The 54,917-nt window shown below is 71.4% G+C and carries 56 protein-coding genes; 32 read left to right on the forward strand and 24 right to left on the reverse strand.

Annotation, left to right across the window (positions count from 1 at the left end; translation table 11 throughout):
* Positions 1-237: 237 nt before the first annotated feature.
* Both ACFWRT_RS34635 and ACFWRT_RS34640 read left to right on the forward strand, forming a co-directional pair.
* Positions 238-1,365 (forward strand): alpha/beta hydrolase, encoded by a 1,128-nt coding sequence (locus tag ACFWRT_RS34635; RefSeq protein WP_380954878.1) that lies wholly within the window; start codon positions 238-240, stop codon positions 1,363-1,365.
* Positions 1,366-1,550: 185 nt separating this feature from the next.
* A complete protein-coding gene (locus tag ACFWRT_RS34640; RefSeq protein WP_380954948.1) occupies positions 1,551-2,885 on the forward strand; it encodes a hypothetical protein in 1,335 nt (444 codons plus the stop codon).
* Between the two features lie 24 nt (positions 2,886-2,909).
* Here the strand turns inward: ACFWRT_RS34640 and ACFWRT_RS34645 are convergent, their stop codons facing one another.
* Together ACFWRT_RS34645 and ypfJ are read right to left on the reverse strand one after the other, a co-directional pair.
* Positions 2,910-3,323: a VOC family protein gene (locus ACFWRT_RS34645; RefSeq protein ID WP_380954880.1), complete on the reverse strand. Its 414-nt coding sequence runs from the start codon at positions 3,321-3,323 to the stop codon at positions 2,910-2,912.
* A 115-nt stretch (positions 3,324-3,438) separates the two neighbouring features.
* Positions 3,439-4,329: a KPN_02809 family neutral zinc metallopeptidase gene (gene ypfJ / locus ACFWRT_RS34650; protein ID WP_380954881.1), complete on the reverse strand. Its 891-nt coding sequence runs from the start codon at positions 4,327-4,329 to the stop codon at positions 3,439-3,441.
* Between the two features lie 202 nt (positions 4,330-4,531).
* Here ypfJ and ACFWRT_RS34655 point away from each other — a divergent pair, with 202 nt between their 5' ends.
* The 3 genes from ACFWRT_RS34655 (at position 4,532) to ACFWRT_RS34665 (ending at position 7,615) form a co-directional block, all read left to right on the forward strand.
* Positions 4,532-6,130 (forward strand): ABC-F family ATP-binding cassette domain-containing protein, encoded by a 1,599-nt coding sequence (locus tag ACFWRT_RS34655; RefSeq protein ID WP_380954882.1) that lies wholly within the window; start codon positions 4,532-4,534, stop codon positions 6,128-6,130.
* 342 nt (positions 6,131-6,472) lie between these two features.
* On the forward strand, positions 6,473-6,694 hold the full coding sequence (locus tag ACFWRT_RS34660) for a helix-turn-helix domain-containing protein (protein ID WP_006123601.1): 222 nt from the start codon (positions 6,473-6,475) through the stop codon (positions 6,692-6,694).
* Between the two features lie 129 nt (positions 6,695-6,823).
* Entirely contained in the window at positions 6,824-7,615 is a 792-nt protein-coding gene (locus ACFWRT_RS34665; protein WP_380954883.1) for an enoyl-CoA hydratase/isomerase family protein, read from the forward strand.
* A 23-nt stretch (positions 7,616-7,638) separates the two neighbouring features.
* On the opposite strand, the gene ACFWRT_RS34670 is transcribed toward ACFWRT_RS34665, so the two are convergent.
* Positions 7,639-8,538: a hypothetical protein gene (locus tag ACFWRT_RS34670; protein ID WP_380954884.1), complete on the reverse strand. Its 900-nt coding sequence runs from the start codon at positions 8,536-8,538 to the stop codon at positions 7,639-7,641.
* A 95-nt stretch (positions 8,539-8,633) separates the two neighbouring features.
* Here ACFWRT_RS34670 and ACFWRT_RS34675 point away from each other — a divergent pair, with 95 nt between their 5' ends.
* From ACFWRT_RS34675 to amaP, 5 genes are read left to right on the forward strand one after another with little or no spacing between them, the layout of a single operon-like run.
* Positions 8,634-9,110, forward strand: a complete 477-nt coding sequence (locus ACFWRT_RS34675; protein ID WP_380954886.1) for an Asp23/Gls24 family envelope stress response protein — start codon at positions 8,634-8,636, stop codon at positions 9,108-9,110.
* 56 nt (positions 9,111-9,166) lie between these two features.
* Entirely contained in the window at positions 9,167-9,358 is a 192-nt protein-coding gene (locus ACFWRT_RS34680; RefSeq protein ID WP_012381448.1) for a hypothetical protein, read from the forward strand.
* On the forward strand, positions 9,355-9,702 hold the full coding sequence (locus tag ACFWRT_RS34685) for an Asp23/Gls24 family envelope stress response protein (protein WP_380954887.1): 348 nt from the start codon (positions 9,355-9,357) through the stop codon (positions 9,700-9,702). Before ACFWRT_RS34680 ends, ACFWRT_RS34685 begins: the two co-directional genes overlap by 4 nt.
* On the forward strand, positions 9,699-10,388 hold the full coding sequence (locus ACFWRT_RS34690; RefSeq protein ID WP_380954889.1) for a DUF6286 domain-containing protein: 690 nt from the start codon (positions 9,699-9,701) through the stop codon (positions 10,386-10,388). Before ACFWRT_RS34685 ends, ACFWRT_RS34690 begins: the two co-directional genes overlap by 4 nt.
* A 5-nt stretch (positions 10,389-10,393) precedes the next feature.
* Positions 10,394-10,972: an alkaline shock response membrane anchor protein AmaP gene (amaP, locus tag ACFWRT_RS34695; protein ID WP_381121409.1), complete on the forward strand. Its 579-nt coding sequence runs from the start codon at positions 10,394-10,396 to the stop codon at positions 10,970-10,972.
* Between the two features lie 76 nt (positions 10,973-11,048).
* Here amaP and ACFWRT_RS34700 read toward each other — a convergent pair whose 3' ends face one another.
* The 6 genes from ACFWRT_RS34700 to ACFWRT_RS34725 form a co-directional block, all read right to left on the reverse strand.
* Entirely contained in the window at positions 11,049-11,804 is a 756-nt protein-coding gene (locus ACFWRT_RS34700; protein WP_380954892.1) for an SDR family oxidoreductase, read from the reverse strand.
* A 4-nt stretch (positions 11,805-11,808) separates the two neighbouring features.
* Positions 11,809-13,602 carry a glycoside hydrolase family 15 protein gene (locus ACFWRT_RS34705; RefSeq protein ID WP_380954894.1) on the reverse strand — a complete coding sequence of 598 codons (1,794 nt, stop codon included), beginning with the start codon at positions 13,600-13,602 and terminating at the stop codon, positions 11,809-11,811.
* 59 nt (positions 13,603-13,661) lie between these two features.
* The gene (locus ACFWRT_RS34710) at positions 13,662-14,468 is read right to left on the reverse strand and encodes an SURF1 family cytochrome oxidase biogenesis protein (protein WP_380954895.1); all 807 of its coding nucleotides are present in this window, start codon (positions 14,466-14,468) and stop codon (positions 13,662-13,664) included.
* 78 nt (positions 14,469-14,546) lie between these two features.
* The gene (locus ACFWRT_RS34715; protein ID WP_380954896.1) at positions 14,547-14,780 is read right to left on the reverse strand and encodes a hypothetical protein; all 234 of its coding nucleotides are present in this window, start codon (positions 14,778-14,780) and stop codon (positions 14,547-14,549) included.
* 63 nt (positions 14,781-14,843) lie between these two features.
* A complete protein-coding gene (locus tag ACFWRT_RS34720) occupies positions 14,844-15,854 on the reverse strand; it encodes a DEDDh family exonuclease (protein ID WP_380954898.1) in 1,011 nt (336 codons plus the stop codon).
* A gap of 54 nt (positions 15,855-15,908) precedes the next feature.
* On the reverse strand, positions 15,909-18,998 hold the full coding sequence (locus tag ACFWRT_RS34725) for an NACHT domain-containing protein (protein ID WP_380954899.1): 3,090 nt from the start codon (positions 18,996-18,998) through the stop codon (positions 15,909-15,911).
* A gap of 149 nt (positions 18,999-19,147) precedes the next feature.
* Here ACFWRT_RS34725 and ACFWRT_RS34730 point away from each other — a divergent pair, with 149 nt between their 5' ends.
* Both ACFWRT_RS34730 and ACFWRT_RS34735 read left to right on the forward strand, forming a co-directional pair.
* Positions 19,148-20,062: a sterol desaturase family protein gene (locus tag ACFWRT_RS34730; RefSeq protein ID WP_380954900.1), complete on the forward strand. Its 915-nt coding sequence runs from the start codon at positions 19,148-19,150 to the stop codon at positions 20,060-20,062.
* Positions 20,059-20,742, forward strand: a complete 684-nt coding sequence (locus ACFWRT_RS34735) for a lysoplasmalogenase (RefSeq protein WP_380954901.1) — start codon at positions 20,059-20,061, stop codon at positions 20,740-20,742. Before ACFWRT_RS34730 ends, ACFWRT_RS34735 begins: the two co-directional genes overlap by 4 nt.
* Positions 20,743-20,850: 108 nt before the next feature.
* Here ACFWRT_RS34735 and ACFWRT_RS34740 read toward each other — a convergent pair whose 3' ends face one another.
* Positions 20,851-22,389: a S8 family peptidase gene (locus ACFWRT_RS34740; RefSeq protein ID WP_380954903.1), complete on the reverse strand. Its 1,539-nt coding sequence runs from the start codon at positions 22,387-22,389 to the stop codon at positions 20,851-20,853.
* 346 nt (positions 22,390-22,735) lie between these two features.
* On the opposite strand from ACFWRT_RS34740, the gene ACFWRT_RS34745 reads away from it, so the two are divergent.
* The 3 genes from ACFWRT_RS34745 to moaA all read left to right on the forward strand — a co-directional run bounded on the left by ACFWRT_RS34745 (position 22,736) and on the right by moaA (position 25,930).
* The gene (locus ACFWRT_RS34745; protein ID WP_018512243.1) at positions 22,736-23,101 is read left to right on the forward strand and encodes a DUF485 domain-containing protein; all 366 of its coding nucleotides are present in this window, start codon (positions 22,736-22,738) and stop codon (positions 23,099-23,101) included.
* Complete coding sequence (locus ACFWRT_RS34750) at positions 23,098-24,741, forward strand: solute symporter family protein (RefSeq protein ID WP_380954905.1); 1,644 nt, start codon at positions 23,098-23,100, stop codon at positions 24,739-24,741. The genes ACFWRT_RS34745 and ACFWRT_RS34750 overlap by 4 nt, the downstream gene beginning before the upstream one ends.
* A gap of 199 nt (positions 24,742-24,940) precedes the next feature.
* Positions 24,941-25,930, forward strand: coding sequence for a GTP 3',8-cyclase MoaA (gene moaA, locus ACFWRT_RS34755; RefSeq protein WP_380954907.1), 990 nt, complete (start codon positions 24,941-24,943; stop codon positions 25,928-25,930).
* Positions 25,931-25,933: 3 nt separating this feature from the next.
* On the opposite strand, the gene ACFWRT_RS34760 is transcribed toward moaA, so the two are convergent.
* Both ACFWRT_RS34760 and ACFWRT_RS34765 read right to left on the reverse strand, forming a co-directional pair.
* Positions 25,934-26,182, reverse strand: coding sequence for a hypothetical protein (locus ACFWRT_RS34760; protein WP_018512246.1), 249 nt, complete (start codon positions 26,180-26,182; stop codon positions 25,934-25,936).
* A gap of 264 nt (positions 26,183-26,446) precedes the next feature.
* On the reverse strand, positions 26,447-26,824 hold the full coding sequence (locus ACFWRT_RS34765; protein ID WP_380954909.1) for a DUF3099 domain-containing protein: 378 nt from the start codon (positions 26,822-26,824) through the stop codon (positions 26,447-26,449).
* A 207-nt stretch (positions 26,825-27,031) separates the two neighbouring features.
* Between ACFWRT_RS34765 and ACFWRT_RS34770 the strand changes: the two genes are divergently transcribed.
* Positions 27,032-27,307, forward strand: a complete 276-nt coding sequence (locus ACFWRT_RS34770) for a GlsB/YeaQ/YmgE family stress response membrane protein (protein ID WP_317822264.1) — start codon at positions 27,032-27,034, stop codon at positions 27,305-27,307.
* Positions 27,308-27,399: 92 nt separating this feature from the next.
* Here ACFWRT_RS34770 and tyrS read toward each other — a convergent pair whose 3' ends face one another.
* From tyrS to ACFWRT_RS34785, 3 genes are read right to left on the reverse strand one after another with little or no spacing between them, the layout of a single operon-like run.
* The gene (tyrS, locus tag ACFWRT_RS34775) at positions 27,400-28,671 is read right to left on the reverse strand and encodes a tyrosine--tRNA ligase (RefSeq protein WP_380954910.1); all 1,272 of its coding nucleotides are present in this window, start codon (positions 28,669-28,671) and stop codon (positions 27,400-27,402) included.
* Positions 28,672-28,722: 51 nt separating this feature from the next.
* Positions 28,723-30,117 carry a metallopeptidase TldD-related protein gene (locus ACFWRT_RS34780; protein ID WP_380954911.1) on the reverse strand — a complete coding sequence of 465 codons (1,395 nt, stop codon included), beginning with the start codon at positions 30,115-30,117 and terminating at the stop codon, positions 28,723-28,725.
* On the reverse strand, positions 30,114-31,637 hold the full coding sequence (locus ACFWRT_RS34785; protein WP_380954912.1) for a TldD/PmbA family protein: 1,524 nt from the start codon (positions 31,635-31,637) through the stop codon (positions 30,114-30,116). The genes ACFWRT_RS34780 and ACFWRT_RS34785 overlap by 4 nt, the downstream gene beginning before the upstream one ends.
* A 237-nt stretch (positions 31,638-31,874) precedes the next feature.
* Here ACFWRT_RS34785 and fabG point away from each other — a divergent pair, with 237 nt between their 5' ends.
* The 3 genes from fabG (at position 31,875) to ACFWRT_RS34800 (ending at position 33,923) form a co-directional block, all read left to right on the forward strand.
* Complete coding sequence (gene fabG, locus ACFWRT_RS34790; protein WP_380954914.1) at positions 31,875-32,594, forward strand: 3-oxoacyl-[acyl-carrier-protein] reductase; 720 nt, start codon at positions 31,875-31,877, stop codon at positions 32,592-32,594.
* Between the two features lie 5 nt (positions 32,595-32,599).
* Entirely contained in the window at positions 32,600-33,367 is a 768-nt protein-coding gene (gene fabI, locus ACFWRT_RS34795; protein ID WP_380954916.1) for an enoyl-ACP reductase FabI, read from the forward strand.
* Positions 33,368-33,551: 184 nt separating this feature from the next.
* Positions 33,552-33,923 carry a hypothetical protein gene (locus tag ACFWRT_RS34800; protein WP_380954917.1) on the forward strand — a complete coding sequence of 124 codons (372 nt, stop codon included), beginning with the start codon at positions 33,552-33,554 and terminating at the stop codon, positions 33,921-33,923.
* Between the two features lie 49 nt (positions 33,924-33,972).
* On the opposite strand, the gene ACFWRT_RS34805 is transcribed toward ACFWRT_RS34800, so the two are convergent.
* Positions 33,973-34,647: a FadR/GntR family transcriptional regulator gene (locus ACFWRT_RS34805; RefSeq protein ID WP_151510353.1), complete on the reverse strand. Its 675-nt coding sequence runs from the start codon at positions 34,645-34,647 to the stop codon at positions 33,973-33,975.
* A gap of 134 nt (positions 34,648-34,781) precedes the next feature.
* Here ACFWRT_RS34805 and ACFWRT_RS34810 point away from each other — a divergent pair, with 134 nt between their 5' ends.
* The 4 genes from ACFWRT_RS34810 (at position 34,782) to ACFWRT_RS34825 (ending at position 37,232) form a co-directional block, all read left to right on the forward strand.
* Positions 34,782-36,086: a CynX/NimT family MFS transporter gene (locus ACFWRT_RS34810; RefSeq protein ID WP_380954918.1), complete on the forward strand. Its 1,305-nt coding sequence runs from the start codon at positions 34,782-34,784 to the stop codon at positions 36,084-36,086.
* Positions 36,087-36,103: 17 nt separating this feature from the next.
* Positions 36,104-36,220: an SGM_5486 family transporter-associated protein gene (locus ACFWRT_RS34815; RefSeq protein WP_380954919.1), complete on the forward strand. Its 117-nt coding sequence runs from the start codon at positions 36,104-36,106 to the stop codon at positions 36,218-36,220.
* 149 nt (positions 36,221-36,369) lie between these two features.
* Entirely contained in the window at positions 36,370-36,609 is a 240-nt protein-coding gene (locus ACFWRT_RS34820) for a hypothetical protein (protein WP_380954921.1), read from the forward strand.
* A gap of 104 nt (positions 36,610-36,713) precedes the next feature.
* Positions 36,714-37,232 (forward strand): SixA phosphatase family protein, encoded by a 519-nt coding sequence (locus ACFWRT_RS34825; protein ID WP_380954923.1) that lies wholly within the window; start codon positions 36,714-36,716, stop codon positions 37,230-37,232.
* A gap of 88 nt (positions 37,233-37,320) precedes the next feature.
* Here ACFWRT_RS34825 and serB read toward each other — a convergent pair whose 3' ends face one another.
* A complete protein-coding gene (serB, locus tag ACFWRT_RS34830; protein ID WP_380954924.1) occupies positions 37,321-38,622 on the reverse strand; it encodes a phosphoserine phosphatase SerB in 1,302 nt (433 codons plus the stop codon).
* Between the two features lie 237 nt (positions 38,623-38,859).
* Here serB and ACFWRT_RS34835 point away from each other — a divergent pair, with 237 nt between their 5' ends.
* Positions 38,860-41,484, forward strand: a complete 2,625-nt coding sequence (locus ACFWRT_RS34835) for an ABC transporter ATP-binding protein/permease (RefSeq protein ID WP_380954926.1) — start codon at positions 38,860-38,862, stop codon at positions 41,482-41,484.
* 104 nt (positions 41,485-41,588) lie between these two features.
* On the opposite strand, the gene ACFWRT_RS34840 is transcribed toward ACFWRT_RS34835, so the two are convergent.
* From ACFWRT_RS34840 to ACFWRT_RS34850, 3 genes are all read right to left on the reverse strand, one after another.
* On the reverse strand, positions 41,589-42,335 hold the full coding sequence (locus tag ACFWRT_RS34840) for a transglycosylase SLT domain-containing protein (protein ID WP_380954928.1): 747 nt from the start codon (positions 42,333-42,335) through the stop codon (positions 41,589-41,591).
* A gap of 279 nt (positions 42,336-42,614) precedes the next feature.
* Positions 42,615-43,784: an S-adenosylmethionine:tRNA ribosyltransferase-isomerase gene (locus tag ACFWRT_RS34845; protein ID WP_380954930.1), complete on the reverse strand. Its 1,170-nt coding sequence runs from the start codon at positions 43,782-43,784 to the stop codon at positions 42,615-42,617.
* The gene (locus ACFWRT_RS34850; RefSeq protein WP_380954931.1) at positions 43,781-44,506 is read right to left on the reverse strand and encodes an SDR family NAD(P)-dependent oxidoreductase; all 726 of its coding nucleotides are present in this window, start codon (positions 44,504-44,506) and stop codon (positions 43,781-43,783) included. Before ACFWRT_RS34850 ends, ACFWRT_RS34845 begins: the two co-directional genes overlap by 4 nt.
* A 280-nt stretch (positions 44,507-44,786) precedes the next feature.
* On the opposite strand from ACFWRT_RS34850, the gene ACFWRT_RS34855 reads away from it, so the two are divergent.
* From ACFWRT_RS34855 to ACFWRT_RS34865, 3 genes are all read left to right on the forward strand, one after another.
* Positions 44,787-45,932 (forward strand): GAF domain-containing sensor histidine kinase, encoded by a 1,146-nt coding sequence (locus ACFWRT_RS34855; protein WP_380954933.1) that lies wholly within the window; start codon positions 44,787-44,789, stop codon positions 45,930-45,932.
* Positions 45,925-46,569, forward strand: a complete 645-nt coding sequence (locus ACFWRT_RS34860; RefSeq protein WP_018512265.1) for a response regulator — start codon at positions 45,925-45,927, stop codon at positions 46,567-46,569. The genes ACFWRT_RS34855 and ACFWRT_RS34860 overlap by 8 nt, the downstream gene beginning before the upstream one ends.
* 122 nt (positions 46,570-46,691) lie before the next feature.
* On the forward strand, positions 46,692-46,943 hold the full coding sequence (locus ACFWRT_RS34865; protein WP_380954934.1) for a chaplin family protein: 252 nt from the start codon (positions 46,692-46,694) through the stop codon (positions 46,941-46,943).
* Between the two features lie 183 nt (positions 46,944-47,126).
* Here ACFWRT_RS34865 and ACFWRT_RS34870 read toward each other — a convergent pair whose 3' ends face one another.
* Complete coding sequence (locus ACFWRT_RS34870) at positions 47,127-47,918, reverse strand: hypothetical protein (RefSeq protein ID WP_380954935.1); 792 nt, start codon at positions 47,916-47,918, stop codon at positions 47,127-47,129.
* Between the two features lie 262 nt (positions 47,919-48,180).
* Between ACFWRT_RS34870 and ACFWRT_RS34875 the strand changes: the two genes are divergently transcribed.
* From ACFWRT_RS34875 to ACFWRT_RS34890, 4 genes are all read left to right on the forward strand, one after another.
* The gene (locus ACFWRT_RS34875) at positions 48,181-48,978 is read left to right on the forward strand and encodes an ABC transporter ATP-binding protein (RefSeq protein WP_317822280.1); all 798 of its coding nucleotides are present in this window, start codon (positions 48,181-48,183) and stop codon (positions 48,976-48,978) included.
* Positions 48,979-49,136: 158 nt separating this feature from the next.
* A complete protein-coding gene (locus ACFWRT_RS34880; protein WP_380954937.1) occupies positions 49,137-49,565 on the forward strand; it encodes an NfeD family protein in 429 nt (142 codons plus the stop codon).
* Positions 49,566-49,664: 99 nt separating this feature from the next.
* Positions 49,665-50,702, forward strand: coding sequence for an SPFH domain-containing protein (locus ACFWRT_RS34885; RefSeq protein WP_380954939.1), 1,038 nt, complete (start codon positions 49,665-49,667; stop codon positions 50,700-50,702).
* Positions 50,703-50,780: 78 nt separating this feature from the next.
* The gene (locus tag ACFWRT_RS34890; protein ID WP_380954941.1) at positions 50,781-51,554 is read left to right on the forward strand and encodes a sulfite exporter TauE/SafE family protein; all 774 of its coding nucleotides are present in this window, start codon (positions 50,781-50,783) and stop codon (positions 51,552-51,554) included.
* Positions 51,555-51,641: 87 nt separating this feature from the next.
* On the opposite strand, the gene ACFWRT_RS34895 is transcribed toward ACFWRT_RS34890, so the two are convergent.
* The 3 genes from ACFWRT_RS34895 to ACFWRT_RS34905 form a co-directional block, all read right to left on the reverse strand.
* A complete protein-coding gene (locus ACFWRT_RS34895; RefSeq protein ID WP_380954942.1) occupies positions 51,642-52,154 on the reverse strand; it encodes an HNH endonuclease in 513 nt (170 codons plus the stop codon).
* 137 nt (positions 52,155-52,291) lie between these two features.
* Positions 52,292-52,828, reverse strand: coding sequence for a YbhB/YbcL family Raf kinase inhibitor-like protein (locus ACFWRT_RS34900; RefSeq protein ID WP_380954943.1), 537 nt, complete (start codon positions 52,826-52,828; stop codon positions 52,292-52,294).
* An 85-nt stretch (positions 52,829-52,913) separates the two neighbouring features.
* Positions 52,914-53,696, reverse strand: coding sequence for a sporulation protein (locus ACFWRT_RS34905; protein ID WP_380954945.1), 783 nt, complete (start codon positions 53,694-53,696; stop codon positions 52,914-52,916).
* 87 nt (positions 53,697-53,783) lie between these two features.
* Between ACFWRT_RS34905 and ACFWRT_RS34910 the strand changes: the two genes are divergently transcribed.
* Entirely contained in the window at positions 53,784-54,428 is a 645-nt protein-coding gene (locus ACFWRT_RS34910; RefSeq protein WP_380954946.1) for a DNA-3-methyladenine glycosylase, read from the forward strand.
* The last annotated feature ends 489 nt before the right edge of the window (positions 54,429-54,917 follow it).

Genomic DNA, 54,917 nt, shown 5'->3' on the forward strand with positions numbered 1-54,917 from the left:
GTTTTAATGTTACGGCGACCAGCGATATCTACACCCTACCTTTCGTCGGAAGCATCTGATGTGTTTTAGTGACAGCGCCCGCGCCGCCCGCCCGCACCGCCCGCCCGCGCTGCCCGTCCGCGCTGCCCGCCCGCACCGCCCGCCCGCCTACGCCGCCCGTCCGCGCCGCCCGTCCGCGACACACCGGACGGCCCCCGCCCACTGGCACCGCGCCGCCCCTCCCACGACACTGAAGCGGTGCGCCCGGCAACTGCGACGGCAACGGCCGTCACCACGATCCTCGGCGCCGGTGCGGCAGCGGTCGCGGCCGGCCGGTACGCCAGCGACGCCGCCCTCAAGGCGGCGCCCGGCCGACCCCTGCCCACCGACCGCAGACTCACCGTGCACGCCACGGGGATCCGACAGGTCACCCTGACCCGCTCCCTCACGGCGCTGCGCCCCGGTACGTACGGGATCGAGGGCCCCGGCGTCCACGCCGTGGTCGGCCCCGTCGTCGAGGGCGCCGAGTCCACCGCCGACACCGTCGTCCGCACCCTGGAGCGGGTCACCCACGGCATCCTGGAGCCGGGCGACAAGGTCCGCCTCACCCCCGAGGTGTACCGGGGAGACCCGGGCGCCGCCCTCGGCCTGGAGTACCGGGAGGTCGAGATCCCCGGCGAACTCGGCGGACTGCCCGCCTGGTGGGTCCCCGGCGACCGCGACACCTGGGTCATCACCGCGCACGGCCTCGGCACCACCCGCGCGCACCCCATGAACCTGATGGGCTTCCTGAGCGAACAGCACCTCCCCGTGCTGGACCTCGCCTTCCGGGGCGACGCCGGAGCCCCGCGCCCCGCCGACGGCCTCGGCCACCTCGGCGCCTCCGAGTGGCGCGACCTGGACGCCGCGATGCGCTTCGCCGTCCGCTACGGCGCCCGCAACGTGATCCTGTACGGCTGGTCCACCGGCGCCTCCATGGCCCTGCACGCCGCCGTCAACTCCCCGCTGCGCGAGCGCGTCGGCGGCCTCGTCCTGGACTCCCCGGTCCTGGACTGGCCGACCACCCTGCGCGCCCTGGCCGCCGCCCGGGGCGTCCCCGCCGCCCTGCTGCCGCTGGCCGTCCGCGCCGCCCAGGGCCGGACCGGCATGACCTCGGCCCCGCTCCTGGACGCCTCCCTGGCCGACGCGCTGCCCGCCCCCACGCTGATCGTGCACGGCCCGGACGACACGATCGCCCCCTGGGGCCCGTCGCGGGTGCTCGCCGCCCGCCGTCCGGACCTGGTCAGCCTCCACTCCGTACCGCAGGCTCCGCATGCGTCGATGTGGAACGCGGATCCCGGCCGCTACGAGGAGACGCTCCGGCGCTTCCTCACGCCCCTGATGTGAGGTGATGCGGGGATCGGTCCCTTTGGTCACCGCACCACCGGTAACCGGGCGGGGACCGGGGAAACGCCTTCCGTTTGGGCTTTCCGGCCGTCAGAGGCAAGACTGCTCCTGTGACGTCCCGTACCCCGCGCGACTCCAGGCTGCGACTTGTCCGCCCGCGACCCCTCGCCACCGCCCGCAGGGCGGTGTCCACCCGGCGCACCAGGCCGGCTCCACGGCCCCCCGAGGGCACCCCGCCCCGCACCGAACTGGCCCGCCAGGCCAGGGCGGTCCTCGCCGACGCCGTACGCATCGCCCACTGGGCCGCCGGCGCCGCCGCCCCCGGCAGCGCCGCACCCCTCGCCACCCAGGCCCTCGAACGGGCCGCGACGGCCCTGGAACTCTCCCCGGCACAGGTCCGTGCGGGCTGGGACCGGGCCCGGCTGGCCGGCCTGATCGAGCTGCACGGCGACACCGCCCGCCCCGGCTGGCGGCTGCGCGCCTGGGACCGGGACGACTCCGCCGTACTGCGCGGCTGGGTCGCGCTCTTCGACGCCTGGTCGCTCGTCCACGCCGCACCCGAGGGCATCGAGGCCGGAGCGGTCGCCGAAGCCGTCGAGGCCGTGCCCCAGGTGCTCTCCCTCCTCCAGCTCTCCGCGGGCCCCGTCGCCGTACCCGCCCTCCTGGACCTCCTCGCCCAGCGCATCGCCGAGCTCCAGGAGGAGCGCTGCGAAGTGCCGTACGGGGCCGGCCGCCCGGCCGCCGAGAGCGCTCCCACCACCACCGCCCGCCCCGCGCCCGCCCCGCACCGCAGCGCCGACCTCGACGCCCTGCTGCTCGACTGGGCCCTGGAGGGCCTCGCCGCCGTCGGCGCCCTCACCCTCGGCAAAGGCCACGCCACCCTCACCCCGCTCGGCAACTGGGCGGTCTGGGTCAAGCTGGAACAGATCTGCGTCGCCGCCCAGAGCCCGGCCGGGAACATCGAGCAGTCCGCCGCCGACATGCTCCTCGGCTGCGCCCGGCTCAGCCCCGGCCCGGCCCGCGCCGAATACCGGGCCTGGCTCGCCGCCCGTACGGTCGGCAGTGCCGTCGCCGAACTGCTCGCCGTCGCCCGGGGCCAGGACGCGCTGCTGCGGGGCCTGGCCTTCGAGGCGCTCCGCGTCGTCGGCGCCCCCGCCGAGCCCGAGGTCCGCGCCGTGGTCGCCCACCCGTCGCTGCGGCCCTACGCGCTGCTCTGGCTCGCCGAGTACGAGGGGGCCGACCCGGACGACGCGCAGGAGATCCTCAGCCGTGAGGAGGCCACCTGGCTCTGGGTCGACACCGCGGCCGCCGTCGCCGACCACGGCGAGACCGGCCTGCTGGTGCGCCACCTCGACTCCGCCGTCCAGGGCACGGTCCCGGCCCTCCTCGACGAGGTCAGAGCCGTCGGCCACCCGCGCACGGTCCAGGTCCTGGTCGCCCTCGCCGCCGCCCACCCGGACCCGGCCCTGGCCAAGGCGGTCCGCCGCGCCGCCTTCCAGGTCCACACCGGCGGAGCCTGAGCCCCACGCCGCCGGGGCCGCCGCTCAGCCGGCGGACCCCGGCGCGTACGTCCCGAAGCTCCACACGTTGCCCTCCGCGTCCCGCGCCATGTAGTCCCGCGAGCCGTAGTCCTGGTCCGTGGGCTCCATCAGGATCTCCACCCCGAAATCCCGGGCCCGGGCGAAGTGCTCGTCCACCTCGTCCACCACCACGTACACACCCGCCGGGCCCGCCCCCGCCATCGCCCGGGCGAACGCGCCGTCCCCGCCCTTGGAGCCGAGCATCACCCTGCCGTTGCCGCAGGACAGCTCGGCGTGCACCACGCTGCCGTTCTCGCCCTCGTAGACCGCCTCCTCGGTGAAGCCGAGGCCCTCCGTCAGCGTCCTGATCGCGGCCTTCGCGTCGTCGTAGAGGACCGTCGGGTAGATCGTCGGGACACCCTTCGTCACACCTGCCATCGCACTCACCTCTCCCGATCCCGGTACCGTCTGATGTGATCTGCGTCTCAGTCTTCCACCCGCCACTGACCACGCCCTCCCGAAAGGGTTTCGCGCCGGTCAGCAGGCGTGCGGCTCAGGCGAAGGTGTCGCACCGCCCCATGTCGCCGCTGCTGAATCCGGTGGAGAACCACTGCTGACGCTGCGCGGACGAGCCGTGCGTCCAGGACTCCGGGGTCACCCGACCCTGGAACCGCTCCTGGATCCGGTCGTCCCCGACCGCCGCCGCCGCGTCCAGACCGTCCCGGATGTCCGCCCGGGTCAGCTCCGTGACCAGCGGCCGGCCCGTCGACTCGTCCGGCGTCGTCGTCGCGTGGTGCGCCCAGACCCCGGCGTAGCAGTCGGCCTGCAGCTCCACCCTCACCGCGTTGCTGTCCGCCCCCTGCCGCCCGTCCTGCGACCGGCTCAGCGTGCCCGTCTGGTTCTGCACGTGGTGGCCGTACTCGTGCGCGATCACATACGCCTGGGCGAACGGCCCGCCGCTGGAGCCGAACTTCGTCCGCAGCTCGTCGAAGAAGCCCAGGTCCAGATAGACCTTCCGGTCACCGGGGCAGTAGAACGGCCCCACCGCCGAGGTCGCCGCCCCGCAGGCCGTACCGACCCGCTCGCTGAACAGGACCGTCGGGGCTGCCCCGTAACTCCCGCGCCGCCGCTCGAACTCCTGGCGCCAGAAGTCCTGCACGCTGTTGACCACCGCCACCGCCCGGCAGTCGTCGCGGCTGTTGGCGTCCTGGCCCTTCAGGCAGCTCTCCTGCACCTGCGCCGCCGACGAGGAGACCGGCCCGGGCTCGGTGTCGCCGGACGAGAGGCCGAGCTGATCGGGGCCGACGCCGAACAGCAGCCCGAGGATCAGGGCGATCACCCCGACGATGCCGCCGCCCACGGTGGCCCGCCCGCCCGGGATCCGGCTGCCGCGCACATCCTGGACCTCGGATGTGTCCAGATCAGCGTCGTCGTCGAACTGCACGGGCGCACCTCCGTCGGTTCGGGCTGGGGCCGGGGTGGCACCCTGCGCCGAGTATCGGACGGTTACCCCCGGCGGGCACGCGGAAAAGCAGTTGCACACCGCCAGTAGAATGGGGCCTATGGCCATTCTCCTTGCGCATTAGCGGCGTCGAGAGACCTCCGCCCTCGTCCCTCCGCCGTCCATCCTGCCCTGGAGTTTTTCCGTGATCACCGCCTCCGGCGTCGAGCTGCGCGCCGGCGCCCGCATCCTCATCGAGTCCGCCTCCTTCCGTATCGCCAAGGGCGACCGCATCGGCCTGGTCGGCCGCAACGGCGCGGGCAAGACCACCCTCACCAAGTGCCTCGCGGGCGAGGGCACCCCCGCGGGCGGCACCATCACCCGCTCCGGCGAGGTCGGCTACCTCCCGCAGGACCCGCGCACCGGCGACCTGGAGATCCTCGCCCGCGACCGCATCCTCTCCGCCCGCGGCCTCGACGAGATCCTGCGCAGGATGCGCGAGAACGAGGAGCGGATGGCGAACGGCAAGGGCGCCACCCGTGAGAAGGCGATGAAGAAGTACGAGCGCCTGGAGACGGAGTTCCTCACCAAGGGCGGGTACGCCGCCGAGGCCGAGGCCGCCACGATCGCCGCCGCGCTCAGCCTGCCCGACCGGGTGCTCGGCCAGCCCCTGCACACGCTTTCCGGTGGTCAGCGCCGCCGCGTCGAGCTGGCCCGGATCCTCTTCTCGGACGCCGACACCCTGCTCCTCGACGAGCCCACCAACCACCTCGACGCGGACTCGATCGTCTGGCTGCGCGACTACCTGAAGAACTACCGCGGCGGCTTCGTCGTGATCTCCCACGACGTCGAGCTCGTCGAGACCGTGGTCAACAAGGTCTTCTACCTGGACGCCAACCGCTCGCAGATCGACGTCTACAACATGGGCTGGAAGCTCTACCAGCAGCAGCGCGAGGCCGACGAGAAGCGCCGCAAGCGTGAGCGCCAGAACGCCGAGAAGAAGGCCGCGACCCTCAACGCGCAGGCCGACAAGATGCGCGCGAAGGCCACCAAGACCGTCGCCGCCCAGAACATGGCCAAGCGCGCCGACCGCCTCCTCTCGGGCCTGGAGGCCGTACGGGTCTCCGACAAGGTCGCCAAGCTGCGCTTCCCCGACCCCTCGCCCTGCGGCAAGACCCCGCTGATGGCGGAGGGCCTCTCCAAGTCGTACGGGTCGCTGGAGATCTTCACCGACGTCGACCTGGCCATCGACAAGGGTTCCCGCGTCGTCATCCTCGGCCTCAACGGCGCCGGCAAGACCACGCTGCTGCGCCTGCTCGGCGGCGCCGAGAAGCCCGACACCGGCCAGATCATCGAGGGCCACGGCCTCAAGCTCGGCTACTACGCCCAGGAGCACGAGACCCTCGACCCGGACCGCACGGTCCTGGAGAACATGCGCTCCGCCGCGCCCGACCTCGACCTCGTCGCGGTCCGCAAGACGCTCGGCTCGTTCCTCTTCTCCGGCGACGACGTCGACAAGCCGGCCGGGGTGCTCTCCGGTGGCGAGAAGACCCGGCTGGCGCTGGCGACCCTGGTCGTCTCCTCCGCCAACGTGCTCCTGCTCGACGAGCCGACGAACAACCTCGACCCGGCCAGCCGCGAGGAGATCCTCGGCGCGCTGCGCACCTACAAGGGCGCCGTCGTCCTCGTCACCCACGACGAGGGCGCCGTCGAGGCGCTCCAGCCGGAGCGGATCATCCTGCTCCCGGACGGCGTCGAGGACCTCTGGGGTGCCGACTACCGGGACCTCGTCGCCCTCGCCTGATCCTCTCCTCAGGGGGCCCCGGCCCCCTCCGGATAGATCATTCGGCCTACGCGTGATCCACCATCTGCGTGAGGACGTCTCGTACCCCGGTGGTGCGCCCGGAGCTCACCCGCCGCGCGGCCCTTTCCGGGCCGTTGCTCCCCGTACGGCTCTGACCTGCCGGTTCTATCGTCGGCAGGGCCCGTATGCCCCCATGGCCCGCCGGAATACGGGATTCCGATCGTGTCAGGGCGCTCTCCGGTCCGGAATCCGGTCGCACCGACCTTGCCGAATGGGTGGCCAGGAAGCGCGGGAGGGGTGATCATGAGAGTCCAGAGCGCACTTCCCATAGAGGAGGCACGGGTGGCCGAGACTCTGAAGAAGGGCAGCCGGGTGACCGGCGCCGCGCGTGACAAGCTCGCGGCAGACCTGAAGAAGAAGTACGACTCCGGTGCGAGCATCAGGGCGCTGGCCGAGGAAACCGGCCGCTCCTACGGGTTCGTCCACCGGATGCTCAGTGAGTCCGGAGTGACGCTGCGGGGACGCGGCGGAGCCACACGAGGCAAGAAGGCCGCTTCGGCCTGAGTGCCCCGGAGGTGTGAGGGCTCATCGGATTTCGGGGTGGCCACCCGGCTGACCGTGAGGTCGTCCGGGTGGTTACTGTTCAGTCACTTATTTTCTGTGTGCTGACTGCACCCGATCCGGAGGCGCCCCATGACCTCGCTCGACCCTGTGCTCGACAAGGACGGCGTACGGCTCACCGTCGAAGACGCGGTCGCCACGGTGACGCTCACCAACCCGGCCAAGCGCAACGCCCAGTCTCCCGCTCTGTGGCGGGCGTTGACCGAGGCCGGACGGGTGCTGCCCGGCGATGTCCGCGTCGTCGTGCTCCGCGGCGAGGGCAAGTCCTTCTCCGCGGGCCTCGACCGGCAGGCGTTCACCCCTGAGGGGTTCGACGGGGAGCCGTCCTTCCTCGACATGGCGCGTGGCCCGGAGGCCGAGCTCGACGCGACCATCGCCGAGTACCAGGAGGCGTTCACCTGGTGGCGCCGCAACGACCTCGTGTCGATCGCGACGGTCCAGGGCCATGCCATCGGCGCCGGCTTCCAGCTCGCCCTCGCCTGCGATCTGCGGATCGTCGCCGAGGACGTGCAGTTCGCCATGCGCGAGACCAGCCTCGGCCTTGTCCCCGACCTCACGGGCACCCACCCCCTGGTGAACCTCGTGGGGTACGCCCGCGCGCTCGAGATCTGCGCCACCGGGCGGTTCGTCCACGCCGAGGAGGCCGAGCGCACCGGCCTCGCCAACCTCGTGGTCCCCGCCGACCAGCTCGACGCGGCGGCCCGCGACCTGGCCGCCGCGCTGATCTCCGCCCCGCGCGACGCGGTCGTGGAGACCAAGGCCCTGCTGTCCGGCGCCCTCTCGCGGACGTACGAGGAGCAGCGCACCGCCGAGCGCGCCGCCCAGGGCCGCAGGCTGCGCGACCTCGCGGGCATCACCGACTAGCGGGTCCCACCGACCGGCGGGTCTCACCGACCGGCGGGTCTGGCCGGACGCGCCTCGACCACGTCGGTGACCAGCACCGACACCGGCAGCCGGTCCGCCGTGGCCGCCGACACCGCCGTGCGCACCGACCGGGCCACATCGAGGGCCCGGTGGTCCCCGGCCGTCGCCACCTCGACCCGGATGTGGTCCTGGGCGGTGTGCACCGCGCCGCCCAGGACCCGGGTCAGCGAGACGACACCGGGGACCGCCGCGGCCGCCTCTCCCACAGGTCCGTCGGCCTTCGCGACCGGGGCCGGGGCCGACGGGGAGGGTGCGTCGGCCGGGTCCGTCACCTGATCGGGCGCAGCGTCGTCGAGCAATGCCGTCACCCGCAGGTCCACCTCCGCGATCTCCAGGCCGAGCCGGGCGGCGGCCGCCGTGACGAGCGCCGCGCGCAGGGCGGCCGCCGAGTCGGGCAGCGGGCGGTCCCCGGCCGCCCGGAACTCCGCCTCGATCCTCAGCGGCCCGGGCGGCAGCCCGCTCGGCGGCGCCGGAGGCAGGGCGAGGCCGGCCTCCACCGCGACGCGTGCACCCACCGGACCCCCCGCCCCTACCGGACCTCCCGCACCCACCGGACCGCCCGACCCCACCGGCCCCCCAGCCCCCACCGGACCGCCCGCACCCGCCGGGCCTCCCGCTCCCACCGGACGACCCGCCTCCGCCCCCGTATCCACACCGGTGGCCTCCCGGGCCGGCCCGATCCTCAGCGTCCCCAGCACCGCGCCCTCCACGGCCGCCTCGCGCAACACCGAGGCCGCCGCCGTCTCCGCGATCCAGGCGCCGTCCACCGCGCCACCCAGCGGGAGCAGTCTGCCGAGGCCCAGGCGTTGCCGTACCGCGGCTGTCCATCCGTCGGCCCTCTGCGGGCTCCGCTCCGTCGTCATCGCCCCAGCCTGCCGTATCCACGGCGCGGGACCGGGCAAGCGCACTTAACGTGGGCGAAGGAAGTCCCCACCCCGCCCCGAAGGGAAGAGCGGCGATGACTGAGACACCCCAGCGCAACAGTCCCGACAGCGGTTCGGGCAAGTCCCCCCTGAGCAAGCGCGGCGGAGGCGACCCCGGCACCCGCGGCCGCACCACCATCGCCGACGGCGTCGTCGAGAAGATCGCCGGAATGGCCGCACGCGATGTGGTCGGCGTCCACGCCATGGGCAGCGGGCTGTCCCGGACCTTCGGCGCGGTCCGCGACCGGGTCCCCGGCGGCGGCAAGTCCGTCACCCGCGGGGTGAAGGCCGAGGTCGGCGAGTCCCAGGCCGCCCTCGACCTGGAGATCGTCGTCGACTACGGCGTGGCCATCTCCGACGTGGCCCGCGATGTGCGCCAGAACGTCGTCGCGGCGGTGGAGCGCATGACCGGCCTCGAAGTCGTCGAGGTCAACATCGCGGTCAGCGACGTCAAGCTGCCCGACGAGGACGACGACGATGACGACGGCGAGTCGCAGCAGCGCGTCCAGTAGGTTCCGGGTTCCCCGCCGAACGACAGTCGGCGCCGCAACGCAGTTGAGGAGAGACGATGAGCATGGCTGTGGCCGGTCTTCTGGCCGGCATGGCGCTGGGATTCGCCGGGTATTTCGGCGGGTTCGGAGCCTTCGTACTGGTGGCCGCGCTGGGCGCGGTCGGCTTCATCGCCGGCCGCTTCCTGGACGGTGACCTGGAACCCGGCGACTTCTTCCGGAGTCGCGAGCGCGGCGACCGGCGACGGTGACGGCGGTGACCGGGCGGGTCGCCGCCGCCGAGCGGGGTGAGACCCGCATCGCCGACCGGGTCGTCGCCAAGATCGCCGCCCAGGCGGCGAAGGAAGCCGTCGACGATCCGCCCCCGGACGGGGCCTCCCCGCGCGCCACGGTCACCGTGCACAGCGACGCCGCCCGCGTCCGGGTCAGCCTGGAGCTCGGCTACCCCAGTGACATCGGCCGCCAGTGCGGTGCCGTACGGAGCAGGGTCGCCCAGCGGGTCAAGGCGCTGGCGGGCATGGAGGTGCCCGAAGTGTCCGTCCAGGTCGAGCGGCTGCACCCGGCCACGAGCGGAGCACAGGGGAGGATCCGATGACCGAACCCGGAGACCACGGCGACCCCGCCGGCTCCACCCGGCGGATGCCCACGGTGGACCAGGACGGCGGCGGCACGCAGCCGCCCGACCCCGCCCCGCCCACCGACCACGACCGGGTCCCCACCCTGGAGCAGGGCGGCGGCCGGGCCGGACGCTTCTGGTCCGCGCGCCGGATCCCGGCCGCCCTGCTGGCCCTGGTGCTCCTGGGCGCGGCCGGACTGCTGCTCTACGACATCGCCGCTGTACGCGCCGGGCACCCGGCCATGCAGTGGCGCCGCTCGCTGGCCGACGGCCTCGCGGAGCGTCAGCTCGACGATGTCGCGGTGCTCATCGGAGCCGGGGTCGCGGCGGCCATCGGCCTCTGGCTGCTCCTGCTCGCCCTCACCCCCGGGCTGCGCGATCTGCTGCCGATGCGCCGCGACCGCGCCTCCGTACGCGCCGGACTCGACCGCACCGCCGCCGCACTCGTCCTGCGGGACCGGGCCGTGCGGGTGCCCGGGGTGCAGTCCGTCCGGGTCCGGATGGGACGGCGCAAGGCGAAGGTGCGCGCCCTCTCGCACTTCCGGGAACTCGACGACGTACGCGGCGACCTGAACACCACGCTGACCACGGCCGTCCGGGAACTGGGCCTGGCCAAGCCGCCCGGTCTCTCCGTCCAGGTGCACCGACCGGCGAAGAAGGGATGAGCGGCATGCGCTCCACCGTCAACCGGGTCCTGCTGGCCCTCGCCGGGCTCGTCCTGATCGTCGTCGGCGGAGGGGTGCTCGCCGTCGGCCTCGGCGCCTCCGTGCCCGCCTGGTGGCCCTGGGACGGCAAGAACGACGTGCTGCTCAGCGCCGCCGACCGGGGCCGCTGGCGCGACGTGGGCTGGTGGTGGCCGACCGTGATCGCGATCCTCGCCGTCCTGGTCGTCCTCGCCCTGTGGTGGCTCCTGGCCCAGCTCCGGCGCGGCCGCCTCTCCGACGTGCTGGTCGACAGCGGCGACGGCGAGGGCGCACAGGTGCGGGGCAAGGCGCTGGAGGGCGTGCTCGCCGACGAGGCGGGGGAGGTGGACGGAGTGGCCCGCGCCCAGGTGGCCCTGACCGGCCGCCGGACCGCCCCGCAGGCCCGCATCCGGCTCCTGATGGAGCCGCACGCCGCCCCCGAGCAGGCGCTGAACGCGGTGGCCGACGGAGCGCTGGCCCACGCCCGCGCGTCGGCGGGACTGGACGAGCTCCCGGCCGAGGTACGGCTGCGGGCCGTCAAGCACCGCGCGGAGCGGGTGTCCTGACGGCCCGTGGGCGGGTACGGGACGGAGAGCAGCGGTTCGGAGCGGCCCGTGGGCGTACGGGACAGAGACCAGCGGTTCAGAACCCGCGCCGTGACCCGCCGTCGACCGGCACCATGATCCCCGTCAGATACGAGGCGGCGGGGGAGAGCAGGAAGGCCGCGGTCCTCCCGAACTCCTCCGGCGTCCCGTAGCGCCGCAGCGGGATGCGCGCCTCGTTGGCCGCACGGGCCGCCTCGGCGTCCCCGGACAGCGCGTCCAGCTCGCGGACCCGGTCGGTGTCGATCCGGGCGGGCAGCACCCCGACGACCCGGATGCCGCGCGGCCCCAGCTCGTCGGCGAGCGACTTGGCGAAACCGGCGAGACCGGGGCGCAGCCCGTTGGAGATGGTCAGTCCGCCGATCGGCTCGTGCACCGATCCGGAGAGTACGAAGCCGATGACACCGCCCTCGCCCAGCGCGGCGGCGGCCGTCCGGGCGAGCCGGACCGCTCCGAGGAACACCGTCTCGAACGCCGTCTGCCACTGGTCGTCGGTGTTGTCTGCGACGAAGCCGGGCGCGGGCCCGCCGACGCTGATGAGCACCCCGTCGAGCCGCCCGAACCGCTCCCGGGCCGTGTCCACCAGCCGCTGGGCGGCGCTCGGGTCGGCGTTGTCCGCGGCGAGCCCCACGGCGTCCGGTCCCAGCTCGGCGGCGGCCTCCTCGGCGCCCTTCTCGTCCCGTCCGGTGATGATCACCTTCGCGCCGTCGGCGGCCAGGGCGCGCGCCGTGGCGTTGCCGAGGCCCCGGGTCGCGCCGGTGACGATGTACACGCGGTCCTTCAGTCCAAGATCCATGGCCCTATCCTGCCGGGTCGTCCCCCGCGAGGTCGACAGCGGAGTTCACCAGTCCGATATGGCTGAACGCCTGGGGGAAGTTGCCGAGCTGCCGCCCGGCCGCGACGTCGTACTCCTCGGCCAGCAGCCCCACATCGCTGCGGAGCTCCAGCAGATGCTCGAACAGCTCCCGCGCCTCATCGGGCCTGCCGATCCGCTGCAAGGCGTCCACCAGCCAGAACGAGCAGGCGAGGAACGCCCCCTCGTCGCCGGGCAGTCCGTCGACGGAGACGCCCTCGGTGCTGTAGCGGCGGACCAGCCCGTCGCTGCCCAACTCGTCGCGGACCGCGTCGACCGTGCCGATCACCCGGGGGTCGTCGGGCGGCAGGAACCCGGTCCGCACGATGAGCAGCGTCGCCGCGTCCAGCTCTTTGGACCCGTAGGACTGGGTGAAGGTGTTCCGTACGGGGTCGTACCCCTTCTCGCACACCTCGGCGTGCACGGCGTCCCGCATCGCCCGCCAGCGGTCCGCGTCACCGGGCAGCTCGGGGTTCTCCTCCAGCGAGCGCACCGCCCGGTCGGCGGCGACCCAGGCCATCACCTTGGAGTGCACGAAGTGGCGCCGCGCGCCGCGGATCTCCCACAGCCCCTCGTCCGGCTCCCGCCACGACGACTCCAGGAAGCCGAGCAGGCTGAGCTGGAGGTTCCAGGCGTGCGGCTTGTCGTCCAGACCGGCGACCCTGGCGAGCCGGAGCGCGTCGATGACCTCCCCGTACACATCGAGCTGACGCTGGCGGACGGCCGCGTTGCCGGTGCGCACCGGGCGGGAGTTCTCGTACCCGGCGAGCCAGGGCAGCTCCATCTCGGGGAGCCGGCGCTCGCCCGCGAGCCCGTACATGATCTGGAGGTCCGCCGGATCCCCGGCGACGGCCCGCAGCAGCCAGTCGCGCCAGGCCGCCGCCTCCTCCAGATAGCCGGCCGAGACCATCGCGCCGAGGGTGAGCGTGGCGTCCCGTAGCCAGCAGAAGCGGTAGTCCCAGTTCCGTACGCCCCCGATCTCCTCCGGCAACGAGGTGGTCGGGGCCGCCACGATTCCGCCCGTCGGGGCGTACGTCAGAGCCTTCAGGACGATCAGCGAACGGAGCACGGCCTCGCGGTACGGCCCCTCGTACGTACACCGCTCCGTCCACTTCGCCCAGTCGTGCAGCGTGTGCTTCAGCGCCTTGTGCGGGTCGATCAGCTTCGGGCGCGGCGAGTGCGAGGGGTGCCAGGTGAGGACGAACGCCACGCTCTCGCCCTCGGAGACGGTGAACGAGGAGCAGGTGCTGAACTGCTGGCCCCACGTCTTGACCGGCGGGTCGCTGCGCAGCCAGACGGAGTCGGGGCCCGCGACCGCGACCCGGTGGCCGTGCGACCGGCGCACCCACGGCACCACGGACCCGAAGTCGAACCGCAGTCGCAGCACGGAGCTCATGTCGACGGTCCCGCTGACGCCCTCGACGATCCGCATCACATCGGGCGACTCGTCGCGCTGCGGCATGAAGTCGATGACCTTGACCGTGCCGGTCCGGGTCTCCCAGTACGTCTCCAGGACCAGCGAATCACCCGCATAGCCGCGCCGGGTACAGGTGTCCGACGGGTCCGTGGCCGCAGGCGCGATACGCCAGTGGCCGTTCTCCTCATTGCCCAGCAGGGCGGCGAAGCAGGCGCCGGAGTCGAAGCGGGGCAGGCAGAGCCAGTCGATCGAACCGTTCCTGCCGACGAGCGCGGCGGTCTGGAGATCGCCGATCAGGGCGTAGTCCTCGATGCGTGGGGTCACGCTCTGGCGTGTTCCCGAACAGGACCCTCGTCAACCAGCCCTTCGGTGTGCCGGAGCTCTCAGGCGCTCGCGGGGGCGGGCTGCTCGGTGTCCTCCGCGACCGGCTCACCCTTCGCGGCGGCCTCCTCGCGGTCCCGCTTCTCCCGCCGTACGAGGATGATCCAGCCGACCGGGACGGCGGCGACGAACAGCCACCACTGGACGGCGTACGCCATGTGCGCGCCGATCGAACTGTCGTCGGGCGAAGGGATCTGCTCGGGTAGCCCGCCCGCGGTCTGCGGGGCGGTCTGCTCGATGTACCCGCCGAGGACCTCGCGGGAGAGCAGATGCGCCTGCTGCTCGCTGTTGATCAGCATCACCTGCCGGTCCGGCAGCCCCGCCAGGTCCTTGATGCCGCTGCTGCCGGTCGTCTCGTCCGCCTTGAGCCGCCCGGTGACGGTCACTTCGCCGCGGGGGGCGGGCGGCACGTCCGGGTACGACGTCTGGTTCGGCGCGGCGGGCACCCAGCCCCGGTTGACCAGGACGGTGCCCCCGTCCCGCAGGTCCAGCGGGGTCAGCACATGCACGCCGATCTTGTCGTCCTCCGACGTACGCCGGCGCACGACCACCTCGTGCTCGCTGTCGAACGTGCCGGTCGCGGTCACCGCCCGCCAGTAGTCGGCGCGCGGGACGGTGTGCCCGGGGGAAGTGAGATCGGTGACCGGGAGCGGATCGGCCTTCAGGTTCCGCGAGATCAGCTCGTTCTGCGCGACCCGGTGCTGATGGCGGTGGAACTGCCAGAAACCCAGCTCGACCATCGTCGGCATCAGGACGAGAGCGAGGAGGGTGAGGAGAACCCACTGCCGGGTCAACAGGAAGCGGTACACCCCATGACCGTACAACCGGGGTCATGGGGTGCGGCACTCAGGGGTGGCGCCGGGACTGCCCGGCCATGGTCGCTCTCGTCATACTTTGTCCACGATGCCCACCTTTCCCTCGGCGCGGGCGCAGTGGGCACCGCAGTACCAGTGCCCGTCCACCTCGACGCCCTGCCCGATCACCTGGACCCGGCAGTGCTCGCAGATCGGCGCCATGCGGTGGATGGCGCAGGAGAAGCAGTCGAAGACGTGCACCGCACCTTGTGCGTGCACCTCGAAGGACATGCCGTAGTCGTTTCCGCAAACCTCACAACGTGCCATGCGCCACAGGGTGGGACGCCCGGCGGCGGCGGGCGAGCGGACGCCGGGCGAGTCGCGCCGGGTTCACTCCGGCGGCGGGGTCGCCTGTCGCGGCAGCACAGCCCCGTCGGCGGGCGCCACATCGCGCAGCAGATGGGTGAAGGCGCTCTCCTCCAGGATCGGCGTGCCGAACGACTTCGCCTTCTGCGTCTTGGACGTCGCCGCGTCCGGGTCGTTGGTCACCAGCAGACTGGTCAGCCGCGACACACTGGTCGCCACATGCAGCCCCGCCTCCACGGCCCGGTCCTCCAGCAGCTCCCGGTCGACCGAGGTGTCCCCGGAGAACGCCACCCGCATCCCCTGCTTGAGCGGCTTCTCCTTCTCGTACCGCCCCGGATTGGGATACGGGCAGGCCGGCCGCTTCCGCGAGGGCCGCCAGCTGTTCGGCTGCCGCGCGGGCTGATACCCGACGCGCGGGGCGACGGGGGAGTCCGACCACTCGGTCAGCGGCCGGCACTCCAGCAGCGGCAGCCGCACCCCGCCCCGGGCCGCCGCGTGCAGACTCGGCCGGAACGCCTCGGCCAGCACCCGGGCGTCGTCCAGGGCGTGGTGGGCGTGCTGCTGTACGACGCCGAAGTGCGCGGCGAGCGAGGCCAGCTTGTGGTTGGGCAGCGGCAGCCGCAGCTCCTTGGCGAGCGCGATCGTGCAGAGCCGCTGCTCGACCGGGGCGACCACCGAGGCCCGTGCGTACTCCCGGGCGATCATCGACCAGTCGAACGCCGCGTTGTGCGCGACGAGCACCCGGTCCGCGAGCCGCGCCGACAGCTCCTCGGCCACCTCGGGAAAGAGCGGCGCGCCTTCCAGCACGTCGCTCGTCAGCCCGTGGATCCAGACGGGACCGGGGTCCCGCTCCGGATTCACCAGCGTGTACCAGTGGTCCTCGACATTGCCCAGGGCGTCCAGCCGGTAGACGGCGGCGGACACTATCCGGTCGTCGCGGGCGAGGCCGGTGGTCTCCACGTCGACGACCGCGTACCCCTGGGGGTAGGCGGTCGGCCACGGTGCGGCTGTCTGGCGGTCGTCGAGCATGGTCACAGAGAATACGGGCCGGGACTGACAGGGCCCTATTCGGTGGTTCCTGGGGGTGGGTCAGGGGAGGCGGACGATGCGCTCGGGCGGGAAGAGTTCGGTGCCGGTTGCGTGGGTGTGGTGAGCCAGGTGGATGGTGAGGTTCTCGCAGGCGCGGAGGGGGGTGAGGTCGAACAGGAGCGGGCCGTAAAGGTCGAGTGTTTCGAGCGATGGGAGCACGGTGAGTGGTGCGAGGTCGGGGACTGTGTCGCTCGGGAACAGGAGGAGCTCCCGCAGCGAGGCCAGGGGCTCTGTCAGGTGCAGATCGAGGTCGGACAGGTGGACGAGGCGCAGACTCTCCAAACCGTGCAGAGCCGGCATGCGGCTGAGCTGTCGCAGATGTGTCGGGCCGTACAGGGTCAGCAACCGCAGGCTCGCCCAGAGCTCCAGGCCCTCCAGGTTCACGTGCCGGGTCTGCTGCATGAGGTCGAGTCCGGTCACCTGGTCGCACACGGGGAGTTCGCCGATGCTCTCCAGGAGGAAGGGGTGGCCGAGTGTCAGGTAGCGGAGATCCGGCATGCCCGTGAGAGGCAACGGGTCGAGCGACGGGTGGAGTTCGACCAGGGAGAGCCATTCCACTCCAGGCCGCGCGAGCGGCTCGAAGCTCCGGATCTGCGGGCAGTTGCTCAGGCCGATCTCGCGTAGCTGCGGCATCGCCGCGAGCGGGGCCACGTCGGCGATCTGCTTGTTGCCGTAGATGAACAGCCGCTTCACCTGCGGCCGGGAGGTCACCGGAGACAGATCCTGGTGGTCGCCCGTCAGGTGCACGTTGAACAGACGCGGGATGCGGCCCAGCGCGGAGAGTTGAGCATCGGTCTTGACCATCACGGGTTTGTCGTCCCAGGTGCGGGCAGCCATGATCTCCCGCGCGAAGACCTCCGCGTCGAACCGCTCCCAGGCCGAGGACAGCGCATTCGCGACCCAGCCCCGCTCGTCGTCCCTGAAGTGCTTCACGAGCTCGTACGCCGCCTCGTTGCCGACCGCCGCAGCGGTCCGCACCACCGCGGCCGCTTCCGTCTCCGTCAGCACGTCCACCATCGACGACAGCAGCTCCAGCGCCAGATCACCCACCTTGGCCAGCTCGCGAACACTCTCCTCGCCGTCCGGCGGCAGCAGCCCCGTCGTCCGCGCTTCCACTCCTGCCCGTACCCCCGCGTCCAGCTCCGGCGCATGGGCCAGACTCCCCGCCGCCAGCAGAACCAACCGGTGTTCCCACTCCGGCTCCGCGCCCGCCCGCTCCAGCAAGGACGTCAGCAGCGCGGCCCGCTCGTCCGGGCGCGCGTGCCCCACCGCCATCTGCACCACGTCGTCCCACTGGTCCTCGTGCGCATGGCGGACCAGGACGCCGAAGTCCCGGGCCTCCACCGCGGCCTTGGCGCCCAGGTAGTCCTGGAAGGTGCGGTGCACGAAACCCACCGAACCCGGGGCCGGTTCACGGAGGAGGCCGCTGCGGTTGAGGAGATGGGCGAAGACTTGCACGGGCGTGCCCCGGACCTGGGACATGGCCCGCAGCCAGTCCGCGATCATGGCCACCGCCTCGTCCTGCCGGGCCTCGGCCAGGCCGTTGCGGATCAGCCAGTACGCGAGGCGCTGGAGCAGGGCCGTCTGCTCCTCGCGGGTCAGGTCGACGCCCTCCACGCCCACGATCTCGCGCTCGGTGTCCCGCCGGACCAGCAGCATGTCCAGCGCCGCGTCGTACAGCTCCTTGCGGGCCCGGGGCAACTGCATCCGTCGGTCCCGGTTCAGTGCGCAGAGCAGGGCGCACATCAGCGGGTTCGTCGCGAGAAGCCCCAGGTCCCGGCGGGTCCCGACGGCCCGGCGCAGGGCGTGCTCGTACCGGTCTAGCTCGGCCCGCTCCTCCTCGGACCGGCACTCCGAGCGTGCCGCCCGGTGCCAGTGGCCGATGAACGCGCGTACGTCCTCCTGGCGCATCGGCAGCAGGGTGTGCGGCTCGAAGCCGGAAGCGGAGAGCCAGGTCTCGGGCACGGCCGACGGCCGCGTCGTCACGACGTACTTGGCCCGGGGGTAGGCGACGATCAGGTCCTTCAGCCAGCGCTCCGTGCGCTTGCGCAGCCGCTCCGGCACCTCGTCGACCCCGTCGACCAGCACCACCGCCCGGCCCTTCTGCATCAGCCGGTCCGCCCAGCCGGCCAGGGCCGAGCCGTGCAGCGGGACACCCGCCGCGCGCAGGAACTCCTCCGGGGCGGGCAGGACCTCCAGGGTCGTGAAGGCGCGCAGACGAAGAACGAAGGGGACGCAGCGGTTCCAGTCGGCCAGCTCGCTCCCGAACGACTGCCGGGCCGCGTTCAGCGCCAGCCACTGCACCAGCGTGCTCTTGCCGGAGCCGGCCGGTCCGCGCAGCAGCAGCCGGCCCCGCTCGGCGAGAGCCTGTTCGATCCTGACCGTGGTCCGCATCGGATGATCCAGACCGTGCCGGTCCGCGGTCCCGTACTCGCCGCTGACCTCAAGACCGATGTACGCCGTCTCCAGCGGCCACCCGCCCGCCGACCGCCCCAGCGTCAACCCGAACAGCTCCACCCGGCTGTTGGCCGCCGCCACGAACTCCGCGTACCGCCCCTCGAACTCCAGGTCCGCCGCGTCCGGGCGCGGGCCGACCCGGTCCCGTACCTCCGCCACCAGCTTCCGCGTCCACCCCGCCGCCCGGACCTGTTCCACCGCCGCCCGCGCCGCGAACGACGGGTGGGCGGTGAGCTGGTCCACCAGATGCGCGCAGCAGCGGCCGAGGAGGTCTTCGTACAGGTCGCAGGCGCGTGCCGAGAGGCCGGGGGCCGGGGCCGACAGTTCGGCCCGCAGCCGCTCCGGGTCCAGCTCCGACGCGAACAGCCGGTCGGCCGTCAGGTCACCCGCCGCGAACGTGTCCTGTACGGAGTCGAGTGCGGCCAGCCGCTCATGCTCGGGGAGGTCCGCGTACGCCTCGGACATGCGCCCCGCCAGCACCTTCGCCAGCCGGTCCGGCTTCGCGGGGCGGGGGAGCGGGCGGACCGGGTCCGGGACCAGGCCCGCGCCAGGTCTGGGGGTCAGTAACGTCTTGGTGGCCGCCCCGAGCACCGTGGTGGCCAGCCGAATCAGGGCAACTTCCGTACCGGACACGTGCGTTCCTCCCCCTCGGCGATACGCAGTCCGCAAATCCTACGGCCGGTCCCTTGGCAGAAGGTGCCAAAGACTGCTGACACCAGATCTCGCATACTTGTGGGTAACACCATCTAGCCCTCACCGACGGGCGGCCCTACGGTGCTCGCATGGAGCCGAACCTGCCCGATGTCGTGCTGTGGTCAATACCGGCCTTCGTGCTGCTCACCGTGATCGAGATGGTGAGCTACCGCTTTCATCCGGACGAGGACGCGGCCGGTTACGACACCAAGGACGCCGCCACCAGCGTCACCATGGGGCTCGGCAGCCTCGGGTTCGACCTGCTGTGGAAGATCCCCATTCTCGCCGTCTACATGGGCGTCTACGAACTGACGCCGCTGCGGGTGCCCGTCGTGTGGTGGACCGTCCTGCTGATGCTCCTGGTCCAGGACTTCTTCTACTACTGGTCCCACCGCGGCCACCACGTCATCCGGATCCTGTGGGCCTGCCATGTGGTCCACCACTCCAGCCGCAAGTTCAACCTCACCACCGCACTGCGCCAGCCGTGGACCTCCGCGACCTCGTGGCCCTTCTACCTCCCGCTGATCGCCTGCGGTGTCCACCCGGCGGCGCTCGCGTTCTGCCAGTCGGCCAACCTCGTCTACCAGTTCTGGGTGCACACCGAGCGCGTCGGCAAGCTCCCGCGCCCCTTCGAGTACGTCCTCAACACGCCCTCCCACCACCGCGTCCACCACGCCTCGCAGGGCAGCTACCTGGACCGCAACTACGGCGGCATCCTGATCATTTGGGACCGGATGTTCGGCTCCTTCGCGGCCGAGACCGAGCGGCCCGTCTACGGGCTCACCAAGAACATCGCCACCAACAACCCGCTGCGCGTGGCCACCCATGAGTACGCCGCCATCGCCCGGGACGTCCGGGCGGCGCAGAGCTGGAGCGAGCGGGCAGGGCGGGTCTTCCGGGGGCCGGGCTGGCAGCCCGCTCCGAAGCCCGCTGCCGTAACGGTCGATCCACCCGCGCCCGCCCCCGTGCCCGCGCAGGTCGCCGCCCCGGAACCCACCCGATGAGCGCCACCGCGTCCCGCCCCGCCCGGCCGGAGACGGCAGGGCGGGCCGGGCGGTTCGCCCGGCCCCTCCTCATCGCCTTTCTCCTCGCCGCCGTCGTCGACCTCGCCGGGCTCCTCGCCGGTCTCGACACCGTCCACCTGGTCGCCAAGCCGCTGCTGATGCCGCTGCTCGCCGCGTACGCCGCCGTCCGGGGCGGGCCCCGGCTGCTCATCGCGGCCCTGCTGTTCGGGTGGGGCGGGGACGTGTTCCTGCTCGCCGACAACGACCTGGCGTTCCTCCTCGGGATGGGCTCCTTCGCCGTCGGCCATGTCTGCTACCTGACACTGTTCGGGCGGGGACGGGCCCGGACCCGAGCGTCCCTGGCCGCAGGGATCGCGTACGCCGTCGTCCTCGCCGTCTTCCTCGTCCTGATCTGGTCCGACCTCCCGGCCGACCTGCGCGTACCGGTGGCCGGGTACAGCCTGCTGCTCACCGCCATGGCGTGGCGGGCCGGCGTCCTCGGCCGGTACGCGGCGGCCGGCGGGGCGCTCTTCCTGCTCTCCGACGCCCTCATCGCCACCGGTATCGCCGAGTGGCCCCGGCTGCCCGCCCCCGACTTCTGGGTGATGCTCACCTACATCGCCGCGCAGCTCCTGCTGGCCCTCGGGGTGCTGAGGGCGGGGCGGGCCGACCGCCCGTAGGAGCCAGGAGTACGGAGTACGGAGACAGGAGTACGGAGACAGAGGTACGAGTAGGGGCCCGGGGGAGATCCCCCGGGCCCCTACTCATCTCATCGCTCCGTCATCCGCCTACCAGCGGACCGCGTCCAGCGCGTCCACCACTCCGGCCCCGTAGAAGCCGTTGTAGTTCTTGCCGCCCTCGCAGACCGCGTCGATGACCCCGTCACCGTTGTAGTCGTACGGTTCGCCGCACGCCTTCGCGTCCGCCTGGAGGCCCAACAGCACCTTCACCGCGGCCGGTGAGGCGTAGGGGTGGCGGGACTTGATCAGGGCCACGACGCCCGCGACGTGCGGGGACGCCATCGACGTACCGGCCTTGTAGCCGAACCTGCCGCCGGGCAGCGTCGAGAGGATCAGCCCGTTGACGGCCGGCGGCTCGGGGGTCTGGTAGATCGTCGAGTCACCGCCGGGGGCGGCGACGTCGATGACGCCCTTGCCGTAGTTCGAGTACGAGGACTTCAGACCCTTGGCGCCCGTCGCGGAGACGGTCACGACGCCCGGGAGCATGGTCGGGACGTCGGGGCAGACCTGCGGGTCGATCGTCCGGGTGACCGGCTCGGTGTCGTTCGGGCTGGTCCGGTCCTCGATGGTGTCGGAGGACAGGTCGTGGCGGGCGTTGCCCGCGGCGGCGACATTGACCGTGCCCTTGCGCTCGGCGTACTTGGCGGCGCGGGTCAGCGACTCGACCAGGGCGCCCTGGTCCGGGTCGTTCTTGCAGGCGAAGAGCCACGGGTCGGTGTAGTAGCTGTTGTTCGTCACGTCGACGCCGTGCTCGGCCGCCCAGAGGAAGCCGCAGACGACGGCCTCGGTGTAGAAGAACCCGTCCGGGGTGGAGACCTTGATGCCGGAGACCTTCACGCCCGGGGCCACCCCCGTCACGCCGAAGCCGTTCTTCGCCGCGGCGATGGTGCCCGCCACGTGCGTGCCGTGGTCGCTCTCGCCCGCCGCCGGCCGCCAGGAGCCGTCGGTGGTGTCCGGGGCGCCCGTGACGCAGTTGACGGAGGCGGCGCGGTCGAAGTTGGGCGCCAGGTCCGGGTGGGTGTCGTCCACGCCCGTGTCGATGACGGCGACCGTCACCTTCTTCGAGCCGAGCGACTTCTGGTGCGCCTTGTCCGCCTTGATCGCGGGCAGCGACCACTGCAGCGGCTCCAGCGGGTCCTCCTCCGCCGTCGCCTGTGCGGCCGCGGCCGCCGCCTGGGCCTCGGTCAGCGGCTGCGCTATGGCGCCGACGTCCTTGGTTGCCTGGGGCACGATCGGGTTGGTCCGGGTCGCGCCCGCCGACTGCACGCCCCGTACGCGGCGGATCGTTTCGCCGAAGGCCGGGTTCTGCGAGTGGGCGACGACGACGCCGATCTGCTCATAGGCGATGACGACCGTGCCGCCGGCCTGCGTGATGGCCTTCTTCACCTGCGCCACGGCGGTGCGGCCGCTGCCGGTGTTGACGACGTAACTCAGCTTCGGCCCGTCGGTCCGCGGGGTCGCGGTGGCCGGTGCGCCGATGGGCGCCGCCGTGGCCGACGCCGCCGGCAGGAAGCCGAGCGAGGCGACGAGCGCGAGTCCGACGGGCAGCGCGAGCGCGCGGGTCCGTCTCGATGCCAGATGAGCCATGGGTTCTCCACATCATCCGTGCCGGTCGACCGGACACCTGGCGTGTTCGGTCGCGTACATGACGAGTGAAGCTATCGCTGATCTTCCCGGCACATCAACGATTTGGGGCAAGTGAGTTCGAAGAGTGCACCGTGCGGCCGAATGTGTACGGGTGACTTCAGGCCACCGGGACGCAGCGGCTTCCGGTCACCGGGATGAGGCCGAGAAGGCGAAAGATCCGGTGAACCGCTTCGTCGCGCCCTCCGTGCCGTTGTCCAGGAGGCACATCACCGTCCCCCGGTATCGAGGCCTCCCTATGACACCCACCGTCCCCCAGATCACCGCACCCGCGTCGCGAGGAGATTCCGTGGCTACCGATGCACCGCCGCCCGAGGGCCGTTCCGACACCAGCCCGGCCCAGCCCACCACCGAGGCGTTCAACGCGGTGCAGGCGAGTGCCGAGTTCGCCGACCTGCGCCGCTCGTTCCGCTCCTTCGCCTTCCCGCTCACCATCGCCTTCGTCACCTGGTACCTGCTCTACGTCCTGCTCTGCAACTACGCGGGCGGCTTCATGAGCACCAAGGTCGTCGGCAACATCAACATGGCGCTCGTCCTCGGCCTCGCCCAGTTCGCCACCACCTTCCTCATCGCCGTGCTCTACTCCCGGCACGCCGCCAGCAAGCTCGACCCGAAGGCCGAAGCGATCAAGTCCCGTATGGAGGCCGACGTATGAGCGCCGCCCACACCCTCTATCCAGCCGTCCAGCTCGCCGCCACCGAAGGCGCGAGCGAACACCGGCCGCTGATCATCACGCTGTTCGCCGCGTTCGTCGTGGCGACCCTCGCCATCACCGTGTGGGCGGGCCGCCAGACCAAGAGCGCCTCCGACTTCTACGCGGGCGGCCGCCAGTTCACCGGCTTCCAGAACGGGCTCGCGGTATCCGGCGACTACATGTCCGCGGCGTCCTTCCTGGGCATCGCGGGCGCCATCGCCCTCTTCGGATACGACGGCTTCCTCTACTCCATCGGTTTCCTCGTCGCCTGGCTCGTCGCCCTGCTCCTGGTCGCCGAACCGCTGCGCAACTCCGGCCGCTACACCATGGGCGACGTCCTCGCCTACCGGATGCGCCAGCGCCCCGTCCGTACCGCCGCCGGTACGTCCACCATCGTCGTCTCGATCTTCTACCTGCTGGCCCAGATGGCCGGCGCCGGCGTCCTCGTCTCGCTGCTGCTCGGCATCACCAGCGACTTCGGGAAGATCGTCATCGTCGCCCTGGTCGGCGTACTCATGATCCTGTACGTCACCATCGGCGGCATGAAGGGCACCACCTGGGTGCAGATGGTCAAGGCCGTCCTGCTCATCGCGGGCACCCTGCTCATCACCTTCCTGATCCTGCTGAAGTTCAACTTCAACATCTCCGACCTGCTCGGCACCGCCGCCAGCAACAGCGGCAAGGGCGCCGCCTTCCTGGAGCCCGGCCTGAAGTACGGCGCCACCGGCGTCTCGAAACTGGACTTCATCTCCCTCGGCATCGCCCTGGTCCTCGGCACCGCGGGCCTGCCGCACATCCTGATCCGCTTCTACACCGTGCCCACCGCCAAGGCCGCCCGTAAGTCCGTGAACTGGGCGATCGGCATCATCGGCGCCTTCTACCTGATGACCATCGTGCTCGGCTTCGGCGCCGCGGCGATCCTCAACCCCGACGACATCATCGCCTCGAACAAGGCGGGCAACACGGCGGCACCACTCGCCGCCCTGGAGATCGGCGGCGGCTCCGGATCCACCGGTGGCGCCATCCTCCTCGCGGTGATCTCCGCCGTCGCCTTCGCGACCATCCTCGCCGTCGTCGCCGGACTCACCCTCGCCTCCTCCTCGTCGTTCGCGCACGACATCTACGCCAACGTGATCCGCAAGGGGAAGGCCACCGAGAAGGAGGAGGTCCGCGCCGCCCGCTGGGCCACCGTCGCCATCGGCATCGTCTCCATCGCGCTCGGCGCGCTCGCCCGCGACCTCAACGTGGCCGGCCTGGTGGCCCTCGCCTTCGCGGTCGCCGCCTCCGCCAACCTGCCGACGATCCTCTACAGCCTCTTCTGGAAGCGGTTCACCACCCAGGGGGCCCTCTGGTCCATCTACGGCGGGCTCTCCTCCTCCGTCCTGCTGGTGCTCTTCTCGCCGGTCGTCTCCTCGAAGCCGACCTCGATGTTCCCGAGCGTCGACTTCGCCTGGTTCCCGCTGGAGAACCCTGGCCTGATCTCGATCCCGCTGGGCTTCCTGCTCGGCTGGCTCGGCTCGGTGATCGGCAAGGAGAAGCCCGACGCCGACAAGTACGCCGAGCTGGAGGTCAAGTCCCTCACCGGCACCGGAGCGCACTGAGAGAAGGAATTCACCGAGCCGTTCGGTGCATCACCCACCCCCTGGTCCGGGCCGCGTCGTAGAGTCCTACGACGCGGCCCGGCCGCACCTCGTGGCAAACGGGCCCCCGCGATGTCAGCGGTCTCACGTAGGCTCGAAAGAGATCGACCGAACCGACACCACGCCCACCGCACCGACACCACCGGGGAGGAGAGCCACCGTGCTCATCGACACCTTTGACAGGGTCGCCACCGACCTGCGCGTGTCACTGACCGACAAGTGCAATCTGCGGTGCACCTACTGCATGCCGGAAGAGGGCCTGCAGTGGCTCGGCAAGAGCGAGCTGCTCTCGGACGACGAGATCGTCCGCCTGATCCGCATCGCGGTCACCAGCCTCGGCATCACCGAGGTCCGCTTCACCGGCGGCGAGCCCCTGCTCCGCCCCGGCCTCGTCTCCATCGTCGAGCAGTGCGCCGCGCTCACCCCGCGCCCCCGTATGTCCCTCACGACCAACGGCATCGGGCTCAAGCGGACCGCCGCCGCCCTGAAGGCCGCCGGCCTCGACCGGGTCAACGTCTCCCTGGACACCCTGCGTCCCGACGTCTTCAAGACCCTCACCCGCCGGGACCGCCACAAGGACGTCCTGGAAGGCCTCGAAGCCGCCCGCGAGGCCGGCCTCACCCCGGTGAAGGTCAACTCCGTCCTGATGCCGGGACTCAACGACGACGAGGCCCCCGAGCTGCTGGCCTGGGCCGTGGCCAACGATTACGAGCTCCGCTTCATCGAGCAGATGCCCCTGGACGCCCAGCACGGCTGGAAGCGCGACGGTATGATCACCGCCGGTGACATCCTCGCCTCGCTGCGCACCCGCTTCACCCTCACCGCCGAGGACGACGAAGCCCGCGGCTCCGCCCCCGCCGAGCGCTGGACCGTCGACGGCGGCCCGCATCGCGTGGGCGTGATCGCCTCGGTCACCCGCCCGTTCTGCCGCGCCTGCGACCGCACCCGGCTCACCGCCGACGGTCAGATCCGCACCTGCCTCTTCGCCCGCGAGGAGACCGACCTGCGCTCCGCGCTGCGCTCGGACGCGCCGGACGCGGAGATCGCCCGGCTCTGGAAGGTCGCCATGTGGGGCAAGAAGGCGGGCTCCGGACTGGACGACCCGTCGTTCCTGCAGCCGGACCGCCCGATGTCGGCGATCGGCGGCTGACGCTCAGCCCGCTCCGGGTCCGGACTCCCAGTCGGCGAGCGCCACGACGTCCTTGAGGAAGCCTCGTACGCCCAGGAACTGCGACAGATGCTCCCGGTGCTCGTCGCAGGCCAACCAGGTCTTGCGCCGCTCGGGCGTGTGCAGCTTGGGGTTGTTCCAGGCGAGCACCCAGACCGCGTCGGCCCGGCAGCCCTTGGCGGAACAGATCGGGGCACCGGCGGCGCTCTCGGCGGATGTCTCGGGGAAGATCACGGCACCCAGCCTAAGTCAGGTGCGACCGGACCTTGAGTCAGGTGCGATCCGACCTCGGTCAGGTGCTCCGCACGCTGAACGACGCATCCCCGGCCGGAGAAACGGCGACGCCGGGCAGCCACGGGGGGAGCTGCCCGGCGTCGGTCCATCGCTCCGACGGGGGATGCGGAGCGCCTCTGAAGTATGTCACGGGCACCGGGGTGCGGTGCACCGGAACGTCATGATTGATCTGAGCTTTTCCTGAGCTTCGCGGTACGCCTGGGTTCAGTTGTGCTCCTGTGACGGGGGTACCCGCCCGGCCCGCCCCTCGGGGTCCGCGGACTCGGCGTGACCGGCGGCCGGAGCGGCCTCCAGAGCGGGCCGCGCGGGGGCGGTGAGATACGCCGACGGCAGCGAAGGAGCGTTCTCCCGGCCCGCGTTGGCGATGACCACCGCCACGTACGGCAGCAGCACCCCCAAGACGAGCGCCACGATCGCGACATGCCGCTCCACGTTCCACAGCACCGCGGCCAGCACCACCGACACCGTACGCACGGACATCGAGATCACATAGCGCCGCTGCCTGCCCCGCACATCGTCGGCCAGCCCCTGACGGGCCTCCGTGATCCGGAAGACCCCCACCTCGTCGCTCTTCCGCAGCATGTGTTCCACCACCAGATCTCTGTGCCGGACGCTCCGGGACCGGGCCGCATCCACGGTACGCCGAGCGGCCGGCGTACCGAAGACCGGGGCGCTGCCCCGCTGACCCCGGGGCGGCGCCCCACCCGGACGGCCCCGCCCGGAGTGCGGCCCGCCGTCGGCCGTCCAAGACTGGCCGGACGCGCACTCCGCGCCGCACGAGGAGGCGAAATGAGCTGGTTGTGGGCAATCATCGTGGGCCTGGTGCTCGGTGTCATCGCACGGGCGATCCTGCCGGGCAAGCAGGATATTCCCATTTGGCTGACGATCATCTTCGGTATTCTCGGCTCGATCCTCGGTAATGCCGTGGCCGGCTGGATCGGCGTCGAGGACACCAAGGGCATCGACTGGATCCGCCATCTGCTCCAGTTGGCCGGTGCCGTGGCGGTCGTCGCCGTCGGCGACATGGCCTGGCAGTCGATCCGGGGCAACAGGCGCAGAACCTGACCCGAGGCACAACTACGCGACAGCGCCGCGGCCGGACACGCGAGAAGACGCGTGTCCGGCCGCGGCGCTGTGCAGCGATCCGGCGGGAAGGATCAGCCGGCCGGGACGACCTCCACGGCCGCCAGGTTCTTCTTGCCCCGGCGCAGCACCAGCCAGCGCCCGTGCAGCAGCTCCGCGGCGTTCGGCGCGACCTCGCCGTCGGCGACCTTCACGTTGTTCACGTACGCGCCGCCCTCCTTGACCGTGCGCCGGGCACCCGACTTGCTCGGTGCGAGACCGACCTCCACCAGGAGGTCCACCAGCGGACCGAGCTCGGCGACCTGCGCGTGCGGCACCTCGGAGAGGGCCGCGCTCAGCGTCGCCTCGTCCAGCTCGGCCAGATCACCCTGGCCGAACAGCGCCTTCGACGCCGCGATGACCGCCGCGCACTGCGCCCCGCCGTGCACCAGCGTGGTCAGCTCCTCGGCCAGCGCCCGCTGCGCGGAACGCGCCTGCGGCCGCTCCTCGGTCAGCTTCTCCAGCTCCTCCAGCTCGGCACGGCTCTTGAAGCTGAGAATGCGCAGGTAGCGCGAGATGTCCCGGTCGTCCACGTTCAGCCAGAACTGGTAGAACGCGTACGGCGTGGTCATCTCCGGGTCCAGCCAGACGGCACCGCTCTCGGACTTGCCGAACTTGGTCCCGTCCGCCTTCACCATCAGCGGCGTCGCCAGCGCGTGCACGGTGGCGCCCGGCTCCAGGCGGTGGATCAGGTCGATACCGGCCGTGAGGTTGCCCCACTGGTCGCTGCCGCCCTGCTGGAGGACGCAGCCGTAGCGGCGGTACAGCTCCAGGAAGTCCATCCCCTGGAGCAGTTGGTAGCTGAACTCCGTGTAGCTGATGCCCTCCTGCGACTCCAGCCGGCGGGCGACCGAGTCCTTGGTGAGCATCTTGTTGACCCGGAAGTGCTTGCCGATGTCCCGCAGGAACTCGATCGCGGACATCCCCGCGGTCCAGTCCAGGTTGTTGACCATCGTCGCCGCGTTCGGGCCCTCGAAGGTGAGGAAGGGCTCGATCTGCTCCCGCAGCCGCTGCACCCAGGCCGCGATGGTCTCCGGGTCGTTCAGCGTGCGCTCGGCGGTCGGGCGCGGGTCACCGATCTGACCGGTGGCCCCGCCGACCAGGGCGAGCGGGCGGTGCCCCGCCTGCTGGAGTCGGCGCACGGTGAGGACCTGCACGAGGTGCCCCACGTGCAGGCTCGCCGCCGTCGGGTCGAAGCCGCAATAGAAGGTGACGGGACCGTCCGCGAGAGCCTTGCGCAATGCGTCCTCGTCAGTGGACTGGGCGAACAGCCCGCGCCACTTCAGCTCGTCGACGATGTCCGTCACGGTTCCGGTGCTCCTAACGAAGGTAGAGATGGAGATGTCAGTCTAGGCGGGTCACACCCCCTGGCTGACCGAGCTCATGTTGAAGTCCGGGATGCGCAGCGCGGGCATCGCGGCCCGGGTGAACCAGTCGCCCCACTCGCGCGGCAGCGTCTTCTCCGTACGGCCCGCCTCCGACGCCCGCGACAGCAGGTCCACCGGCGACTCGTTGAAGCGGAAGTTGTTCACCTCGCCGACCACCTCGCCGTCCTCCACCAGATAGACGCCGTCCCGGGTCAGCCCGGTCAGCAGCAGCGTCGCCGGGTCCACCTCCCGGATGTACCAGAGGCAGGTCAGCAGCAGCGCCCGCCCGGACGTCGCGGCCACCATCTCCTCCAGCGACCGCTCACCGCCCCCGTCCAGCACCAGGTTGTCGATGGCCGGGGCGACCGGCAGCCCGGTGAGAGCAGCGGTGTGCCGGGTCGTCGTCAGCCGCTCCAGCTTCCCGTCCCGCACCCAGTCCGTCGGGGCGAGCGGCAGCCCGTTGTCGAAGACGGAACCGCTGTCACCGGAGGAGTGGGCGATCACGAACGGCGCCGACTCCAGACCCGGCGCGTGCGGGCCGCTGCGCAGGGTCAGCGGGAGCGGAGCCAGGGTCTCGCCGAGCCGGGTTCCGCCGCCCGGCCGGGAGAACACCGTCCGGCCCTCCACCGCGTCCCGTGCGGTGGACGACCAGAGCTGGTAGATCAGCAGGTCCGCGACGGCGGTCGGCGGCAGCAGCGTCTCGTACCGCCCGGCGGGCAGGTCGATCCGCCGCTCCGCCCAGCGCAGCCGCTGCGCCAGCTCCGCGTCCAGGGCCGCCGGATCGACGTCCTTGAAGTCCCGGGTCGACCGGCCCGCCCACGCGGAACGGGTCCGGTCCGGCGACTTGGCGTTCAGCTCCAGCGTCCCGGTCGGCTGGTCGTGGCGGAGCCGCAGCCCCGTCGACGTACCCAGGTAGGTGGAGGTCAGCTCGTGGTTCGCGAACCCGTACAGCTCGCGGCCACCGGAACGGGCCCGGGCGAAGGCGTCACCGAGGGCCGGGGCGAAGTCGGCGAAGACCTCCGAGCCGGTCTCGGCGGGCGCGTCCGTGAAGTCGGGCGACGAGGGGACCCCGCTGACCAGGGGCTGCGCGTCCTCGGCGGGACCGGCGCCCCGGGCGGTGGCCTCGGCGGCCCGTACCAGCGGCTCCAGGTCGTCGGCGGTCACGGCGGACCGGGAGACGACGCCGGACGCCGTGCCCTGGCCCCCGTCGACGGTCGCGATGACGGTGAGGGTCCGGCCCCGGGTCACCCCGTTGGTGGTGAGCGCGTTGCCCGCCCAGCGCAGGTTGGCGGAGGAGTGCTCGTCGGCGATGACCACCAGACCGTCCGTGGTGGACAGCTCCAGGGCCCGCTCGACGATCTCGTACGGCTTGCTGACGCGGCTCATCGTCCGGCCTCCTGCGTCGTGTTGAGGATGTTCACGCCTCGGAAGAGGGCGGAGGGGCAGCCGTGGGAGACCGCCGCGACCTGGCCCGGCTGGGCCTTGCCGCAGTTGAACGCGCCGCCGAGCACGTACGTCTGCGGGCCGCCGACCTTCTCCATCGAGCCCCAGAAGTCCGTGGTCGTCGCCTGGTACGCCACATCGCGCAACTGCCCGGCGAGCTTGCCGTTCTCGATGCGGAAGAACCGCTGCCCGGTGAACTGGAAGTTGTAGCGCTGCATGTCGATCGACCAGGACCGGTCGCCGACCACGTAGATACCGCGCTCCACCCCGCCGATCAGGTCCTCCGTCGACAGCCCGCCCGGGTCCGGCTTGAGCGACACGTTCGCCATGCGCTGTACGGGGACATGGCCCGGCGAGTCCGCGTACGCGCACCCGTTGGACCGGCCCAGACCCGTGAGCTTCGCGATCCGGCGGTCGAGCTGGTAGCCGACCAGGGTGCCGTCCTTGACCAGGTCCCAGGACTGCGCCTCGACGCCCTCGTCGTCGTACCCGATGGTCGCGAGGCCGTGCTCGGCGGTGCGGTCACCGGTCACGTTCATGACGGGCGAGCCGTACGCGAGCTTGCCGAGCTGGTCGAAGGTGGCGAACGACGTGCCCGCGTACGCCGCCTCGTAACCGAGCGCCCGGTCCAGCTCGGTGGCGTGGCCGATCGACTCGTGGATGGTCAGCCAGAGGTTCGACGGGTCGACGACCAGGTCGTACGTCCCCGCCTCGACGCTCGGCGCCCGCATCTTCTCCGCCAGCAGCGCGGGGATCTGCTCCAGCTCGGCGTCCCAGTCCCAGCCGGTCCCGGTCAGGTACTCCCAGCCGCGCCCGGCGGGCGGGGCGATGGTCCGCATGGAGTCGAACTCACCGGTCGTGGAGTCCACCGCCACGGCCGTGAACTGCGGCTGGATGCGCACCCGCTGCTGAGTGGTGACGGTCCCGGCCGTGTCCGCGTAGAACTTGTTCTCATGGACGGTCATCAGCGACGCGTCCACATGCGCGACGCCGTCCGCGCCCAGCAGCCGCCCGCTCCACTCGGCGAGCAGCGCCGCCTTCTCCTCGTCCGGTACGGAGAACGGGTCGACGTCGTACGCCGAGACCCAGGTCCGCTCGCCGTGCACCGGCTCGTCCGCCAGCTCGACGCGCTCGTCGGACCCGGCGGCCGCGATCACCTTCGCCGACAGCTTCGCCATCGCCACGGCCTGCGAGGCCACCTTCGCCGCCGCGTCCATCGTCAGGTCGACGCCCGAGGCGAACCCCCAGGCCCCGCCGTGCACCACCCGCACCGCGTACCCGAGGTCCGTACTGTCCGAAGCCCCGGCCGGCCGGGCGTCCCGCAGCCGCCAGGAGGCGCTGCGTACCCGCTCCAGCCGGAAGTCGGCGTGCGTGGCGCCCAGCGCGCGCGCCCGCGCGAGCGCCGCGTCGGCCAGCGCGCGCAGCGGCAGGGCCAGGAATGACTGATCTACCTCGTGGGGCACAGGGAATTCCCTTCTCGATACACGACGGCAGTGAACCATGCGGAAGGCGGGGAGAGCCGGGGATATCGCGGACAGGTGTGCCCGGCACGCAACCGTGCGAACTGTAGGAACCCCACAGCACCCCGGACAAGCCACTGTCAGGGCCCGATTCCTCGATCGGCGCACGGTACCGATAGGTTTTCGACGTACTCGACCGCCAGAGGGTACGCACCACACCGCCAAGGAAAGGGTGATCCGTTGAGCCGCTCGGTTCTCGTCACCGGAGGAAACCGGGGCATCGGCCTCGCCATCGCCCGCGCCTTCGCCGACAACGGCGACCAGGTAGCGATCACCTACCGCTCGGGCGAGCCTCCCCAGGCCCTCACCGAGGTCGGTGTCCTCGCGGTCCGCTGCGACATCACCGACGCCGAGCAGGTGGAGCAGGCCTACAAGGAGATCGAGGAGAAGCACGGTCCCGTGGAGGTGCTGGTCGCCAACGCCGGTATCACCAAGGACCAGTTGCTGATGCGGATGTCCGAGGAGGACTTCACCTCCGTCGTCGACACCAACCTCACCGGCACCTTCCGGGTCGTCAAGCGCTCCAACCGCGGCATGCTGCGCGCCAAGAAGGGCCGCGTCGTCCTGATCTCCTCCGTCGTCGGCCTCCTCGGCTCGGCGGGCCAGGCGAACTACGCCGCCTCCAAGGCCGGACTGGTCGGGTTCGCCCGGTCGCTGGCCCGGGAGCTCGGCTCGCGGAACATCACGTTCAACGTCGTCGCCCCCGGTTTTGTCGACACCGACATGACCCAGGCGCTCACCGAGGAGCAGCGCAAGGGCATCGTGTCCCAGGTGCCGCTGGGCCGCTACGCGCGGCCCGAGGAGATCGCCGCCGCCGTGCGCTTCCTCGCCTCCGACGACGCGTCGTACATCACTGGAGCCGTCATCCCCGTTGACGGCGGATTGGGCATGGGTCACTGATCACCATGAGCGGAATTCTCGACGGCAAGCGCATCCTCATCACCGGGGTGCTGATGGAGTCGTCCATCGCGTTCCACACCGCGAAGGTGGCCCAGGAGCAGGGCGCCGAGGTCATCCTCACCGCCTTCCCCCGCCCCACCCTGACCGAGCGCATCGCCAGGAAGCTGCCGAAGCCGGCCAAGGTCATCGAGCTGGACGTCACCAACCAGGAGCACCTGGACCGGCTGGAGGGCCTGGTCCGCGAGGAGCTCGGCTCGCTGGACGGCGTCGTCCACTCCATCGGCTTCGCGCCGCAGGACGCGCTCGGCGGCAACTTCCTCAACACCCCGTTCGAGTCCGTCGCCACCGCGATGCACGTCTCGGCGTTCTCCCTGAAGTCGCTGGCCATGGCCTGCAAGCCGCTGATGAGCGAGGGCGGCTCGATCGTCGGCCTCACCTTCGACGCCCAGTACGCCTGGCCGCAGTACGACTGGATGGGCCCGGCCAAGGCCGCGCTGGAGGCCACCTCCCGCTACCTCGCCCGCGACCTGGGCAAGGACGGGCTGCGCTGCAACCTGATCTCCGCCGGCCCGATCGGCTCCATGGCCGCCAAGTCCATCCCGGGCTTCTCGGAGCTGGCCGACGTCTGGAACACCCGCGCCCCGCTCGCCTGGGACATGTCCGACCCGGAGCCGGCCGGCCGCGGCGTCGTGGCGCTGCTCTCCGACTTCTTCCCGCGCACGACGGGCGAGATCATCCACGTCGACAGCGGCGTGCACATGATGGGCGCCTGACCGCGCGCAGCCTCCGATGACGGCCTCCGGCCGCGTACCCCCTCCTGGCTCCTGGCGGCGGTACGCGGCCGGAGGCCGTCGCCGTCCGTGACTCCCCGCCACCGCTCCGGTCGAAAAGTCCGACGTTCCACCGCAGAATGTGGAGGAACCGGACTTCTGGTCAGGCTGCGGGAGGGAGATCGCTGTGCGCCCCACGCGTCGCCGCACCCGTCTCCTGCTGGCCGCGTCGGCGGCCGTTGCCGCACTCGCCGTACCCCTGGGGGTCCACGTCGCCCGTGGCGCCGACTCCGGTACGCCGGTGGCGCCCCCGGAGCCCGAACCGGCCGGCTCCGAGTGTCGTACGGCGATCGAGGGCTCCCGGGTCGTCGCGTACTGCCACAACCCCTTCCCCTCCACCGACCTGGTCCAGCTCCACACCGAGTGCGCCCGCTGGTGGGACGTCGACGCGGACGGCGCGGCGGTGGCGGTGGCGCCGGGGCGGACCGTGCGGCTGGAGGACCGCTGCTGGAAGGAGATCGCGACCGCCTGGGTCAGCCACCGTCCGGCGCCGCTCTGAGGCGTACGCCTGGGGGAGTCGCTTCTGAGGCGTACGCCCGGGGGAGTCGCTACACCCGGTCCGCCAGGCAGTTCAGCGCGTGGCTCGCCGCCTCGGCCGCCGCCGTCTCCGCGTCCCCGGCGCGGATCGCCTCGACCAGTCGCGCGTGATCCATATGGTTCTCCGGGCGCAGCTCGGGGCCCACGTCATCTCTTAGATAGTCGCGCAGCAGATCCCCGAGGTCCGCGTAGAGCTCGGTGAGGACGTCGTTGTGCGAGGCGGCGACCACCGCCAGGTGCAGCGTCGCGTCGGCCGCCACGAACGCCTCCGCGTCCCCCGAGGCCCACGCCTCCTCCCGCCGCGCCATCAGGGCGTCGAGCTGCCGCAGATCGCGCTCGGTACGGCGTACGGCGGCGAGCCGGGCGGCCGACGACTCCAGCGTCGAGCGCAGTTCCGCCACGTGGCGCGGGTCGGCGGCGGCGAAGCGGCGGTGCATCACCCCGGCCAGCTCGCTCGTGGCGATCACATAGGTGCCGGAGCCCTGCCGGATGTCCAGCAGCCCGTTGTGCGCCAGGGCCCGCACCGCCTCGCGCACGGTGTTGCGGGCCACGCCGAGCTGCTCGACCAGCTCCGGCTCGGTCGGGATCCGCGAACCGACCGGCCACTCGCCCGACGTGATCTGGTTCCGCAACTCCGCGATCACCTGGTCGGAGAGTGCCGAACGCCGGGGGGACGTCAGCGCCATGGTGCTCCTTGCTCGTGAGCTGTCAGGTCCGGGCCGGATTCTCTCAGGGAAGCCGGAGGGGCCGGGGGATCCGGGGATCCGATGGTTTCCGTGCGATTGGACAACCAATCATCCCATGATTCTATGATGGCCTCATGCCGGACGACGAGACGCAGACCCAGACCCTGAACCGCGGCGCCGCCGCGCGCACCCCCGCCGGCCCTCCGGCCCCGCGACTCCCCGGAGCCGTCGAGGCCCCCGCCCCCTGGCTGCTGCGCCTGATCGCCGTCGGGCTCGTCCTGGCCGCCCTGAACCTCCGCCCCGCCATCACCAGCCTCGGCGCCCTCCTCGAAGAGGTCCGCGACGGGCTGCACATGAGCGGCAGCGTGGCGGGCGTGCTCACCTCCGTACCGCCGCTCTGCTTCGCGGTCTTCGGGGTCATGGCGCCCCGCCTGGCCCGCCGCTTCGGGGCGGGCGCCGTCGTCTGCGCGGGCATGGCCGCCATCGCGGCCGGCCTGGTGATCCGCCCGTACATCGGCTCCACCGCCGGGTTCCTGGCCGCCAGCGCGCTGGCCCTGATGGGCATCGCCGTCAGCAACATCCTGATGCCGGTGATCGTCAAGCGCTGGTTCCCCGACCGCGTCGGCACCATGACCGGCCTCTACTCCATGGCCCTGGCCCTCGGCACGGCGCTGGCCGCCGCCGTCACTGTGCCGCTGACGAGCGCGATGGGCGGGAGCTGGCAGTCCGGGCTGGCCGTCTGGGCCGTGCTCGCGGCCCTCGCGGTGCTGCCCTGGATCGTCCTCGTACGGGACCGGACCCCGGCGCCCGGGACGCCTGTCCCCGGATCGGCTGCCGCACACCCCGCCGACGCCCCGGCGCTCCGGATCACCCGCAGCCGGACCGCCTGGGGGCTCGCCTGCTTCTTCGGGCTCCAGGCGACGGCCGCGTACATCACCATGGGCTGGATGCCGCAGATCTTCCGCGACGCCGGGGTCTCGGCCGGTACGGCGGGTGTCCTGCTCGCGGTCACCATGGCGATGGGCGTGCCGCTCGCCTTCGTCATCCCCCGGGTCGCCGGCCGGCTCAGGCAGCAGGGCCCCATCGTCGTCGTCCTCGGCCTGTGCGGCCTGATCGGTTACGGCGGCCTCTACCTGGCCCCGGCCGCCGGTGCGTGGGTCTGGGCGGTGCTGCTCGGGGTGGCCAACTGCGCCTTCCCGCTCGCCCTCACCATGATCGGCATGCGGTCGCGGACCGGGGCGGGCGTGGTCCGGCTCTCCGCCTTCGCCCAGTCCACCGGCTACCTGCTCTCGATCCCGGGCCCGCTGCTCGTCGGCGTCCTCTACCAGCACAGTGGCGGCTGGGGGCTGCCGATCGCCCTGATGGCGGGCCTGATGATCCCGCAGATGGTGGCCGGGGTGCTGGCGGGGCGGGACCGGACCATCGAGGACGAATGCTGAGATGCGAGACTGGCTCCATGCCAGTGCTCGATCCGCATCCCAAGAACGGTCAGAAGAAGCTCCTCCTCGTCTTCGGGGCGATGCTTCTCGTCACGGTGGTCATCGGTGTGATCGCCTCGATCGCCTCGCCCTGACGCCCGGCCGCCCCGCCCATGGTGGGGCTGGCCCCCCTGTCCCCTAGGGGGCCAGGGTCAGGGTGAAGCGGGTGGATCACCGGATGGGACCGGCCCGGTCCGTTCCGTAGGTTCTTCGGTAACGAACCGAATACCCCACGGAGGCGGACATGCCGGTCCCTGCGCACCCCAGGTCCCACGTACCGGCCGCCGCCGGCCGACCGACCCCGTCCCGGCCCGCCGCCGACCATGTGGAGATACGGCTGCCGTGGTGGGCCGTGGCGCTCCCGACCGTCGCCTTCGCCGCTCTGCTGCTCATGATCATGAGCCCGGGGCAGGCGCAGGCGGCCACCCCCGCCCCCGCCCTCGGACAGCTGATCGAGCGCACGCTCCACCTGCTCGCCCCTTGATCCACGCGTGGCGGCGAACCCGTCCCGGACCGGCGTGTCAACCTTCCGGATGAGCCCGTCAACACCCTGCGCCAGAGGCCGCGTTTCATGCGAAGCTGAGGTGTATGAGCGTCGAGACACCTCGCAGGATCGTCCTTCTCAGGCATGCCAAGGCGGAATGGTCGCAGAACGCGGATCATGAGCGCCCCCTGGCCGAGCGCGGTCGTAAGGACGCGCCCGTGGCCGGCCGCAGGCTCGCCGACTCCGGTATCGACTTCGATCTGGCCCTGTGCTCCAGCGCCGTCAGGACCCGGGAGACCTGGAAGCTGGCGGTCCACGAATTCGCCCAGCGCCCCCGGACCGTCTACGAGGAGAGGCTGTACGAGGCCTCCCTCGGCGAACTGATCGCCCTCTTCAACGAGACCCCGGACGACGTCCGCAACCTCCTGGTCATCGGCCACAACCCGGGCATGCACGGAGCCGCCGACGCCCTCTCCGGCTCGGCCGAGGGCGACACCCTGGCCCGGATGACCCGGGACGGCTTCCCGACGGCGTCCTACGCCGTGGTGGAGTTCCCCGGCTCCTGGAAGAGCGTGGAGCACGGGGCGGGCAGGCTCACCGAGTACTGGACACCGAACGACTGAGTGCCCCGGCCCCACCGGCACACCTGAACGCGCAGGGCCCCGGCACGCATCCCGTGCCGGGGCCCTCTTCCGTACGCTGCCGCGACCGTCAGTCGACCAGGCCGTCCGCCGCCTCGACCTCTTCACGGGTGATGCCGAGCAGATAGAGCACGGTGTCCAGGAACGGCACGTTCACCGCGGTGTGCGCCGCCTCGCGGACCACGGGCTTGGCGTTGAAGGCGACCCCGAGCCCCGCCGTGTTCAGCATGTCGAGGTCGTTCGCCCCGTCCCCGATGGCCACCGTCTGCGCCAGCGGCACCCCCGCCTGCTCGGCGAAGCTCCGCAGCAGCCGGGCCTTCCCCGCCCGGTCCACCACATCGCCGACGACCCGGCCGGTGAACTTGCCGTCCACCACCTCCAGGGTGTTGGCGGAGGCGAAATCGAGGCCGAGACGTTCCTTCAGGTCGTCCGTGACCTGGGTGAAGCCGCCCGAGACGACGCCCACCTGATACCCGAGGCGCTTCAGCGTGCGGATCAGGGTCCGGGCCCCGGGCGTGAGCCGCACCTCGGCGCGCACCTTGTCCACCACCGAGGCGTCCAGCCCCGCCAGCAGCGCGACCCGGGCGTGCAGCGACTGCTCGAAGTCCAGCTCACCCCGCATCGCCTGCTCGGTGACCTCGGCGACCTTGTCCTCACAGCCCGCGTGGGCCGCGAAGAGCTCGATCACCTCGTCCTGGATGAGCGTGGAGTCCACGTCCATCACGACCAGCCGCTGCGCCCGCCGGCTCAGCCCGGCCGAGACCACCGCGACATCCACGCCGATCTCGGCGGCCTCGGTCGCCAGCGCGGTGCGCAGCTCCGCGGTCTCCGTCCCCGACACCGCGAACTCCACGGCCGTGACCGGGTACTTCGCCAGCCGGAAGATGCGGTCGATGTTCCCGCCGGTCGAGGTGATCGTGGCCGCTATGGCGGCGGTCGACTCCGCGGTGAGCGGGTGCCCCAGCACGGTCACATGGGAACGGCCGTAACCGCGGGGCCGGTTGTCACCCGTGCCCGAGATGATCTCGGCCTGCAGCTTCAGGGACTCGGCCCAGCTGTGCACGGTCGCCCGCAGGTCGCCCTCGGTCGTCCCGCCCGCGGTGGGCGAGGTGACCAGGGCGCAGAGCACGATGCGGCCCCGGGTGACGACCTGCTCGATGTCCACCACGTCGACGGAGTACGCGGCGAGGGTGTCGAACAGCCCGGCCGTGATGCCGGGGCGGTCCTTGCCGAAGATCTTGACGAGAAGTGTGGGTGTGTTGTCCACGAGAGGAGGGGACTCCTCGCTGTCCCGGGCGGACTCGCCGCCGGTCCGAGAGGGCTCGGGGAGCTCGGGGGAGGAGGGAGGCTGAGGTGGCTGAGATGCGCTCATGGTGTTCCCACCGTATCGGTCCGGCGGCCGCGTCCGGCTGCCCGTCCCGAGGGCCGGACGGACGGCACGGGGCTTTCCGCCGACTGTCCCCTTTGTTTCGGGATCGCACTACTTCTCCGCTTCGCGGCCCGTCCTCACCGGCCCGACTTTCGGATAAGGGACTGCTCCTGGAATAGTTCCCCACGATGTTCAGCATCCCTAGACTCCCTGCGACGGGGGAAAATCGGGGGACGACAAGTGGGGCGCGGAGTGCCGGAACTCGTACTGGAATTGAATGGCAGCACCTGGACGCTCGACCCGTCCAGGCCGTACACCCTGGGGCGTGACCCGCAGGGGGACGTGACGATCGACGACGCCAGGGTCTCGTGGCGGCACGCCACGATCAGCTGGGGCGGCCGGAGTTGGTTCATCGAGGACCACGGCTCCACCAACGGCACGTATGTGCAGGGGCAGCGGATCCAGCGGACGGAGATCGGGCCCGGCTCCGCCGTACGCCTGGGCAACGCGACGGACGGCCCGCGGCTGAATCTCACCGCCGGCGCCGGCGCTCACGGCGGTCAGCCCTCCGCCGCAGCCCACCAGGCCCCCGCGCACCAGCAACACCAGCCGCACCAGCAGCCCGCGCAGGCGGGCGGCGCCTGGCCCGGACACCAGGCACCCGCCCAGCACCAGGCCCCCGCGCAGCACCAGCCCCCGCCCCAGCAGGCGTGGCAGCAGCAGGCGCCGGAGCCCCAGCAGCAACCCCCGTACCAGCAGGTTCCGCACCAGCAGGGCCCGGCCCAGCCGCCCGCCCCGGCCCACGGAGGCGGACCGGCCCAGGGCGGCGGCGCGGGTGCTCCGCATGTCTACGGCGACCGCAGCCCGACCACGTTCCACCAGTTGGCGCTCGGCCGGGTCATGCGCATCGGCCGTGCCCTGGAGAACGAGCTGGTCGTCTCCGACCTCCAGGTCTCCCGTAACCACGCCGAGTTCCACGCGACGCCCGACGGCCGGTTCGAGATCCGCGACCTCGGCTCGCACAACGGCACGTACGTCAACGGTCTGCCGCTCCAGAGGTCCGGCTCGGCGCTCATCGGCCCGAACGACATCGTCGGTGTCGGCCACTCGACGTTCCGCCTGGTCGGCGACCGGCTGGAAGAGTTCGTCGACACCGGTCAGGTCTCCTTCTCCGCCCGCCACCTCACGGTGACGGTCGACGGCGGCAAGCAGATCCTCAAGGACGTCTCCTTCGGCGTCCCGGAGAAGTCGCTCGTCGCGGTCATCGGCCCCTCCGGCTCCGGAAAGTCCACCCTCCTCAAGGCGCTCACCGGCTACCGGCCCGCCGACGAGGGCGACGTCCTCTACGACAACCGCAACCTGTACAAGCAGTTCGCCGAGCTGCGCCAGCGCATCGGTCTGGTCCCGCAGGACGACATCCTGCACAAGGAACTGACCGTCACCAAGGCGCTCAAGTACGCGGCCAGGCTCCGCTTCCCCGCGGACACCACCGAGGCCGAGCGCCAGGCCCGGATCACCGAGGTCCTCGCCGAGCTCAAGCTCGACATCCACAAGGACAAGAAGATCACCTCGCTCTCCGGCGGCCAGCGCAAGCGCGTCTCGGTCGCCCTGGAGCTGCTGACCAAGCCGTCGCTGATCTTCCTGGACGAGCCGACCTCCGGTCTCGACCCGGGCATGGACCGCGACGTCATGCAGTTGCTGCGCGGCCTCGCCGACGACGGCCGTACCGTCCTCGTCGTCACGCACTCCGTGGCCGAGCTGGCCATCTGCGACAAGCTGCTCGTGATGGCGCCCGGCGGCGCCGTCGCGTACTTCGGTCCGCCGGAGGAGGCGCTGAACTTCTTCGGCTACAGCTCCTGGGCCGACGTCTTCTCCGCCTTCGAGAACTACCGCGACTACGACTGGGCGGGTCGCTGGCGCGGTTCGCAGCACTACCAGATGTACGCCGCCGACATCGACGCCGTCGCCGCGCAGTCCGTCCACATGCCGCCGCCCCAGCAGATGCGGCCCCCGAAGCCGCAGAGCTGGGGGACGCAGCTCTGGACCCTGGTGCGCAGGTACACCTCCGTCATCGCCTCCGACAAGGCCTTCCTCGGCCTGATGGTGGCGCTGCCCGCGGTGATCGGTGTGCTGGCCGCGGTCATCCCGGCGGACTTCGGACTGGCCCCGCCCACCCCGCCGACCCAGTTCAACGGCAAGGCCGGGATGATCCTGCTGATCCTCGCGGTCGGCATCTGCCTGGCCGGGTCGGCCAGCTCCGTACGAGAACTGATCAAGGAGCGCGTCATCTACGAACGGGAACGGGCCACCGGCCTCTCCCGCTCGGCCTATCTGGTGTCCAAGGTGATCGTGCTCGGCGTGATCACCGCTTTCCAGAGCGTGATCCTCTGCGGTATCTGCTTCGCCGCCCGTGAGCTGCCGGCCGAGGGGCTGTTCATGTCTCCGGCCGTCGAGATCTGCATCTCCATCGTGGCCCTCGGGTTCACCTCGATGATGTTCGGCCTGATGATCTCCGCGCTGGTCAAGACGTCCGAGATGACCATGCCGCTGCTGGTCATGTTCGCGATCGTCCAGTTGGTCTTCACCGGGGTCCTCTTCCAGGTGTACGGGACGCCCGGCCTGGAGCAGCTCACCTGGCTGATGCCGTCCCGCTGGGGCGTGGCCGCGGCCGGTACGACCCTGGATTTGGCCAATCTGATGCCGCCGTGGGACCCGAAGAACCCGACCGACCTGGACCCGCTCTGGGAGGCCACGGCGACCCAGTGGGGGATCAACATCTTCGTGCTGCTGGTGCTCGGCCTCCTCTGCGCCTTCGCCGTCGCCCGGCTGCTGCGCCGCCACGAGCCCGAGGTCATGCGCAAGTAGTCCACGTACGGAACCCGCGTACGGAACGACGCCGAGGCCGGCACCCCGTGGGGTGCCGGCCTCCGGCATGTGTACGGCTGCTGGACTCAGCTGTACGGCTGGACTCAGTACGCGCTGTCGACGTTGTCCATGGTGCCGTAGCGGTCGGCCGCGTAGTTGCAGGCGGCGACGATGTTGGCGACCGGGTCGTACAGGTCCTTCTTGGTGCCCTTGACGTGGTACCGGTCGAAGGTCGGCTGGATCACCTGGAGCAGGCCCTTGGAGGGGATGCCGTTCCGGGCGTTGATGTCCCAGTTGTTGATCGCCCAGCGGTTACCGCTGGACTCCCGGATGATGTTGCGGTGGATCCCCTCGTAGGAGCCGGGGATGCCTTCCTTCTTCATGATCGCCATGGCCTCGCGGATCCAGCCGTCCAGGTTGTTGGCGTAGACGGGCTTGCGCGCGGTGGAGCGGTTGGCGGCCTCGGCGCCGCGCTTCTTCGCGTCGGCCTTGGCCTTGGCGGCCTTCTCGGCCTTGTCCTTCGCGTCCGCCGCGGCCTTGGCCTTCGCGGCCTTCGCCTTGGTCTCGGCGGCGGCCTTCGCCTTGGCTGCGTCGGCGGCCTTCACGAGCTGCTCGGCGGTGGAGTGCTGCTCGATAAGGCTGTCCTGCACGGTCTTGGCCTGCGCGGAGCCGCCGGTGAAGGCGACCGGAGCGGCAGCGCCCGCTGCCTGCGGGGCGACCTCGGCCTCGGCGTTCGACGGGACGAGCGAGAAGGTCAGGGAGGCGACGGCCAGGGCCGACACACCGGCCACGGAGATCTTCTGGACCTTGTTCAGACGACGGACACGGCTGGGAATGCGAGTCGCAGACATGTAGGGCTACCTCTTCGAATTGCTCAGGTGTCCTCACGGAGGACGAGACCGGAGGCGGCGATGCGCACCTCCGTCGGGGACGAGAGCAATTCTTAGCGGCAGCAAAATCGCGTGGCAAAGGTGTGACGTACGAAGCTGGATAGTGGAAGAGGGTCCTGTTCGTCCGAAATAACCCCCGCTCATGCCTACCCAAATCACCCTTTTGGGTCCACTAGGGGCGTTCGTAAGTGACGCACGCCCTATGCCTGGGCTCACATCGGCGACGCGCCAACCTCACCACTAGTTGCTGAAGCAATCTGGAGAGTTACGTTCCTCATCCGGCAGGATGAGGTGGACGTCCCCGAACTCGTGCCAGAGGTAGCGCCGTTCCAGCGCGGCCTCGTACCCACGGCGCAGCGCCTCGCGCCCCGCCACCGCCTCCAGCATCAGCAGGTGCGAGGCCTGCGGCTCGTGCAGCCCGGTCAGCAGCCCGTCCACCGCCCGCACCCCCCGGCGCGGCGTCACCACCAGATCCGTCCAGCCCGCCGCCGGCCGCGCCACCCCCTCCGCGTCCGCCGCCGACTCCAGCGCCCGCACCGCCGTCGTCCCCACCGCCACCACCCGGCCGCCCGCCGCCCGCGCCGCGTTGACCAGCCACGCCGTGGTGGAAGGCACCGCGAACCGCTCCGGGTACGGCGGCTCGTGCGCCTCCGCCGACGCCACCCCCGTATCCAGCGACAGTGGGGCGAACTGCACCCCACGGCTCACCAGGGCGGCCGTGAAGGGCCGGGCCGCGCTCGGCATCTCCGCCGAACCGCTCCCGTCCGGCGCCGGGACCGCGAACACCGTCTGGTACGCGGACAGCGGCTGATCCCGCTCCGTGTACGCGTACCGGATCGGCCGCCCGTACCGCCGCAACAGCTCCGGCACCCGGTCCGGGACCCGCGCCCACCACAGCCGCGCCCCCAGCGCGGGCCCCGGGGAGCGGCGCCGGTCCGGCCCGCCCGACAAGGTGCCTCCCACCGGCTCCTCCAGCACCAGCTCCCGCCCGCCCGGCAGCCGCACCACCGCACCGGCCGGCCCGCCCGGACGCGGCGCGGTGGCCCCCGAGCCGCCGGGCGCCCGCAGCTCCACCGCCCACCGCCCGTCCTCACCCCGCGTCGAGAAGTGCACGACGACCCGGTCGCCGCCCACCCGCCCGTTCACCGCGGCCGGCAACGTCGCCGACGTGTTCACCACCAGCACGTCCCCGGCCCGCAACCGCCCCGGCAGCTCCCGGAACGCGTGGTGCGACACCGCCGTCCCCCGGGTCACCAGCAGCCGTACGTCGTCACGCCCAGCCCCCCGCTCCTCGGCCGGCACCCGCGCCGAGAGCTCCGCGGGCACCCGCAACGCCTCCAGCGGCGAGGCCCCGGGCCCGGCCGAAGGGGCGCCGCCCCCGTCCCGCCGAACCGCCCCCACCGCACTCACCGCGCACCCCCGAAAGCCTCCGGGGCCTCCTCCAGCAGGGCCGGAGCGGCGAACCGCCCACTGGCCGGCCGCTCCCGCACCAGCCGCAGGAACGCGGGCACCACGCCGGCGGGCGAGGGCCGGGCCTCCCCGCCGTCGTTCGGCACCGCGGCCTCGTACAGATCCGTGTCCATGTCCCCCGGATCGACGGCCCACACCCGCAGCCCCGGCTCCTCCACCCCCAGCACCGCCGCCAACTGGTCCAGCGCCGCCTTCGACGCCCCGTAACCGCCCCACGTCGCGTACGGCTCCGCCGCCGCGTCCGAGCTGACCACCACGACCGCCCCCGAGGCCGACGCCCGCAGCAACGGCAGCGCCTCCTGTACGAGGCCGAGGGCGGCCACCACATTGGTCTCCAGCGCCCGCCGCAACCCCTCCAGCGGCTGCGCCTCCAGCCGGACCAGCGGCTCGGCACCCAGCACACTCGCGTTGCTCACCAGCAGATCGAGCCCGCCCAGCTCCCCGGCGGCCGCGACCAGCTCCGCCCGGTGCGCCGCGTCCGTGACATCCCCCGGAACGGCCGCCACCCGCGTCCCGTACCGCTCCCGCACCTCCTTCGCCGCCGCCTCCAGCACCCCGGAGGTCCGCGCGTCCAGCACCAGACCCCACCCCTGCCGGGCCAGCGCCTCGGCCAGCGCACGCCCCAGCCCCTTCGAACCACCCGTGATCAACGCAACCGGCATCGTGACCGTCTCCTCGGAACATCGGCGTCCACCGGGCGTTCCCGGCGACGCGGAACATCGGCGTCCACCGCCGGGGCGACCCGGCGACTCCAACGTAGGAAGCGGCGATTGCACCGCGCCTCGCCCGGGAGCCGCACCCGCACCCGGCACTTCGTCCTAGGACCGGGAAGGTCCTAGGACCACAGCCCCAGCTCCGGCCGCGACCGTCCTAGGACTCCCGCCCTCCCGCAGCCGCCCTCGGCCCGATCCGGCCGCCGAACCCCGCCGGTACGGTGATCCCATGAGTCATCGCCCGCCGTCGGCCCTCGCCGCGGTGAGTGCCGCGCTGCTCGCCATGAGCCGGCACCTCGACGTAGGAGACGTCCTCAAGACGATCGTCGCCTCCGCCCGCGAACTGCTCGACGCCCAGTACGCGGCCCTCGGCGTCCCGGACGACCACGGCGGCTTCGCCCAGTTCGTGGTCGATGGCGTGAGCGACGAGCAGTGGAAGGCCATCGGCCCGCTGCCCCGGCAGCACGGCATCCTCGCCGCGATGCTGCACCAGGCGAAGCCCGAGCGGCTCGCCGACGTCCGCAAGGACCCCCGCTTCGAGGGTTGGCCCGACGCGCACCCCGACATGTCCGACTTCCTCGGCCTGCCCATCACGGACGGCGACGAGATCATCGGCGCCCTCTTCCTCGCCAACAAGATGTGCCCCAAGCCCGACGGCGGCTGCGGCTTCACCGCCGAGGACGAGGAACTCCTCTCGATCCTCGCCCAGCACGCCGCGATCGCCCTCACCAACGCCCGCCTCTACGAGCGCAGCCGCGAGCTGACCATCGCCGAGGAACGCTCCCGCCTCGCCCACGAGCTGCACGACGCGGTCAGCCAGAAGCTGTTCTCGCTGAGGCTCACCGCCCAGGCCGCCGCCGCCCTCGTCGACCGCGACCCGGCCCGGGCCAAGGGGGAGCTCCAGCAGGTCGCTGTCCTCGCCGCCGAAGCGGTGGACGAGCTGCGGGCGGCCGTCGTGGAGCTGCGCCCGGCCGCGCTCGACGAGGACGGCCTGATCGCCACCCTCCGTACCCAGATCCAGGTCCTGGACCGGGCCCACACGGCGGCGGTCACCTTCGGCAGCAGCGGTGTACGCGCCCTGCCCGCCGCCCAGGAGGAGGCGCTGCTCCGGGTCGCGCAGGAGGCCCTGCACAACGCCCTGCGCCACTCCGGCGCGGAGCACGTGGACGTCACCCTGGCCCGGCGCCCCACCGCGACCGTCCTCCGCGTCACCGACGACGGCATCGGCTTCGACCCCACCGCCGTCCGAAAGGCAGGCCGGCACCTCGGGCTCGTCTCCATGCGCCACCGGGCCAAGAGCGTCGGCGGCAGACTCAGCGTTGTTTCGGAGCCCGGGAAGGGCGCCACGATCGAGATGGAGGTCCCCGGTGGCTGACAAGATCATCCGGGTGCTGCTGGTCGACGACCACCAGGTGGTCCGCCGTGGACTGCGTACGTTCCTGGAGATCCAGGAGGACATAGAGGTCGTCGGCGAGGCGTCCGACGGCGCGGAGGGTGTGGCCCGCACCGAGGAGCTGCGGCCCGACGTCGTCCTCATGGACATCAAGATGCCCGGCACCGACGGCATCGAGGCCCTGCGCAGGCTCCGCCAGCTCGACAACCCGGCCAGGATCCTCATCGTCACCAGCTTCACCGAACAGCGCACGGTGGTCCCGGCCCTGCGCGCCGGAGCCTCCGGTTACGTCTACAAGGACGTCGACCCGGACGCCCTGGCCGGCGCCATCCGCTCCGTCCACGCCGGACACGTCCTGCTCCAGCCGGAGGTCGCCGGGGCGCTCCTCGCCCAGGACGACGCCGGCAGCGGTACGGGCCGGGGGAGCACCCTGACCGAACGCGAGCGCGAGGTCCTCGGCCTCATCGCCGACGGCCGCTCGAACCGGGAGATCGCCCGCGCCCTCGTCCTCTCCGAGAAGACGGTCAAGACCCATGTGTCGAACATCCTGATGAAGCTCGACCTGGCGGACCGCACGCAGGCGGCGCTCTGGGCGGTCCGCAACGGCGCTGCGGGCTGACCCGGGCTGAGATTCATACTGTCGGGTATATGTCACCCGAACGGCGCATCCTTCCGGGCCGTACGGCGTTCTCCAGGGCACGCTGCGGCGGCTTGCCGCAGCCTCTCCAGGAGGATCCTGAAGTGAAGAACCTGAAGAAGGCCGCCGCCGTCACCATGATTGCCGGATGGCCCATCGCCGCCGGCGCCGGCGCGGCCTCCGCGACCGGCCACAGCGGCGCCGACGCCCACGGCGCGGCCGTCGGCTCCCCGGGCGTCGCCAGCGGCAACCTGGCCCAGGTCCCGGTCCACGTCCCGGTGAACGTGGTCGGCAACACGGTCAACGTGATCGGCCTGCTCAACCCGGCCTTCGGCAACCTCGGCCTGAACCACTGACATCCCCCGGCCCGCCCCCACCCTCCTTGGGGGCGGCCCCACTCCAGCCCGTCCGCCTCCTCTCAGCCCGTCCGGCGTTTGAGGACGGACCCCTCGCGCCGGGGACCCCGCACAAGAACAGGCCCCCCGCCCAGGGGCCCCACCCCCAGCCCGTCCGGCGCTTGAGGACAAAGGCCCGCGGGCCTACCGCCGAACCTCCCCGCCCTCCACATACGCGTTGTAGGCCGCCACCAACGCCCGCCGAGCCACCCGCTCCACCGGCCGCAACGCCGCCCCCCGAGCCGCGATCTCCGAAGCGCTCACCGCACCCCCGTGCCCCGACCCGTAGGCCACCGAGACCAGCAGCCCCACCCGCTGCGCCAGCTCCAGCACCCGCACCGCCCGCGGTGGATACCCCGGCGCCAGCACATCGCGCCCCCGGCCCCCCTCCGCCCGCGCCCGGTACGCGTCCACCGCCGCCTCCGCCACCGGACCCGAACCGGCCACATCCAGCCGGGCCAGCGCCGCCGTCGCATCCCGCAACGCCTCCGCCAGCTCCCGCTCCGCCTCGCTCAGCGACGGCACGTCCGCCGGCGGCGCCTCCCGCACCGGCAGCACCCGCCACACCACCTCGACGTGCAGATCCCCCTCAGGACCCACCTCGCCGACCTCCGGCACCAGCCCGTACGGCACCCCGTACGCGATCACCGCCTCCTCCGCCTCCAGCGCCCGCGCGTTGAAGTCGGGCGGACCGGACAAGCCCAGCGGATGCCCCGGCGCCGGCAGCGCGACCCGGAAACCCGTCGCCCCCAGCGCCCGCAGCCGCCCGAGCGCCAGCGTGAGCCCGACCGGCCCCGCCTCACCCGGCAGCCCCTCGACGCGGTGCACCGCGTCCTCCCCGACAATCGCGAGAGCCGCGTCGTCCGGCGAGACAAGTCCCGCCAGAAGCGCGTTCCCCCAGGCGGCCAACAACCCTGAACGTGGTTCCACAAGCATGGAGACAGCCTAGAGAACGAACCGGCAACGGACCGGAGACGGAACCCTCGAGCGAACCGACAACGGACCGGAGACAGAACCCGCGAGCGGACCGGAGACGGACCGGTGACGCACCGGTGACGCACCGGAGACGGACCGGGACCGGACCGGGACCCGGACCTCACGGCCGGACCACTCGCGCGGTGGCGTAGGTTTTCTCCTGGGACTGTGCCCACCGGCACGCGACGATCTCGACGAGACTGCATGGGGAGACAACGCGCTCATGAGCGATGTACTGGAGCTGGTGGACGTATCCGTGGTCCGCGACGGACGCGCTCTGGTGGACGACGTCTCCTGGTCGGTCAAGGAGGGGGAGCGCTGGGTCATCCTCGGCCCCAACGGCGCCGGCAAGACGACGCTCCTCAACCTCGCGTCCAGCTACCTCTTCCCGAGCAAGGGAACGGCCACCGTCCTCGGCGAGCAGTTGGGCGGCGTCGGCACCGACGTCTTCGAGCTCCGCCCCCGGATCGGCATGGCGGGCGTGGCGATGGCCGACAAGCTGCCCAAGAAGCAGACGGTGCTGCAGACCGTGCTCACCGCCGCCTACGGCATGACCGCCACCTGGCACGAGAACTACGAGGCCGTCGACGAGGAGCGCGCCCGCGCCTTCCTGGACCGCCTCGGCATGACCGAGTACCTGGACCGCAAGTTCGGCACGCTCTCCGAAGGAGAGCGCAAGCGCACGCTGATCGCCCGCGCGATGATGACCGACCCCGAGCTGCTGCTCCTCGACGAGCCCGCCGCCGGACTCGACCTCGGCGGCCGCGAGGACCTGGTCCGCCGCCTCGGCCGCCTCGCCCGCGACCCGTACGCCCCCTCCATGATCATGGTCACCCACCATGTCGAGGAGATCGCGCCCGGCTTCACCCACGTCCTGATGATCCGCCAGGGCAAGATCCTGGCCGCCGGACCCATGGAGACCGAGCTCAGCTCCCGTAACCTCTCGCTCTGCTTCGGCCTGCCGCTGATCGTCGAGCACACCGGCGACCGCTACACCGCCCATGGCCTGCCCCTCTCCTGACCGACCCGAGGCCACCCCTGGTGCGATCCCCGGGGCGATCCGCGGGGCGATCTGCGGGGCGATCCGCGGAACAAGCCCTGCGGCGCGTACCGCAGTTGACGGCAGTTGACCACCCCTGCGCCCTGTCGGTGACGCACCGACAGTCCTACGATGACCATGTGGACATCGACGCGTGGGTGTGGTGGCTGATCGTCGCGGCGGGACTGGGCATCCCTCTCGTCCTGACCGCGATGCCTGAACTGGGAATGTTCGCCGTCGGGGCGCTGGCCGCCTCGGTCGTCGCCGCGCTCGGCGGCGGCATCGTGGCCCAGGTACTGGTCTTCGTCGGGGTGTCGGTGGCGCTGCTCGTCGTCGTCCGCCCGATCGCCGCCAGACACCGGACCGGGCAGACCGGGCACGCCAGTGGTATCGACGCCCTGAAGGGCCGTCAGGCGGTCGTGCTGGAACGGGTCAGCGGCGCCGGCGGCCGTATCAAGCTCGCCGGCGAGGTCTGGTCGGCCCGCTCACTGGACGAGGAACAGGTCCACGAACCCGGCAGCCAGGTCGATGTCGTGGACATCGACGGAGCGACGGCCGTCGTCATGTGAGCGAACCGCGCACGAGGCGGGCGCAGTTCTGCGAGACTCGAAGTCGATCATGTCGATCATCATGAGATCCGCCGGCAACCGAAGGGCACGAGAGACACGATGCAACCGATCATCATCGTCCTGATCATTCTGGTGGTGCTCGTCTTCATCGCCCTGATCAAGACGATCCAGGTCATCCCGCAGGCCAGCGCCGCCATCGTGGAGCGCTTCGGCCGCTACACGCGCACCCTGAACGCGGGCCTGAACATCGTCGTCCCGTTCATCGACTCGATCCGCAACCGGATCGACCTCCGTGAACAGGTGGTGCCCTTCCCGCCGCAGCCGGTGATCACCCAGGACAACCTGGTCGTCAACATCGACACCGTCATCTACTACCAGGTGACCGACGCCCGCGCCGCGACCTACGAGGTCGCCAGCTACATCCAGGCGATCGAACAGCTCACCGTCACCACCCTCCGCAACATCATCGGAGGCATGGACCTGGAGCGCACCCTCACCTCCCGCGAGGAGATCAACGCGGCGCTGCGCGGCGTCCTCGACGAGGCGACCGGCAAGTGGGGCATCCGCGTCAACCGCGTCGAGCTCAAGGCCATCGAACCGCCCACCTCCATCCAGGACTCGATGGAGAAGCAGATGCGCGCCGACCGCGACAAGCGCGCCGCGATCCTCACCGCCGAAGGCATCCGGCAGTCCCAGATCCTCACCGCCGAAGGTGAGAAGCAGTCCGCGATCCTGCGTGCCGAGGGTGAGTCGAAGGCGGCCGCCCTCCGGGCTGAGGGTGAGGCCCAGGCCGTACGCACGGTCTTCGAGGCCATCCACGCGGGCGACCCGGACCAGAAGCTGCTCTCGTACCAGTACCTCCAGATGCTCCCGAAGATCGCCGAGGGCGACGCCAACAAGCTCTGGATCGTGCCCAGCGAGATCGGCGACGCCCTCAAGGGCCTCAGCGGAGCCTTCGGCAACCTCGGCGGCGGGGCTCCCGGCTTCAACACCGGCGGCAACGGAGGCAACGGCGGTAATGGAGGCAACGGCGGAAACGAGGGCAACAGCGGCACCGGCGGCAACGGCGGCGGTGCCGGCGTGATCAACCCCCGTGGCACCGCCGTCGAACGCCGCGAAGAACCCCCGGTCTACTGACGCACCACCACCTTCGGGCATGATCAGTGAGGCCCCTCGACCTTCATGGCGGGGAGGCATCACTGACCATCGAAGGAGATGGCCTTGTCCATCTGGGAAATACTCGCCGTCTTCGCGGCGGGAGTCGGTGCGGGCACGATCAACACGATCGTCGGCTCAGGCACCCTGATCACCTTCCCCGTCCTGCTCGCCACCGGCCTCCCGCCGGTCACCGCCACCGTCTCCAACGCGCTCGGCCTGATCCCCGGCTCCATCAGCGGAGCCATCGGCTACCGCAAGGAACTGGCCGGCCAGCGCCGCCGCATCCTGAAACTCTCCGTCGGAGCCGCCATCGGCGGCCTCACCGGCGCCACGCTCCTCCTCGCGCTGCCCTCCACGGCGTTCGAGACGATCGTCCCGATCCTGGTCGCCCTGGCCCTCGTCCTGGTGATCCTGCAACCACGCATCAGCAAAGCCGTCCAGCGCCGCCGTGAACGCACCGGCACCCCGGCCCGCCCCGACGGCGGCCCGCTCCTGTTCAGCGGCCTCACGCTCGCCAGCGTCTACGGCGGCTACTTCACGGCCGCCCAGGGGATCATCTACCTCTCCCTGATGGGGATGCTGGTCGACGACACCCTCCAGCGCCTCAACGCCGTCAAGAACGTCCTGGCCGCCGTGGTCAACACCATCGCCGCGCTGTTCTTCCTCTTCGTCGCGGACTTCGACTGGACGGCGGTCGTGCTGATCGCCGTCGGCTCGGCCATCGGCGGCCAGATAGGCGCCAAGGTCGGCCGCCGCCTCAGCCCCGTACTCCTGCGCGCCCTGATCGTCGTGGTCGGCTCCGCGGCCATCGTCCAACTGCTGCTCCGCTGACACACGTGGGCCCGCCCCCTCACAGGGACGGGCCCACTGCCACAGCATCAGCCGTACGTCATCTACGTCATGATCTACGTCATGGCTCTACGCGGCCGCGGCACCCCGGTCCAGCCACTGAGGCAGCCCCGCCCGGTCACCGGCCCCCATCGCCAGCAGCATCGCCTCGGCGGGGGAGGGGACGAACGGCTGCTTCAGCAGCGGCATCTCCGCCTGCTCCGGCGTGCGGGCCGCCTTGCGGTGGTTGTCCTCGGCGCAGGAGGCCACCGTGTTCAGCCAGGTGTCCTGCCCGCCCTGGGCCCGCGGCACGACGTGGTCGACGGTGGACGCCCGCTTCCCGCAGTACGCGCACCGGTGCTGGTCCCGGATCAGCACACCCCTCCTCGACCACGGCGCCTGTCTTCGGAACGGCACCCGTACGTACCGGCAGAGCCTGATCACCCGGGGCGCCGGAATGTCCACGGCGGCACCACGCATACGGAGCTCGGGATGCGACTGCTCGACGACGGCCTTGTCCGTCAGGATCAGGACCACCGCACGGTTGAGCGTCACTGTCGACAGCGGCTCGAAGCTCGCGTTGAGAACCAGCGTGTCACGCATCCTGCCCACCTCCCGTGTGCCGCCCGCCCCCTGGCAGGCCCGGATCAACTCTGGCTGGGCAGGCCGCGATGGACAACGCAATAAAAATGCCCTGCTCTGATCTCTCCAAGACCAGAGCAGGGCAAACAACAGGCGAACTAATCGGCGGCGGGAGCCTCGTACTCACCGATCAGCTGAGCACGCCCCAGGGTGTGGAACCGGAGGTTGAACCCGACCACGGCGGGCGAGGAGTCGCTGTCGATCCCGAGCTTCTCGGTATCCACCGCGTACACGGTGAACACATAGCGGTGGTTCTCCCCGGCGGGCGGCGCGGCGCCGCCGAACTCCTTCGCCCCGTAGTCGTTACGGGCCTGGACGGCCCCCTCGGGCAGCCCCTCGAACGCACCGCTGCCCGCACCGGCCGGCAGCTCGGTCACGGAGACCGGGATGTCGAAGACCACCCAGTGCCAGAACCCGCTCCCCGTCGGGGCGTCCGGGTCGAAGCACGTCACGGCGAAGCTCTTGGCCTCGGCCGGGAAACCCTCCCACCGCAGGTGCGGCGAGGTGTTCCCGGACGCAAGCACCTGGGCATCGGCCAGCACCGCACCGGGCGCGAGATCCTTGCTCGTCACGGTGAACGCGTGCACCTCCGGATGGAAGTCGTGCGGCAGCGGGGCCCTCTTCGGCTCGGTCACGTCTCGTACCTCTCCTGATCGGCGTCGGGCTTGTCTTCAACGGGTTTCCCCACCTGAAGGATCTACCCCATCCGACCTTAGGGCTCTACAGCCAGTTGCGCTGTCCGCCGACCTGGGCGAGCCACTGGTTGAGGTAGGCCGCCCAGTCGGTCTGCTGGAAGTCGTGGAGACCGACCTTGAACGCGCGGTAGGAGTCGCTGCCCTCGCTGAACAGCCCCGGCTTCTTGTCCATCTCCAGGATCACGTCCATCTCGCGGTCGTCCGCGACGAAGGTGAGCTCGACCTGGTGCAGCCCGCGGTACTGCTGCGGCGGTACGAACTCGATCTCCTGGTAGAACGGCAGCCGCTGACGCGACCCGCGGATGTGACCGCGCTCCATGTCCGCGCTGCGGAACTGGAAGCCGAGTTGCCCGAAGGCGTCCAGAATGGCCTGCTGCGCCGGCAGCGGGTGCACATTGATCGGGTCCAGGTCACCGGAGTCCAGCGCCCGGGCGATCTCCAGCTCGGTGGTTACGCCGATGTCCATGCCGCGCAGGTGCTGACCGGCGAACATCGTGACCGGCGTCTCCCACGGGATCTCCAGACCGAACGGCACCACGTGCACCGCGCCGGCCTGCACCTCGAAGGCACCACCGAGCCGCACCTTGGCGAACTCGATGTTCTGCTTCGTCTCCTGGTCACCGCTCTCGACCTCGACCCGCGCCTGCAGGCCGACGGAGAGCCCCTCGATCTGCTGAGCCACGGACCCGCCCTGGACCCGCACCTCCCCCTGCACGACCCCACCGGGGACGACGTTCACCTCGGTGAGCTCGGTCTCCACCGAGGCACCACCGGCACCCATGCTCGCGAGCAGCCGCTTGAAGCCCATGTTCACTCCTTCTTGGTCCTGACCCCTACATACGCGCCATGACCGTAGCCGGTTCCCGCGCTCACCTCCCCAGTACCCTCGGACGGCATGACCAAGGGCTCCGACCGCACACCGCTCACCCGCGACTTCTTCGACCGCTCCGTCCTGGACGTCGCCCCGGACCTCCTGGGCCGCACCCTCGTCCGCCACAGCGACGAGGGCACGATCGAGGTACGTCTCACCGAGGTGGAGGCGTACGCCGGCGAGGTCGACCCCGGCTCGCACGCCTTCCGGGGCCGCACGGCCCGCAACAGCGTGATGTTCGGCCCGCCCGGTCATACGTACGTCTACTTCACGTACGGGATGTGGCACTGCCTCAACCTGGTCTGCGGCCCGGAAGACCACGCGAGCGGGGTCCTGCTCCGGGCCGGCGAGATCAACGTGGGCGCCGGCCTGGCCCGCGTACGACGGGTCTCGGCCCGCAATGACAAGGAACTGGCCAAAGGCCCGGCCCGCCTCGCCACCGCCCTCGACGTCGACCGGACGCTGAACGGCAGCGACCTCTTCGCCGGCCCCACCCCCGCACTGTCCGTACTCCACGGCACCCCGCCCCCGCGTGACCAGGTACGCAGCGGCCCCCGCACCGGGGTGGGCGGCGACGGGGCACACCAGCCCTGGCGCTTCTGGATCGAGAGCGACCCCACGGTGAGCCCGTACCGCGCGCACGCTCCCCGTCGCCGCCGGGCGAAGTGACGGACCATGAGCGACTTGACGGGCCCTGGGCGGACGCCTAATGTAGTCCGAGCCACTTGACACGGGTACAGCTGTCGGAACAGTCCATCGGACCGGTCCGGGCAGCCCGAAGAGGCCAAACCACTACCTACGACTCACCCTGGCGGGTGCGAATTCGGCGTGCCCGTAATTCGCTCGACAGGCTCGATTATGAGCTGCCAAGGGAATGGGCTAACGTAGCGGACACGCCGAAAGGCAAGGCCACTCCACAGGCCACCGGAAATCGAAATTCGGACCGGAAACGGAACGAAAAAGAGTCTGGTAAAGTTGGAACCGCCGGAAAGGGAAAACGCGAAAGCGAAGACCCTGGAAAGCGAAAAGCAGCAAAACCGCTTGACCCGCTTCGACCGGGAATTCGGACACGAAAGAGTCTGATAGAGTCGGAAACGCAGGACAGCAAGACAAAGAAACACGAAGGGAAGCGCCCGGAGGGCCCCGGTGAAACGGGAC

It is taken from the genome of Streptomyces cyaneofuscatus (assembly GCF_042718795.1).
Lineage (GTDB): Bacteria > Actinomycetota > Actinomycetes > Streptomycetales > Streptomycetaceae > Streptomyces > Streptomyces cyaneofuscatus_A.

Coding starts and splice junctions, on each gene's coding strand:
- ACFWRT_RS34750 (WP_380954905.1), top strand. CDS start 23,098: ATGAGCGCCGCCCACACCCTCTATCCAGCCGTCCAGCTCGCCGCCACC.
- ACFWRT_RS34780 (WP_380954911.1), bottom strand. CDS start 30,117: ATGAGCCGCGTCAGCAAGCCGTACGAGATCGTCGAGCGGGCCCTGGAG.
- ACFWRT_RS34690 (WP_380954889.1), top strand. CDS start 9,699: ATGACCGAACCCGGAGACCACGGCGACCCCGCCGGCTCCACCCGGCGG.
- ACFWRT_RS34675 (WP_380954886.1), top strand. CDS start 8,634: ATGACTGAGACACCCCAGCGCAACAGTCCCGACAGCGGTTCGGGCAAG.
- amaP (WP_381121409.1), top strand. CDS start 10,394: ATGCGCTCCACCGTCAACCGGGTCCTGCTGGCCCTCGCCGGGCTCGTC.
- ACFWRT_RS34840 (WP_380954928.1), bottom strand. CDS start 42,335: ATGTCTGCGACTCGCATTCCCAGCCGTGTCCGTCGTCTGAACAAGGTC.
- fabI (WP_380954916.1), top strand. CDS start 32,600: ATGAGCGGAATTCTCGACGGCAAGCGCATCCTCATCACCGGGGTGCTG.
- ACFWRT_RS34815 (WP_380954919.1), top strand. CDS start 36,104: ATGCCAGTGCTCGATCCGCATCCCAAGAACGGTCAGAAGAAGCTCCTC.
- ACFWRT_RS34850 (WP_380954931.1), bottom strand. CDS start 44,506: ATGCCGGTTGCGTTGATCACGGGTGGTTCGAAGGGGCTGGGGCGTGCG.
- ACFWRT_RS34700 (WP_380954892.1), bottom strand. CDS start 11,804: ATGGATCTTGGACTGAAGGACCGCGTGTACATCGTCACCGGCGCGACC.
- ACFWRT_RS34820 (WP_380954921.1), top strand. CDS start 36,370: ATGCCGGTCCCTGCGCACCCCAGGTCCCACGTACCGGCCGCCGCCGGC.
- ACFWRT_RS34855 (WP_380954933.1), top strand. CDS start 44,787: ATGAGTCATCGCCCGCCGTCGGCCCTCGCCGCGGTGAGTGCCGCGCTG.
- ACFWRT_RS34665 (WP_380954883.1), top strand. CDS start 6,824: ATGACCTCGCTCGACCCTGTGCTCGACAAGGACGGCGTACGGCTCACC.
- ACFWRT_RS34730 (WP_380954900.1), top strand. CDS start 19,148: ATGGAGCCGAACCTGCCCGATGTCGTGCTGTGGTCAATACCGGCCTTC.
- ACFWRT_RS34805 (WP_151510353.1), bottom strand. CDS start 34,647: ATGGCGCTGACGTCCCCCCGGCGTTCGGCACTCTCCGACCAGGTGATC.
- ACFWRT_RS34765 (WP_380954909.1), bottom strand. CDS start 26,824: ATGCTGCGGAAGAGCGACGAGGTGGGGGTCTTCCGGATCACGGAGGCC.
- ACFWRT_RS34870 (WP_380954935.1), bottom strand. CDS start 47,918: ATGCTTGTGGAACCACGTTCAGGGTTGTTGGCCGCCTGGGGGAACGCG.
- ACFWRT_RS34735 (WP_380954901.1), top strand. CDS start 20,059: ATGAGCGCCACCGCGTCCCGCCCCGCCCGGCCGGAGACGGCAGGGCGG.
- ACFWRT_RS34825 (WP_380954923.1), top strand. CDS start 36,714: ATGAGCGTCGAGACACCTCGCAGGATCGTCCTTCTCAGGCATGCCAAG.
- ACFWRT_RS34680 (WP_012381448.1), top strand. CDS start 9,167: ATGAGCATGGCTGTGGCCGGTCTTCTGGCCGGCATGGCGCTGGGATTC.
- ACFWRT_RS34875 (WP_317822280.1), top strand. CDS start 48,181: ATGAGCGATGTACTGGAGCTGGTGGACGTATCCGTGGTCCGCGACGGA.
- ACFWRT_RS34910 (WP_380954946.1), top strand. CDS start 53,784: ATGACCAAGGGCTCCGACCGCACACCGCTCACCCGCGACTTCTTCGAC.
- ACFWRT_RS34885 (WP_380954939.1), top strand. CDS start 49,665: ATGCAACCGATCATCATCGTCCTGATCATTCTGGTGGTGCTCGTCTTC.
- ACFWRT_RS34770 (WP_317822264.1), top strand. CDS start 27,032: ATGAGCTGGTTGTGGGCAATCATCGTGGGCCTGGTGCTCGGTGTCATC.
- ACFWRT_RS34670 (WP_380954884.1), bottom strand. CDS start 8,538: ATGACGACGGAGCGGAGCCCGCAGAGGGCCGACGGATGGACAGCCGCG.
- ACFWRT_RS34740 (WP_380954903.1), bottom strand. CDS start 22,389: ATGGCTCATCTGGCATCGAGACGGACCCGCGCGCTCGCGCTGCCCGTC.
- serB (WP_380954924.1), bottom strand. CDS start 38,622: ATGAGCGCATCTCAGCCACCTCAGCCTCCCTCCTCCCCCGAGCTCCCC.
- ACFWRT_RS34890 (WP_380954941.1), top strand. CDS start 50,781: ATGGCCTTGTCCATCTGGGAAATACTCGCCGTCTTCGCGGCGGGAGTC.
- ACFWRT_RS34715 (WP_380954896.1), bottom strand. CDS start 14,780: ATGGCACGTTGTGAGGTTTGCGGAAACGACTACGGCATGTCCTTCGAG.
- ACFWRT_RS34810 (WP_380954918.1), top strand. CDS start 34,782: ATGCCGGACGACGAGACGCAGACCCAGACCCTGAACCGCGGCGCCGCC.
- ACFWRT_RS34645 (WP_380954880.1), bottom strand. CDS start 3,323: ATGGCAGGTGTGACGAAGGGTGTCCCGACGATCTACCCGACGGTCCTC.
- ACFWRT_RS34895 (WP_380954942.1), bottom strand. CDS start 52,154: ATGCGTGACACGCTGGTTCTCAACGCGAGCTTCGAGCCGCTGTCGACA.
- ACFWRT_RS34905 (WP_380954945.1), bottom strand. CDS start 53,696: ATGGGCTTCAAGCGGCTGCTCGCGAGCATGGGTGCCGGTGGTGCCTCG.